Source organism: Bacteroides sp. AF39-16AC, assembly GCF_003602735.1.
Taxonomy (GTDB): domain Bacteria; phylum Bacteroidota; class Bacteroidia; order Bacteroidales; family Bacteroidaceae; genus Bacteroides; species Bacteroides uniformis.
Genome location: NZ_QTLN01000016.1, coordinates 1 through 57,671, shown reverse-complemented (window position 1 = coordinate 57,671; position 57,671 = coordinate 1). Strand labels below are relative to the sequence as shown.

Genomic DNA, 57,671 nt, shown 5'->3' with positions numbered 1-57,671 from the left:
CAGCAACGGTGACTTTTCTACATCAGCCACTTTCTGGTAAGTGCCTTCAAAGTACTTATAAGATGTACCATTCTGAGTAGGATTTACAGAAAGAGCAGCCTTCAATTCAGCTTTCGTTGCCGATATGGATAATGTTCTGCTTGAGCGGAGACCTTCCTTGAATCCTTTGGCTTTTATTAAAGTGGTCTTGTCCAGTTCAAAAGGCTGCTCGTACAATACCGATTGCTCTGTGGGCTCGCTGCCATCCAATGTATATCTGATTTCGGCATCCTTGGTTGTTGTGGCCAATGCAACCGTTACCTTATCCATAAACAAGTTCAAATCCTTATCCACATAGGGAATGGAAACGACTTCATCTTTAGTATAGGAATAAGGGGATGCTTCAGAGGAAACACCTCTCTCCATATTCGGCTTGTCGGACAAAGTAAAACGAAGTTCTCCACCTTCCATCAACTGTGCATAAGTAATAAAATTTACATCTATCGGTTGTCCGTTCAATTCTACTTTTGTGATATAGACATTCTTCTTCGGATTGTTGGCAAGGATGGTCAAAGTCTTTCTATTTGCCAGGTTGACAACCGCTTTCTCAAATAGAGGAGTAGTCAGTGCAAATTCATTGCTTCCCGGACAAACTGAATAAATACCCAAGCAGGATAATATATACCAACCGGACATCTGTCCACAATCTTCATTACCAATGATTCCTTCAGGCGTAGGAGCGTACATTTCATGGAGCAGACGGCGTGTCATTTCCTGCGTCTTCCAAGGCTGTCCGACGTAATCGTACAGATAGGCGATATGATGGCTCGGCTCATTGCCATGAACATATTGACCTATCAGTCCGGTAATATCCACTAAATCGCCATGTACACCCGACTCTACTGTAAAGATAGAATCGAGTGCGGTAATAAACTCTTTCTTACCACCAAACAGTTGTGCCATACCGCTTACATCGTGAGGTACAAAGAAGCGATACTGCCAGGCTGTGGCTTCCGTATAGGCACGACCTACCTCAATAGGATTGAAGGGAGTTTCCCAGTTCCCATCCATCCGCTTGGGGCGGAAGAATTTTGTATTACCATCAAAAACATTGATATAGTTCTGGGAACGTTGAATATACTTTTGATAAATATCATCCTTACTCATTTCCTGAGCCATACGTGCAATACACCAGTCATCATAGGCAAACTCCAGCAAACAAGAGATGGACTCTTTCTTTATATTAGAAGGAATAAAGCCATTCTGAATATAGTAATCAGCTCCCTTTTTGTTCTTTTCAGAAGAAACTACCATAGCTTCCAACGCCTTTTCCGCGTCAAATCCTCTAATACCCTTCATATAAGCATCTGCTATAACGGACACTGCATGATAACCAATCATAGTTCCCGTCTCTCCGGCAGAAAGCGGCCAGATAGGAAGTTCACCCGAAGATTCGTAAATGTCCAGAAAGGAATTTATCATATTATTGACCAAAGTTGTATCAATCAAAGTCATCAACGGATTCCATGCACGGAAAGTATCCCAAAGCGAAAATGTAGAATATTGCACTTTGCCTTTTGGCAATTGCCCAATTTCCATATTATGACGGCGGTACTCACCATTGATATCACTCACGACATTGGGTACAACCATAGAATGATACATGGCTGTATAGAAATTCTTCAAGTCGTCCGTATTGCCGCCTTTTACCGTAATAGCAGAGAGAGCTTGTTCCCAAGCGGAACGGGCAGCACTACGCACGGCATCAAAATCGAAACCTATCACCTCGGTTTCCAAATTCTCACGTGCATTCTTTTCACTGACAATGGATAATCCAACTTTGGCTATAACCGGCTCTCCATTACTATTATCGAAGGACAAGCAAGCCTGCAAATCGGTACCGTTCAACTTAACTCCTGCAGAAACCATCTTTTTATTCTGTATAAAGTCTATGGCCTGAAAAGGTTTCGAGAACTGGGCTACAAAATAAACGTACTGATTGTCCGTCCATCCCCTGGTTCTGCGCATACCTGTTATTTCGTTGGCGGCAGTCTGTTCAAGTTCAGCCTCATAAATATATTCGTTATCAAGCAAATGAGTCAAATCTATAATAATAGATGCTTCTTTGCCGGAAGGAAACGTATAGCGGTGCATACCGGCGTGTGCCGTTACCGTCAATTCAGCTTTTATTCCTTCTTCTTTCAGAACAACCGAATAATATCCGGCAGAAGCATCTTCGTCTTTATGGGAAAAAGCCGCTGGCTGGTAAATGCTTTCCGTAGTCAAATCCGGTTTCAGCGTAGTAGGACGAAACAGTATATCCCCAAGATCAATGCATCCGGTCCCACTTAAATGTGTGTGTGAAAAACCTTTTAGAGTCGTATCATTATAATGATACCCCGAACAAGCATCCCAGTTTCCGGCACGCGTGTCAGGACTTAACTGTACCGCCCCGAACGGAACGGTTGCCCCCGGATAAGTATGCCCATGAAAGCCGGTACCTATAAAAGGGTCTACATAGTCTACGGGAGATAGTTCACCGGATGTACAAGAGCAGCAAGCCCAAAAGGCAGTAGTTGCACATATAAGAGTTTTTAATTTCATCAGACTGTATATTTGAAGAGCGCTGCAGACTGTCGGGAATGCCGTCTCTCCGTATATTAAAATGATTTTATGAATAGCCTTTGCAAATGAAAGAAAAAGAAGAAATATCTGCAAGGATCAATACCCGAAAATACCAACCCCTGCAGATTAGACCAATGGCAATGAGGTCTTTTTTTATATTTTATCTCTTTCAGAGAAAATATCAATCATAATGAGGATTCTGTTTTAACTTACCATCAGATTTGGTAATCTGAACCGAAGGATAAGGGAATACGATCATGTAATCCTGATAAGCAATCTTATCCGTATAATCCTCATACTCACCTACAACGAATGTGGAAGCAGGGTCCTGGCGGTTGGCATAATGACGTACGCGCGGACGGGCATTCAATTCGGCAGCAGCCAAAGCCTTTATTTCAGTATTGCCTGAGCGATACCAGCGTTTCAAATCATATAAATGGTCTGTAAACTCAAATGCCAATTCACAACGGCGTTCATGATATAGGTCAGCCATAGTAGCAGTGCCCGTCAATAATGCAACATTGGCACGTTTACGAATGCGATTCAAATCAGCCGTAGCCAAGTCCGCTTTATTAGTCATCAAATAAGCTTCCGCACGGAAAAGTAACATTTCTGCAAAACGGATAACCGGGAAATTAATACGTACCGTCGGCCAGTCTCCGTTTGTATTGATATACCCCTTATTGGCTGCATCTTCATACTTAAAGGGATCCATGTATTTATTAATCATAAAACCGGATTCAATATCCGAGCTTGAATAAAAAGCACGGGATTCACCCAAGAATTGAAATTCCTGACCATACTCTAAAACCGTACGAACCAAACGGTCATTACCAGCTCCGTCTTTCAACATCTCTTCGTAAATATCATAAGACGGCTTGTTCTGTCCCCAGCCATTATATTGTCCCCAGCCTTTGTTCTCAAGGACAACTCCCGGAAACTCCGAACCGCCACCTTGAGAGCCACCATTTCCAGGAATAGTCCAAATATACTCTTTATTCCACCATTTAGAGAAATCAGAAGAGAACAACTCTTCATAAGTACCGGCTAAATCACGTCCGTAAGCAGTTTCCAGTTCATTGACCATACTGATTACATTTCCCCATTGTGTAGCATCCCAAGTTGCCCAATAAGCATAAACTTTAGCTTTAAAAGCTACTGCAGCCGCATCGTGCGCGCGTCCTCTATCATTATCTCCATACTCTTCAAAACGGGGCAAATACTCTATTGCCTTGTCCATATCCGAGATAATCAATTTATAATTATCGATGACCGAAGCTTGCTGAGGAGGAATAGAATTGTCATAGCCACCTTCAAAATCTTCATAACGGACAAAAGGTACCCCTTGTGTATCAAGACCGTAACGATAAGCGATCAAGAAATGAGCCCATCCACGAGTGAAGTAAGCTTCACCGAGACTTCTCTTTTCAATATCACTCAAAGTGGTGCTTTTCCCTTTCTTAAGCAACTCTTGTATTACCCAGTTGGAACGTGCCATCACTTTGTACATAGTATCAAAAATAGTACGCAAAGGGGATTCGTCTCCTGTATATTTCAATGTAGCAAGTGTTGGAAAATCACGGGTCTTTCCCCACACAACGTCGCACGCGGCACCTTGTTCCCAAAACAGTTCGCGTCCATATACAGCTTCCTGATGAAATCTTTCATACAATGCATCTACAGCATCAATAGCCTGCAGGTCATTGGTAAAATAAGTCGTTGTAGTAGCATCTCCCTCTGGTTGCACATCAAGGAAGTCACTGCAAGAACTCATAAGCAATGTGGCAGACATCGCAAAAAATAATATATTTTTTTTCATAATCATTCTTCTCTATTAATTATTAGTAAGTCAATTTTACACCAACAGATAATACGCGAGATACCGGATATTTCAAAGCATCCCAGCCACCACATTCAGGATCCATACCAGAATATCCAGTGATAGTAGCAAGATTTTCACCACTGAAGTACACAGACAAACGGCTGTTACGGTCATTCAAATGAGACCACTTGCGGAATACATCGCTTAAATCATAAGAAAGGGTTACATTCTTCAAACGCAGATAAGAAGCATTCTCCAAATACCAATCAGATGCAGTCGTAAAGTTTCCATTCGGGTCATTCTTTGACAAACGAGGAATATCAGAACCGGTATTTGTAGGACTCCAAGCATTCAATATCTCGCTGGAACGGTTAAAGTTTCCTTCTACATCACTCAACAACATGTACTTTCCTACATATAAAGCTTTTGCTCCACCTACTCCCTGGAACATGGCACTGAAAGAAAGTTTTTTCCACGTCATTCCCAATGTAAAGGCAAAAGTCGTCTTCGGAGTCGCACTACCCATATACTGACGGTCTGCATCCGTAATTTTACCATCGCCATTATGATCCACAAACTTCAAGTCACCAGCCTTGGCATTCGGCTGAATACCTACCCACTCTTTTTCACCATTATCATTGGTCACATATGTTCCATGTTTAGCATTCCACTCGGCAACTTCTGCATCACTTTGGAACAAACCATCTGTCTTAATCAAGTAGAAGGAATTCAGAGGTTCCCCTTCCGTACTCTGCATCATATAAGGGATGCTACGGAACCTTTTATCATTAGGCCACAAACCCGGATTGCCATCCGCATCCTTCACACCTATATCTGATACCCAGTTCTTTAAATACGAGAAGTTACCCGATACGAAATAAGAAAGGTTTTTGTTAATCTTATCGCTCCAATTAGCTTGAATCTCAAAGCCACGGTTACGCACTTCACCTTGATTGATTAACATGGCATCGAGTCCCATAGTAGAAGGCCACCCCATTGATTGTGTCTGAATCAAATTGAAAGTACGTTTATCAAAATAGTCTAATGATACCGACAAACGGTTTTTAAACATCTCAACATCCAAGCCCAAGTCAGTCTGTTCTGAAGTTTCCCAGGTCAAATCAGGATTTAACGCAGAGCCGTTGTAAATCAAAGTATTCCAGATATTATTTGCCTCAGGACCATATTGTGCTTGTTCTGTCCACGAGCTTTTCTTCAACAAAGCAGACTTATAATTAAGCCCTATAGAGCTCAAATTACCTACACGCCCCCAAGAAGCACGCAATTTCAGCAAACTGATAAAATCACTCTTCTTAAAGAATTTTTCATTAGATATTTTCCATCCAAGGGTCACTGCAGGGAAATCACCATAGTTATTTTCCTTAGGCAAACGTCCAGCATAATCACGACGCCAAGATGCAGTAGCAAAATAACGGTCATTATAAGAATAAGCCAAACGGGCAATCAACGACACATTGGCATCAGGTCCAGTCAAATAGTCAGATGCTGTCACTGATCCTGCATACGCCATGTATTGTAAAAATTCCGATTCATCCGCAAAATCCTTACCCGTCACTTCCAGTCCACGCGTTTCAGAATGATCTGCCGTATTCGAGAACAAGGCACCAACCGTATGTTCACCGAATGTCTTATCATAAGTCAGGGTATTTTCCGTCTTCCAAGCATCTCTACGGTAAGTAGTTTCTTGAAGATTATTCGACAAAGCCGGTTTACCTACTTCATCACGAATAGGATTGAACTTCTTGTAATGATTAGTCTTCATATTATAAGTAAAACGACTCGTAAACTTCAATCCAGGAAGTACATTAGCTATCTCCAAGCTGGTAGTGCTCCATATGTCACTTATCTTGTCATACAAATTCTCTGCTTCCAATAGACGTACCGGATTTACAGCATCCCCGTGGATATCAGAGAAATTCGAACCATATTTTTCAATATAGGCAGGATCTTCCGTAGTCACACCACCATAACTTCCGTCCAACGGATTATAGACAGTGGCACTTGCCGGCATGTAGATAGCCGAAAGGATAGGTCCTGTATAAGCATCGTTATCCGTAGCTTTGGAACGTTGGGTAGTGTTCTGCCATACAAAATCCTCACTGACGCTCACCCACTTGTTCAGCTGCATTTTACCATTATAACGTAATGTAAGATTCTTCTTGAAAGTATTAATCAAAACACCTTCATCATTATCGTAAGCAAAAGATATACGATTTGAAAAATTATCAGAACCTACATTCAACGCTACGTTATGACGTTGGTAGAAGGCAGTGCGGAAAATCTCATCCATCCAATCAGTACGAGTCGTACCTATCCATGGATTTTTGGTAACATCCCAACCGACTGGAAGCGAAAGTCCTGCATTTTGATGAGATATCTTACGCATCTCAATCTGCTGCTCCGCATTCAGTGGTTCTATCAAATTGGTAGCCTGACGAATACCAAAAGTGCCGTCATAAGTCAACGAAGGAGCACCTTGTTTCGCTTTTTTGGTAGTTACCAACACAACACCACCTGCACCAGACTGTGCGCCATAGATAGCAGCAGAAGCAGCATCCTTCAAAACAACGATACTTTCAATATCATTCATGGATGAGATAGGTGCACCGGGAACACCGTCCACAACCCAAAGTACATTGTCTCCATCTTGTGAGCCTTGACCACGAATCACAATGTTAGGAGAAGAAGTTGGGTCGCCACCATCGGCCGTAATGGTAACACCTGCCAGCTGTCCCTGCAGCATGCCTTCGGTAGAAGTTACCGGGCGAGCAGCCAATTCTTCAGTATTACTTACTACACCCACTGAAGCAGACAAGTCCTGCTTACGTGTATTCGCACCATACCCTAATACAACAACCTCATCCAGAAGTTCTGTATCCTCTTTAAGCACAATTACCATTTGTTTTTCTGCCACTGGTACTTCCTGAGTCACATAGCCGACAAAACTGATTACCAATACGCCGTTTTTATCGGCCGAAACATTAAAGTTTCCGTCAACGTCCGTAATCACTCCATTAGTCGTCCCCTTTACTAACACATTGGCACCAATCACAGGTTCGCCAGTCTGATCCTTTACTGTTCCTTTCACAGAAATCTGCTGTGCATAAGCACCTGCCGACAAGAACAGTCCCAACAATAGGGTCAGAATCGTTCGATAGATTCTAAGATTTACTTGTTTCATGCATTCAAAATTTAAAGTTTATAATATAGAAAATTATAATTCCGCCACAAAGGTCAGAAAGCAGAATTACATAGTTATTACAAAAGGAACAATTCCCTAACAGTCCTTATTTATGCGTAAAATAATATAACTGCAAAATATTTATTATTTTCAATCAAACCGTATAGGGATTATTACTCAAGAAGAGCGGCAGCACCCAATAAACTGGAATCCTTTTGATGCGAAGCCACCACACTCACATTATCCGATATAATCTTGTAGGGAAAACTTTGCATTGTTTGTTCCATAGCATTTTTAAAGAAAGGAAAAGCCGATACAATACCGCCTCCTAAAACAATAGCCTGGGGAGCATAGGCAAAAAGAATTGCCTTTATAAGATTACCCAAATGCCTCCCAAACTCTTTCCAAATCTCCAATGCAGCTTGTTCTCCTTGCTGGGCTTTTTCAGCTACTACCGCACCGGTAGTGCCATAACGTTTAAACAAGAAACTACTGCAATAGTGTTCAAAATCAGAGTCCAAATAAGGAAATGAGCCTATCTCACCGGCTCCCATATATTGCCCACCATACAAACGACGGCCAATGACAACGCCAGCTCCAATTCCGGTCCCGATAGTAACGCCTACCATGTTGGTATAAGATTTTCCTTCGCCGTATAGGCTCTCCCCCAAAGTGAAACAGTTGGAATCATTATTAATGGCAACTGCCACCTTGAATTCGTTCTCCAAAATCTCCTTCAAGTGTATTTCTTTCCAAGAAGATATATTTGCTACATTATATACAATTCCTTTCTCCGGATCAACAATTGAAGGGACACCGATACCGATACCATCTACCTGCTCATTCATCATATTCCGAATAAGCTGGGAAAGCTGGTTTAGCACAGTAGAAGCATCTTGCTGAGCTAAACATGGAACCGACACTTTATTCAAGCAGTTCCCTTTTTCCACTTGGGCTATTCGAATATTGGTTCCTCCTAAATCTATTGACAGTTTCATAGTATATAACATTAAGGTGTTCAACATGTGCAAAATTAAGAAAATGCTTTTTTTTCAGTATTCCCAATTGCGCATATAAATCTTCATTTTGCGCAAACATTACTGCCAATCAAATATTCCACCAAATCTTTTCCTCCAGGTTCACTGACAAAATCGATAAAAACAATACCGCAATTCCGGCTATTCTTTTGTTTTAAATAGTCAGCAATAGGCTTGTTTACCTTATCAGCAAAGACTTTAGGGGTTCCCAAGGGCAGCCCCGTCGCACTTACAAAAGTAATTCCCCACCGACGTGAGGAAACCGGCTCAGCAGACATCCCTTCAATATTACGGACACAAACCCCTACCTTCTTCCCGGCCTCCTCACCCGATTCATATTGATATTCATCTTCGAGCAAAGCCACTCCTTCCTTACCATCTTTATTGCGAAGAGTGAGCAGGCAAGTACTGTCATCCTCCCAACCTACACATGCTGCTCCAGGATAATTATCCATAGCATGATCCCTATGCAGGAAAAGAATCTTTCCACGGCAATCTTTCAGCGTCAATTCAGGGCGAAAGTCCATCACGAAATAACTTTGATACTCAGGGCTGCTTAAAGAAACGGACAGCAGAGAAGCATAATCCCGCAATTCTCCCCCTTCCTTTTTCAAGGAAACAATCAAAGTCTCAGAAGGATATGTTTGCAGAAAGTGTATAAAAGCAGGTAAAACATCATCTTCCCAATATATATCCTGAAAGGCATGACTGTGAAACACCCCCAGTTTATTACCTTTCTTTTCCAAACGGATATCGAAAGCACGGATGCCTTGCCGTAATTGAGCAGGAATATCTGTTGCTTGTGTTTTCAACATATGCCCTCCTTTGATACTACCGCTATCGTGTGAACCAGGAATAGAAATCTTACATATAGGAAGCGTATCATGGAGAATCCTCATCCACTCAGGCCGCAGTGCAACCTCATCCCGCGCCTCCGCACAAGTATCCTGCAATCTGGAAGCTGTAGCACAAACCGGAGCATTCAATAGAAATATGGTCAAAGCTAATACAACAACTGTTCTTAATCCGTTTCTCTTCATAGTATATTGCTTTTAAGTTTACTGCATGCAAATGTAGAGGGTTCATTCTTTTCCCTCATCCTAAATTGCGTATTTAGTTCTTCATTTTGCGCAAACATCGAAAGCAACATATAGTAACATCTGAGCCAAACGTAATGTACCTTTTCATTACATAAATGTACCTAACGAAAAATGCCATACATTCTCCGTACTGCGTATCTCATCCCAGACGAAGCCCTCCCAAGAAAAGGATTTCAACTCCTCAGGACACTCCAGACGGTTCTTGACAATAAAACGCGTCATCTCTCCGCGACACATCTTGGCATAGATAACGACAGTCTTCGGCTGTCCGGCCTTCCAAACTTGAAACTCGGGCGTAATAACACGCACCTCTTGCTCCACCCGCTTCCAGTCGAACAAATCTTTCATTTCAGCACTTGCCAAATTAATGAGAACACCGCCACAGTTTTTAATTTCCTCTATGAAGTAATCCGTCAACAAAGGCTTCCAATAATCAAACATGGATATTCCACCTTTTTCGGGCAAACGGACATCTCCTTCCAAACGATAGGGTTTGATACCGTCCAGCGGGCGAAGCAACCCATAAAGAAAAGAAGTGATACGCAGATGTTCTTGCGCATAACGAAAATCCTCCGCTGAAAAATCTTTCGGAAGAATGCGTTTAAAAACAGCTCCCGTGTAGGCGCAAACGGCTGGCATCGAACGATTCTCCTCCGAACAGAAATCATGAAAACGCAAACGGTTCTCGGCAGCAATTTTGGTATTCACCCGAAGAAGCCTTTCCAATTCGGATACTGAATACTGCGACATTTCCAACGCATTCCGCACAGCCTCCGTTTCGAATTTCGGGACTGTGACTTCGGGCACGACAACAGAGCAGCGCGCTGCCATGGTCTTTGCACAAGAGATAAAAACAAGCATAGCGATATTTTTTAATGGATACAAAAATAAAGTTTTTTAGTGGAGAATACATATACTTATAAAGTTTTTCCGCAGAATTCACCTCCGTTTCAAGAGTTTTTCATACCTTTACACCTTGTTGGAGAAAAGTGCACGTATTGAACCCCTCTACTCCCCCAACATCTTGAGATAGAAAAAGAAAAAATAATATATAAAATGACTCACAAATGGAATTATCAACCCATTACACCCGAACAGGCAGAAGCAAGCCAACAACTGGCCCAAGAATTGGGAATTAGCCCAATATTGGGAAAATTGCTGGTGGAACGGGGAATAACAACGGCAGCGGATGCCCGGAAGTTTTTCCGCCCCCAACTACCGGACTTATACGACCCATTCCTGATGAAGGATATGGATATAGCCGTAGAGCGCCTGAACAAGGCAATGGGAAAGAAAGAGCGCATTCTTGTTTATGGAGATTATGACGTAGACGGTACCACGGCTGTGGCATTGGTCTACAAGTTTATTCAACAGTTCTATTCGAACATCGACTACTATATCCCCGACCGTTACAATGAGGGGTATGGAGTTTCAATCCAAGGAGTAGACTATGCCGCAGAGAGTGGTGTAGGTTTGATTATTGTATTGGACTGCGGTATCAAAGCCGTCGAAGAAATCACATACGCCAAGGAGAAAGGCATTGATTTCATCATCTGCGACCATCATGTCCCCGATGATGTACTGCCCCCTGCTGTAGCCATTCTGAATGCCAAACGGGAAGACAACACCTATCCTTATGAACATCTGTCCGGATGCGGTGTAGGCTTTAAATTCATGCAGGCATTTGCCATCAACAACGGTATCGAGTTCCATCACCTTATCCCTTTACTGGACCTCTGCGCCGTCAGTATCGCATCGGATATTGTCCCCATTATGGGTGAAAACCGCATTCTCGCCTACCACGGTTTGAAGCAGTTGAACAGTAATCCCAGCGTAGGCCTGAAAGCAATCATTGATGTCTGCGGACTGACGGACAAGGACATCACCGTCAGTGACATTGTATTCAAAATAGGTCCCCGCATCAACGCCTCCGGACGTATCCAGAACGGGAAAGAAGCTGTTGACTTGCTTACTGAAAAAGATTTCTCTCTTGCCCTGGAGAAAGCCGGACAAATCAACCAATACAACGAGACACGCAAGGACTTGGACAAGACCATGACCGAGGAGGCCAACAAGATTGTAGCTGACCTGGACGGACTTGCCGACCGACGTTCCATCGTATTGTACAATGAAGACTGGCATAAAGGCGTCATCGGCATCGTAGCCTCCCGGCTGACGGAAATCTATTACCGGCCGGCAGTAGTACTGACACGTACGGATGACATGGCAACCGGATCTGCCCGTTCCGTCTCCGGATTCGATGTCTACAAAGCCATTGAATACTGCCGCGACCTTCTGGAAAACTTCGGAGGTCATACCTACGCCGCCGGTCTTTCCATGAAGGTGGAAAATGTACCGGCCTTTATCGAACGCTTCGAAGAGTTCGTATCACAAAATATCCTGCCGGAACAGACATGCGCCGTCATCGACATCAATGCCGAGATTGATTTCAGAGACATCACTCCGAAATTCTTCAGCGACTTGAAGAAATTCAATCCATTCGGACCGGACAATGCCAAACCCATTTTCTGTACGCACAATGTCTATGATTATGGTACCAGCAAAGTCGTAGGCCGCGACCAGGAACATATCAAGCTAGAACTGGTGGATAATAAATCGAACAATGTAATGAACGGCATCGCTTTCGGGCAAAGTTCCCACGTACGCTTCATCAAGACCAAACGTTCCTTCGACATCTGCTATTCCATTGAAGAGAATACCCATAAGAGGGGTGAAGTGCAGTTGCAGATTGAAGACATAAAGCCGAACTGAAAGCCTCTCCCCTAACCCCTCCCCCACAGGGAGGGGAATAAGAATAGTCTCCTTATATTAAGGAAATGATGAAAATTGGTTGATGCTATAAGATAAGTAATCACTACTATTAGCATAGAGAAGGAAAGAATATCAATTCAACGATAAGAAGTAGCAAGAAAGTTCAATAAGACCATGAGCAGCAGTAGTAACTTCAAAACTCCCCTCCCTATGGGGGAGGGATTGGGGGTGAGGCTTCTGAAGCAATACTGGGGATACGATACCTTCCGGGGAATCCAGGAAGATATCATCAACAGCATTACCGAGGGACGGGACACTTTGGGACTAATGCCCACGGGAGGAGGAAAATCCATCACTTTCCAAGTTCCGGCACTTGCTAAAGAAGGACTTTGCCTGGTCATCACTCCGTTAATTGCCCTCATGAAAGACCAGGTACAAAACCTGAAAAAGCGAGGAATCAAGGCGCTTGCCATCTACTCAGGCATGAGCAGGCAGGAAATCATCGTCACACTGGAGAACTGTATATTCGGCAATTTCAAGTTCCTCTATATCTCCCCCGAAAGGCTCGATACTGAAATCTTCCGCACCAAACTGCAGAAGATGAAAATCAGTATGATTACGGTAGACGAAAGCCACTGCATATCGCAATGGGGCTACGATTTCCGTCCCGCCTATCTGAAGATAGCCGAAATACGCGAACTTCTGCCCGGCGTACCCATCCTGGCATTGACAGCCACCGCCACTCCGGAAGTAGTGAAAGATATCCAGGCCCGTCTGCATTTCCGTGAGGAAAATGTGTTCCGCATGAGTTTCGAACGCAAAAATCTCGCCTATATCGTCCGTAAAACGGAAAACAAGACGGGAGAGCTGTTGCACATCCTGCGCCGTATGCCCGGAAGCGCCATCATCTATGTGCGCAACCGCCGCCGCACCAAGGAAATTACCGAACTGCTGCACAACGAAGACATCACCGCCGATTTCTACCATGCCGGACTGGACGATGCCACCAAAGACATCCGCCAACAACGCTGGCAGACGGGAGAAAGCCGCGTCATGGTCGCCACCAATGCATTCGGTATGGGTATCGACAAACCGGATGTACGGATTGTCATCCACATGGACCTGCCCGATTCCATAGAAGCCTACTTCCAGGAAGCAGGACGTGCCGGAAGGGACGGACAAAAAGCCTACGCGGTCATCCTTTACGCCAAGTCGGATAAGGCAACACTGCACAAACGCATTCCCGACACCTTTCCTGAAAAAGAGTATATAAAGGAAGTATATGAGCATCTTCAATACTATTACCAGATGGCAATGGGAGACGGACAAGGCTGTGTACGCGAGTTCAATATAGAAGACTTTTGCCGAAAGTTCAAGTACTTCCCCGTTCCCGTGGACAGTGCCTTGAAGATTCTGACACAAGCGGGATACCTGGAATATACAGACGAACAAGACAATGCATCCCGGCTACTGTTCACTATCCGTCGAGACGAACTTTATAAACTGAGAGAGCTCGGCGAAGATATGGACAAACTCATCCAAACCATTCTCCGCTCCTATACCGGGGTCTTCACAGACCATGCTTTCATCAATGAAGATTCACTGGCCATACGCACTGGACTCACACGCCGGCAAGTGTATGAACAGCTCATCCACCTAGCCAAGCTACGTATCGTCAGTTACATCCCCCGCAAAAAGACACCATATATAATATACACGCGAGAGAGGGTTGAAATGCGCCACCTGCAAATCTCTCCCGCCGTGTACGAGGAACGCAAAGAGCGGTATGAGAAACGCATAAGTGCCATGCTGGATTACGTGAGCAGCGATACCGTGTGCCGTAGTCGAATGCTGCTACACTACTTCGGAGAGAAGAACGAGCATAACTGCGGGCAGTGCGACACTTGCATCAATTTGAAGAACAAGAAACCTTCCGGCCACCTTTCGGAAAAGGAACTTTCTGAAAAGATTCTTCAAGCCCTATCTGATAAACCACAAACTCCAGCCACTTTGGCAGAACAGATACCGGACGATAAAAACATGCTCATCGATGTGTTACATGAATTGTTGGACGAAGGTAAGGTAATTGCTGTCAACGGAATGCTTCAAATCAAAAAATAATTCATTACTTTTGCCGTTGGAAAAGAATGTCCTGCCGCTGAGAGGAACATCTCTTATCAGCCATGCCCCTCCTTTTCCTTTTTAATTTTTAATTCTTTAATTTTTAATCACCTATGGGATTCTTTAAATCTTTTTTCTCCGGCAAGTCAGACAGTCCGGCAAATGAGAAACAAAAAAACGAGCAGAAGAATTTTGAGATATTCAAGTATGACGGTATGCGTGCACAACGCATGGGCCGTACAGACTACGCCATCAAATGCTTCACTGAAGCCCTTGCCATTCAGGAAGACTTTGAGACCATGGGCTACCTTGCCCAAGTCTACACCCAGACCAACGAACTGGACGAGGCACACAAACTGCTGGAACGTATGACCGAAATAGAGCCGGAACATACCTCCACCTACCTCAGTCTAGCCAACGTATGCTACATGCAGGAAGACTATCCCGCCATGGCAGGAGCGGCAAAGAAAGCTATCGAAATAGAAGAAGGCAACGCCATGGCACACTACCTGCTAGGCAAAGCAGACAATGGGCAAGGGGACGGCATCATGTGCATCGCTCATCTTACGAAAGCCATCGTACTGAAAGATGATTTCATCGAAGCACGTCTGCTCCGTGCCGAAGCACTGGTCCAAATGCAGCAATACAAGGAAGCGATGGAAGACATAGACACCATTCTGGCACAAGACCCGGAAGACGAAAGTGCCATCTTGCTCTGCGGAAAGATAGAAGAAGCTACGGGAAACAAAGAAAAAGCAGAAAGCAGCTATCAGAAAGTGACGGAGTTGAATCCCTTCAACGAACAAGCCTTCCTCTACTTAGGACAGCTTTACATCACCCAAAACAAGCTGGCAGAAGCCATCGAGCTCTTTACGGAAGCCACAGAACTGAACCCTAATTTCGCAGAGGCCTATCATGAGCGCGGACGTGCCAAGTTGCTGAACGGCGACAAGGAAGGTTCTGCAGAAGACATGAAGAAAGGACTGGAACTCAATCCTAAAGAGATACAGAACTTTAACGGACAATATGGTAACCAACCGGGGGGAAGTACCGGTAATATCCTGGGATTATAACAAATTCAATTATTGCCGCCAATGAAACGAAATTTATTTCTATCAGTACTTTTTGTACTGATGTTCGCACCTGCCCATGCACAGCAAGTGAACATATTGTCCTATAACGTACATAATTGCATCGGTATGGACAAGGAGTACAATTACCGACGCATTGCCAATGTTATCAGTCAAACTTCTCCGGACATAGTCGCCCTGCAGGAACTTGACAGTGTAACGGTGCGCAACAAAGGAATCCATGCTCTCGGAGAACTAGAAAAACTGACCGGAATGCACGGGACTTATGCAGCAGCCATTCCTTTTCAAGGTGGAAGCTACGGCATCGGAATCCTCTCCAGAGAGATACCCATAAAATACAAAATCATTCCAATGCCCGGACGGGAAGAAAAACGTACCCTCATTATTGCAGAATTTAAAGATTATGTATTTTGTGCCACACACCAGTCCCTCACTCCAGAAGACCAGCTCCTTGCCGTACCATTGATAGAAAAAGCCTTGCAAAACGTCGATAAGCCCATCTTTATGGCAGGCGACATGAACTCTGCACCAGCAAGCGCTCCCCAGCTGGAATTGGCAAAACATTTTGCCACCCTCAATGACACAACCTCTTATACTTTCCCGGCAGACCGTCCCAACCGATGTATAGACTACATCTACGGCTATTCCAAGAATGGGTATCGGTTTGACGTACAATACCGGAAAGTCATAGAAGACACCATTTCATCCGACCATCGTCCGGTTCAAGTCATTGTACAAGTTAAAGGGAAATAAGTTAAATTGCTACTATCCCTAAAAAAAACATTGTTTTTTGTTTGTATATAAAAGAAAAGCATTACTTTTGTCACGTAATTCAAAAACAGAGAATACAAGTATGAAGTCATTTACTTATGCATATTACTTCTTTTTTTACTTTTACTTTAGCCAGAAAGTAGAGCGGGAGTTTGTATGTATCAAGTGACAGTGATGCTTAAGGACTGAATAGAGAAACAAGTAAATATACAGAATCCCGCTCCATCGTATGGAAGCGGGATTTTTTTTATAGCATAACCAAGAAAATAAAAATAATGAAAAAGGTAGCCATTCAAGGAACATTAGGCTCGTATCACGACATCGCCGCACACAAGTACTTCGAAGGAGAAGAAATAGAGTTAATCTGTTGCGCCAACTTTGAAGACGTGTTCGGTGCCATCAAAAAAGACAGTCAGACCATAGGAATGCTGGCGATAGAAAACACCATTGCAGGTAGTTTGCTGCATAACAATGAGCTATTACGCCAAAGTGGCGCACAGATTGTCGGCGAGTACAAGCTGCGTATTTCCCATAGTTTTGTCTGCCTGCCCGATGAAGACTGGGATGATATTACCGAAGTCAACTCCCACCCTATCGCCCTGATGCAATGCCGTGAATTCCTGGGACAACACCCCGGAATCAAAGTGGTGGAAGGCGAAGATACCGCCCGCAGTGCCGAAATCATCCAACAGGAACATCTGAAAGGCCATGCAGCTATCTGCTCCAAAGCTGCTGCAGAGCGTTATGGCATGAAGGTCCTGCAGGAAGGTATCGAAACCAACAAACATAACTTCACCCGTTTCCTGGTCGTAGCCGACCCTTGGCAAGTAGATGAACTGAACCGGCATCGCAGCAAGGACGTCAACAAGGCAAGCATGGTATTCACACTTCCCCATACTGAAGGAAGCCTTTCCCAAGTATTGTCTATTTTGTCTTTCTACCGCATCAACCTGACCAAGATACAATCACTGCCCATCATCGGGCGTGAATGGGAATACCAGTTTTACGTAGATGTCGTCTTCGACAATGTACTGAGATATAAACAATCCATTGCGGCCATCACACCGCTGACCAAAGAACTGAAAATATTAGGAGAATATGAAGATGGAAAATCAAACGTGTAGAATAAAGCCTGCCGACCGCCTGGCAAGCGTAAGCGAATACTACTTCTCGAAGAAGCTGAAAGAAGTGGCACAAATGAATGCCGAAGGAATGGATGTCATCAGCCTGGGAATCGGAAGCCCCGACATGCCGCCTTCCGAAAAGACAATCCGAACACTTTGCGAAGCTGCCTGCAATCCGGACGGACATGGTTACATGCCCTACGTAGGTATCCCCGAACTGCGCCGCGGTTTTGCGGACTGGTACAAAAAATGGTACGGTGTAGCATTGAATCCCAACACAGAGATACAACCGCTCATCGGCTCCAAAGAAGGCATCCTGCACGTGACGCTGGCCTTTGTCAACCCCGGTGAACAAGTATTGGTTCCCAATCCCGGCTATCCCACCTATACTTCATTAAGCAAGATTCTGGGTGCCGAGGTCGTGAACTATAACTTGAAAGAAGAAAACGGCTGGATGCCCGACTTCGACGAGCTGGAACGGATGGACATGAGCCGTGTAAAACTGATGTGGACCAACTATCCCAATATGCCCACCGGGGCGAACGCAACACCGGAACTGTACCGGAAACTGGTGGACTTCGCACGCCGCAAGGACATCGTCATCGTAAACGACAACCCCTACAGTTTCATCCTGAACGAACATCCCATCAGCATCCTCAGCATTCCGGGTGCCAAAGAGTGCTGCATAGAATTCAATTCCATGAGCAAAAGCCACAACATGCCGGGATGGCGTATCGGCATGCTTGCCTCGAATGCCGACTTCGTGCAATGGATATTGAAAGTAAAAAGCAACATCGACAGCGGTATGTTCCGTGCCATGCAACTGGCAGCCGCCACTGCCCTGGAAGCAGAGCAAGACTGGTATGACGGCAACAACGCGAATTACCGCAACCGCCGTCAGTTGGCAGGAAAAATCATGCATACCCTGGGTTGCACCTACGACGAAAACCAGGTAGGCATGTTCCTCTGGGGCAAGATACCCGACAGCTGTACAGACGTGGAAGAACTGACTGAACACGTGCTGCATAAAGCCAGAGTGTTCATTACTCCCGGATTTATCTTCGGAAGTAACGGGAAACGGTATATCCGCATCTCCCTCTGCTGTAAGGACAATAAACTGGCAGAAGCATTGAAGCGTATCAAGGACATGAAATAAATGCTTACAAGTAAGAGATGAACACCCTAAAGCCGGAATCCCGTTTACTAAAACTCCACCGGAGATTCACTAAAACGGGAGGAACGATTTAGTAAATCTTCTCCGACGTTTTACTAAATCTCCGGGACCTTGCTCAGAAGGTCTTCTGAAAAGGAGGAAACGTCACAAGGAAGAAAAAGCATAATTAAAGAATATTATTAAACAAATAAAGAATATGGAACTCGAATTAGAACCTATCACATTACCTGGTGTTGAAGACAAACGCCCTATGGTAATAGCCGGCCCCTGCAGTGCCGAAACCGAAGAACAAGTAATGAGCACCGCCAAACAATTGGCAGACAAAGGCCTCAAGCTATTCCGTGCCGGCATCTGGAAACCGCGCACCAAACCGGGCGGCTTCGAAGGAGTAGGCGTAGACGGCCTTGCATGGCTGAAGGAGGTAAAGAAAGAAACCGGCATGTACGTTTCAACAGAAGTTGCTACCGCCAAACATGTATACGAATGCCTGAAGGCTGGAATTGACCTTCTTTGGGTAGGTGCACGTACCACCGCCAATCCTTTCGCCGTACAGGAAATTGCCGATGCACTGAAAGGCGTAGATATCCCGGTACTGGTGAAGAATCCGGTAAATCCTGACCTGGAGCTGTGGATTGGAGCTTTGGAACGTATCAACAATGCAGGCTTGAAACGCCTGGGTGCCATCCACCGCGGATTTAGCAGCTATGACAAAAAGCTCTACCGTAACTTGCCCCAATGGCATATCCCCATTGAGCTGCGCCGCCGAATTCCCAACCTTCCTATTATCTGTGACCCCAGCCACATAGGTGGAAAGCGCGAACTGGTTGCTCCACTCTGCCAGCAAGCTATGGATTTGGGTTTCAACGGACTGATTATCGAGAGCCACTGCAACCCGGACTGTGCCTGGAGCGATGCAGCCCAGCAAGTCACCCCGGATGTGCTGGATTACATCCTCAACCTGCTGGTCATCCGCAAGGAAACACAAAGCACCGAGAACCTCAGCGAATTGCGCAAGCAGATAGACGAATGCGACAACAATCTTATTCAGGAGCTGGCCAAACGGATGCGTGTGGCACGTGAAATCGGTACATACAAAAAAGAGCATGACATGACCATCCTGCAAACCGGACGCTACAACGAAATCCTCGAGAAACGCGGCTCGCAAGGCGCATTGTGTGGCATGGATGCTGAATTCATCAAAAAGGTATTTGAGGCGATACACGAAGAGAGTGTGAGGCAACAAATGGAAATTATAAATAAGTAATTATTTAATATGCTAATGTGCCAATGTGCTAATTGGCTGCGCAGTGATGCCGCATGGCAATTAGCACATTGGCACATTGGCACATTAGCACATTAAACATCATGAGAATACTAATACTTGGAGCCGGAAAAATGGGCTCTTTCTTTACAGATATATTGAGTTTCCAGCATGAGACGGCTGTGTTCGACGTCAATCCGCACCAACTGCGTTTTGTCTACAACACCTACCGCTTCACCACACTGGAAGAAATCAAGGACTTCGAGCCGGAGCTGGTCATCAATGCCGTTACGGTGAAATACACGCTGGACGCTTTCCGCCAAGTGCTGCCGGTACTGCCCAAAGACTGCATCATCAGCGACATCGCTTCGGTAAAGACCGGACTGAAAAAGTTCTACGATGAAAGCGGCTTCCGCTACGTGTCGACGCATCCTATGTTCGGTCCCACTTTTGCCAGCCTCAACAATCTGAATACAGAGAATGCCATCATCATCAGCGAAGGCGACCACTTGGGGAAAATCTTCTTCAAGGACCTCTACCAGACCATGAAGCTGAACATCTTTGAATATACATTCGACGAGCACGATGAGACTGTGGCATACTCCTTATCCATTCCGTTTGTATCCACTTTCGTGTTTGCAGCGGTAATGAAACACCAGGAAGCTCCGGGCACTACCTTCAAAAAGCACATGGCCATTGCCAAAGGCCTGCTGAGTGAAGACGACTACCTGCTCCAGGAAATTCTCTTCAATCCACGCACCCCCTCACAAGTGGAGAACATCCGTCTGGAACTGAAGAACCTGCTGGAAATCATCAGCAATAAGGATGCGGAAGGCATGAAGAAGTATCTGACTAAAATCAGGGAAAAGATTAGATAAACAATCAACAAGTGTGTGCCCCGATGCCAGAGCACACTCTTGTATCCCAACTAAAAGCTACATCTTTGCCTCCCGAAAGCTGTATCAGAACAACAGCACAATTTTATTCACTTTAATTTTTTTATTCATGGCATCTATCAAGAACAGACCAAAGCTTGCCGCCACGCAAAGCAAGCAGGCAAAGAACAGCACTTCGCCCAAAGCAACCCTACAACCGTTCATGCAAGAAAACATCGACCGTATGCACCGGCTGGGCAAGGTGCGCACCGGCGAGACCTACACTTGTACGCTCAACAGCTTCATGCGTTTCCGCCAGGGAAAGGATGTATTTTGGGAAGACTTCGATGCAGACCTGATGGCTTCCTATGAGGCTTACCTCAAATCGACCGGGGTGGGCATGAACACCATTTCCTTCTACAACCGGATTCTGAGGGCTGTGTACAACCGGGCGGTAGAAAAAGGCTTTACGAAACAAGTGTTCCCCTTCAAGCATGTCTATACGGGCGTAGAGAAAACCATCAAGCGAGGACTACCCATAAACACCATCCGTAACATCCGAAACATGGACTTGTCGCACTGCCGGACATTGGATTATGCACGCGACATGTTTTTGTTCAGCTTCTACACCCGGGGCATGTCATTTGTCGATATGGCTTATCTGAAAAAGAACGACCTGAAAAACGGAGTCCTCATCTATCGACGTAAGAAAACCGGACAACAACTTTGCATACGATGGGAACGGCACATGCAAGATATACTTGAAAAATATCCCATGTCCCAAGAATCGCCCTATCTGCTCCCTATTATTCTAAAAGCAGGAGAAGAAGAAAGGAAACAGTACAATAATGCGCTGCATCTTGTCAACAAAAAGTTAAAATTTATCAGCAACTCATTGCAACTTACCATACCGCTCACCATGTACGTCGCCCGCCATTCTTGGGCCACTGTGGCCAAAAGCAGAAACATTCCGCTTTCTGTCATCAGCGAAGGAATGGGACACGACTCCGAAAATACAACGCTGATTTATTTGGCCTCACTCAATACGGAAATCATAGACAAAGCCAACAAGCTCATTTTAAACCTACTTTAAACTTACAGAGGCAAGTACATCTCTTCCCAAGAGATGGATTTGGGCTGCAAAAGTATGATAAGCAGTGGTAAATTCCAAACATTTTCCAAGTTTTTTATTTGAAATCCATGAAATTGTGGAATTGTATATTGAAATGTATATCGGAATGTGGCTTTGTATTTGTGCCATCGCTACATGTTATCATCAATTATCACACTATCCATCTCTTGGGAAGAGATGAATCCTGAAACTACAGTCTGACAGCGCAGACTGTAAATAATATAGAAACTTGAAATACTATTACGCATTGTAATTATACAACAAAAAAACAGTGAATAGTAATTCCGGCAGTATCTATATTTTTGCTGAATACTCTTCATTGTAACTACCAGCGGTATATAGGCTGGGCATACGGAATTTTGTTTGATTCCTTTTAGGAATTTATTGGTAATTTGATAAATCTTTCTCTACAAATAGAGAATAAAATATTAATGACACTAACAAATCTTAAATAATGGGAAAAATGACTTTAAAACTTTATGCGGTTTTGTTTTTAGGTCTTTTCAGCATGGGAGCCAAATGTCAGGAAGTGGCTCTGAAAAGTAATTTGCTATACGACGCCTTTGCTACACTGAACGCAGGCGTGGAAACCGGGTTGGCAGACAGATGGACGCTCGACGTATCCGTCAACTACAACGGATGGACACTCTCGCACGACCGGAAGTGGAAGCATTGGCTTCTGCAACCCGAAGCTCGCTATTGGTTTTGCGACCGATGGGCAGGACACTTCGTGGGAGCACACCTGCTCGGAGGCCAATACAACGTCGGCGGGCTGAAAAACGACTTCTCTTTTCTGGGAAGCGACTTCTCCAAACTCTCCGACCGGCGTTACCAAGGATGGTTCCTGGGCGTGGGCGCGGTATACGGGTATTCCTGGATTCTGGACAAGCATTGGAACCTGGAAGCCGAAATAGGCTTCGGATATGTCTACACGCGATTCGACGCCTACCCTTGCGCCAACTGCGGAACAAAACTCGAGAAAGACAAACCGCACCACTATGTCGGTCCTACCAAGGCCGCGGTAAACCTTGTATACACATTCTAAATTCATCCGGTGGTTATGGACACTATGAACAAATTAGCTAAGAAAATGATTTCTGGCTTGTTATGCCTATGTTACGCACTGGGAGCTGACGGCCAGACACTGACGGACGGACAGATAGCGGTACAAAACCTGGCCGTCTCAAAGCAAGAAGACAAACTATTCGTGGCGATGGACCTCGACATCTCCGCACTCAAGCAAGGAAGCAACCGTGAAGTACTGTTCACCCCTTCGCTCACCCTTGAAGACGACAGCCTCAGCCTGCCCGCCGTACGCATCGCGGGGCGCAACCGTTATTACCACCACCTGCGAAACGCCTCCGACACCGAACGGCTCTATCGCAACGGCGAACGCGATTTGATAGAATACCGCGTGACGGTGCCCTACGAAAAGTGGATGGGAAGAGCCCGGCTCAGCGCCACAGAAACCACTTGCGGATGTTGCGACGCCCCCTTGACCAGCACCGCTACGCCCCTGAGCAAGCTACGGCTGGAAAAGCGCGTGCCGACACCTTTCGTACCCGCGTACGCCTACATACGCCCCAAGGCCGAGCAGAAAATCAACCGGATTGAAGGCTCAGCCTACATCGACTTCCCCGTGAACCGTACCGAGATACATCCCGACTACCGACGCAACCCGGAGGAGCTGAAGAAGATTCTCTCTACCATCGACGCCGTGAAGAATGATGCGGACAGCAAGATCATCAGCATCAGCATCAAGGGGTACGCCTCGCCCGAAGGGTCGTACAGCAACAACATACGCCTGGCCAAGGGACGTACCGAAACCCTGAAAGAATATGTACGCAAGCAGTACGCCTTCCCCCAATCACTCTTCACCACCAGCTTCGAGCCCGAAGACTGGGAAGGACTGGAGCGCTTCGTGACCTCCTCGCAGCTGAAGAACAGAGAAGGCATTCTGGCACTGATACGCGGCGACCTGGACCCTGACGCGAAGGACCGGAAAATCAAGGCGGCCTATCCCGCCGACTATGCTTACCTGCTGAGCGAAGTCTATCCCGGACTGCGTCATTCCGACTATGCCGTACAGTACGAGGTACGTGCCTATACAGACCTTGCAGAAATCAGGCACCTGCTCAAGAACCAGCCCCAGAAGCTGAGCCTGAACGAAATGTACCTCGTTGCGCAGGAGATGGAACCGGGCAGCGACGAGTATAACGCCACCTTCGCAACCGCCGTGCGCATGTTCCCCGACGACCCCGTGGCAAACCTCAACGCCGCCAACACCGCCCTGCGCCTCGGCGACCTGAAAGGAGCCGAGACTTATCTGGGCAAGGCGGGCGATGCTCCCGAAGCCGTCTACGCACGCGGCATACACGCCGCCTTGCTGAAGGACTATGACGCAGCCCAACCGTTGCTGAAGCAAGCGCTACAGCAGGGAGTGGCACAAGCGGAAGACGCGTTGCAACAGATAGACCGCATAAGACAAGAACTGGCGGAAGACGCGGAATAAAGGAAAGAAAGCAACAAAAACATAACACCCGAATATAAATAAACTCTTAATAAATTATACGCTATGAAAAGAAAGAACTGGAGTATTTTTTTCATTGGTATGCTGGCAATGTGCACCATTGCAGGATGCAGCGGCAACGAACTGAACGGCAGCAATGAACCGGAAGTATACCCGGGACATCCCGAAGATGCCGTATACATGAATGTGAACATACAACTGCCCGTGGGAGGGAAAAATACAAGAAGCTCGACCGACTCCGATTCCGACGACGATTATGGAACCAGTACAGACGGCACGGAAGTAGGAAAGGATTATGAGAACAAGGTGAATGGTGTCCTGATTGTATTGGCGGATGCAAGCAACAACTTCATCGCCGCCGGTGAACACAACTCATTGCCGGTAGTGCGTGAAGGAATCGTCAACACCACCCAGAAAATCAATAAATCCGCATTGGCCGCTTACTATGGCAACGGGACACTTGGGACCGGAAAAGACCAAGTCAATCTTTATGTATTCTGTAATCCGACAATGGAGTTGAAAACAATCTTCGAAAAGTCCGGTGCCGACAGCGAATGGATTGACGAGATTGCCACTCTTGAAGAAGAGCCTGACGGATCTGTCAAAGGAGCAGCTGTTTGGGGAGGAAACGACCACAAGGCAGGCTTCCTGATGGCCACGGCAAGCAGCAAAGACATAAAAAAGTATATTCCGAAGAATTTTACCGATTGGGACAACTTTACGAATGAAAAGAACGCCTTCGATTTCTCGGGCAAAAACACCTTGAGCAACGGCACCGAAATCGGAAACATCGGAAATATCCATGTGGAACGTGTCGTGGCACGCTTCGACTTCAAAGACGGCAGTCCCAGCAAGGACCAAACATACGTCATAGCAGAAAAAGACAACAAGCCTACGCTAAAAGTCAAACTGAACAAGATGGCGTTGATTAACATGAGCAAGCATTTCTACTACCTGCGCCGTGTATCCGATAACGGTCTGGCCGACAACGTGGAAATCTGCGGAACCGAATACGACAGCGGACAAAACTGGAACTTCGTAGTAGATACCGATGCCGAACAAAAGAACGGAGCCATCGACGCAAGCTATCCTTTTGCCGACTACTTCAATTTCTGCCTCGGACACCAGGAAAACAACACTTGGAGTATTGACGAGACAGCCCGCGACCAGTGGTACACCAGTCTGATCAAAGACGTTATCGACAACCAAAATGAAGAAGATAACGATGACGAATGGAACAGCGACCACACGCGAAACGGTTACCGCATCTGGCGTTACGTCACCGAAAACACCATCCCCGGCATAAACAACCAGGAGAACGGCATCAGTACCGGCATCGTGTTTAAAGGGAAAATCCAGGCGACAACAGATGCTCCCCAATCATTGCAAGACGCTATCAACGGAGCAACTGGCGATTCTGACGCCGATGCCATCCTTTACGCTTATTCCAACCAACTTTATGTAAGTTGGAAAGAAGTACGCAAAGCCGCACTTGACGCAACGGCAAACGAGGAATTCAAGAAAGCGGTATTCGGAACACCGAAAAACACTCCGTCAGAAACCGTCTATAGCGATGATGCCGGCAGCCCCGACTACATGTGGAATATATGGTATAATGAAAAGGGCCACAAAGATGCAGCCGCCTTGTCGGCTTTCAAGGAAGTAGCCACCAACAATGAACATCAGTTCACCCTCTACCAGTCGAGCATGGACGAGAATGACGGTGCAGGCTACTACTGCTACTACTTCTACTGGAACCGTCACAACGACAACGGCAACAACGGCGTAATGGGCCCGATGGAGTTTGCCGTGGTGCGCAACAACGTGTATAAACTGTCTGTGGTCGACATCAACCGCCTTGGCCATCCGCGCCTTAGCGAAAACGACCCCGACCCCGTCGACCCCGGAACTCCGGACGAAAAGGGCGACATCTACCTGAAGCTCTCTGTCGAGGTGCTTCCCTGGGTGGTTCGCATAAACGACATTGAATTCTAAAAACACAACAAGTATGCAAAGCAATAAGCGAAATAGATTTTCAAGGTTCGCAGGCAGGGTGCTCGTCGCCCTGCTGGCAGCCGTTGCCTTATCCTCGTGCGAGCGCATCTTTGAAGACCTCGACCCGTGTCTGCACGGCGTATCGCTGCGCTTCGTCTACGACTACAACATGGAGTACGCCAACGCGTTCCCCAACCAAGTGGACTGCCTCACCCTCTATATCTACGATGAGAATGACGACTACGTGGATACCAAGATTGTGACCGGAACAGAGCTGCAAGACGAGAACTACCGGATGAAGCTTGACCTGCCTGACGGCAAATACCATTTTGTGGCATACGGAGGAATCGCATGCGAAAAGAGTTCTTTCACCGTAAACACAAGTACCAAACGCACCGAGCTCAAGACCCGGCTGAACGCCGACTGCCTCAGCCTGCCCGAACGGAAATTGCTGCACGATATGTTTTGGGGAGAACTCACCATGGAAACGGCCGAGTCTTACAACGAAGGCACGGTAAAGATGATGAAGAACACCAACGGCATACGCATCGTGCTGCAGCAAGTGGCGGGAGGCATTGTCAATGCCGAGGATTTCGACTTCGAGATTACGGACGACAACACCCTCTTCGACTACGACAACGACCTGCTGCCGGTGACCGACGTCACCTACACCCCGTGGGTGAAAGGACAGGCACGGACAGGAGCATCCGTCATAGTACCCGGCGTAGCACCCGAACCCATCGAAGTGGCATACGCCGAACTGAGCGTGCCGCGCCTGATGGCCAGGAATTCTCCCAGGCTGGTGGTGAAACGGCATGCCGACAAAGCGACCGTGATAGACATCCCCCTCAACAAATACCTGCTGCTGATGCAGAGCGACCGTTACGACATGGGCGACCAAGAGTATCTGGACCGCGAAAGCCGCTGGACCCTCTTCTTCTTCCTAAAGAACAACGACGGCAACGACAGCTGGTTGAATACATGTATTGTGGTAAACGATTGGGTGGTACGCATCAATGACGTGGAACTGTAACAACTACGGCATGCGTGGCACATAAAAACCGGACTACCCGGCAAACGACTTTCAACAAACCAAGAACAGCTTTTCAAATGGAATTGAAGCATCGACATATCATCGGAATCTGCCTCCTCTGCGGCTTACTGGGAGCTACTTCGTGCAACGATGAATCCATCGTTCAGCAGCCACCCGCCGAGGAGGACAACACCGTGTATCTGGCCTTCCACACAGCCGTAGTGGGAGCCTCTACACGTACCGACGGCACCCCCGATGACAAAAACATCAACCAATTGCGAATCGTCATCGCTTCGAAGGCGAGCGACGATACAGCCGGCGCAAGTGCATGGGAAGTGGAAGAAAACCGACTCATCACCGAGACAAACATACAACTATCGGACGAGTACACTTTCCGGGTGAAAGCCGACTGTCAGAAACGTATCTACCTGCTGGCCAACTGCAACGGACTGGAAGACACGAACGGCAATTTGCTAAACTTCACAAGCACCGGTGCATTCTTGCCCGACGCAAATGGGAAAGCCCCCGTAGACAGCTATGTCTTCGGACTGGGAGACACGGACGGCGGCTACCGATATGCCGCAGCCCTCGAAGCGGGAAACGGCATACCGATGACGTCGGTCTACGAGATAACGATTCCCCCCAAGGACGAGGCGCACGAAGAAGACTTCTCAAACGGCTTTTACCAAGGCATGCCCGAAGTGTTGTACGTGGTACGCGCCGCCACCAAGTTCTCCTTCGCATTCGGCAAAACCGCGAAACGGGCCATCAACGTGACCGGATTCAGCCTGAAGAAAGCCGTCAAAGACCGGATGTATCTGATGCCGCACGCCAACAAAGACACGAACGGAAAATACTGGGTGGCAGATACCGGAGACAAGGATAATCCTTCCAAAGCGACATTGCCCGGAGAAGGTACCGCCCAAGACTGGATAACATGGATGGTGGCGGAATCGGAAAAGGCGGAAAGCGAAGCGACCCAATATCAATGGCTGACCGACTACGAAGTGCCGCAGCACGAAGAAGGAGAAGAGGACGGAGATTTCGCCTATTCATTCAGCAAGGCCATAGAGGTATCTTCCCTCAAAGCAGGAGAAGAAGCAAAATTCACCACCCCCGTCTACCTGCCCGAAAGCGACGGCACATTGGCACAAGGCAAGGACGCAAACCTGAAATTGCAGGAGTACGAAGTGACCATCCACACGGAAGAGGGCTTTGATGAAGAGACGACTGCTCCGGACAGCCCTAAAGTGGCAAGAAGCTACACCGCCACATTGCCGAATCTGGCCTCGCTCTTCCGCAACACGCATGTCAAGGTAAAGGTGAATTTCAAGAACCTTTCCGAGGCGGAACTGGAGTTGGAAGTGGACGTGGAACCTTATTGGGAAGTAGTACTCGACCCCGTATTCGGGCTGGACGAGAAAGGCGACCCGAAGAAACGCTAAACACCGAAGGAGCCTCCCTCGCCTGAAAAAACACCGGAAGGCTTCATTCTTAAAACATACATACAAAAAAACAGCAACGGATATGAAACGCAACTTTTTGACCTACATACTTTTGTGCATATTGCTCCTCGGCAGTGCCGCCTGCCAGGACGACCCGCTCTACAACGGCGGCGAGACAGGCGAAGGCGAAAGCCTCGTCAGCGCAACCGTGAAGTTCAAGCCCCTTACTCCTGCATTGAATGGAAATACGCGTACGGCAGGAAATGTGATAAAGAATATCGAGGACTTGTGCGTGTTGCTGTATAATGAAAAAGGAGAGTTGCTGAAGACATATCCCCTTACCAAAGGAACAGGCGAAGGGCAATATCAATTGTCGGAAGACAAAGACAGACCGGATAACAATCCCGACTCGAATCTTCCTCCCGCCGAAGCACAGACGCCCCATGCCGACTTCAAACTGAAAATCCCCTACGGACGCTATCGGATTTATGCGGTGGCCAATATGGAAGACTTGCTTACGAATGATGACTATTCCGAAGCCATAAAAACCGCAGACGGCCTGAAAAGCATTTCCCTCCAATGGGATAAGGATGAAGTAGCCAACAACAACCAGATGTTCGGCTATTTCACCGTTACCGGAAGCGTGCAGAACGATGAAGTGGCAGTCATAAACCGGGCATCCGTCAAATTGCACGCCTGGATACGCCGTGCCGCTTCCAAAGTGACTATTGCATACGACGGTTCCGACCTTCACGAGAATGTGTTTATATACCTCAAGTCGGTTACCATCAAGGACATACCTACGGAATGCTATCTGGGCAAGAAAAGCACCATCAACACGAATCCTAATGATGACATTGAAGATTATGGAGGCCTTATGGCAGATGGCGAAAGCATTACGTATGCCGAAGGAACAAACTACGATGAACATTGGCCGGCACGTATCACGAAAGGCCAATCGTATTATTACTACATCGACAATGCCCAAAAAGGAGTCTCTGTAGCGAAAGCGGAATATGACAGCAAGAAAGCGGAGTATGCCAAACTGGCCCATGGAGAAACCAACGAGGCACTCTTCTTCTATGAAAACATGCAGGGAGAAGGAAAAGACAAACGACAGGACGCAAATGATGATAAAGAACTGGATGCACCGGGACTGAACAACAAGCCCGGAGATAAATACTATAAAGACCAAAAGCCCTATGGCACATACATCGAAGTAAAAGCCTACTATGTTTCCAATGTTGACGGCCGAGTGGGCAATGGTGATATCATTTACCGCTTCATGCTGGGCAAGGACGTCTATAAAGACTACAACGCCGAGCGTAACCACCACTACAAACTGACACTGAAATTCAACAAATACGCCAACGACGTGGACTGGCACATCGAATACGAAGAACCTGAGCCCGGTATCGAAGTGCCCAACCCCTATTATATATCCTATTTGTATAATCACTCAATGATGCTCCCACTTAAAATCAGAACGGGGGGACAAAAAATAAAACAGATAGAAGCACGAATCTTAGATAACAGATGGGGTCCAAATGAACCTGCATCGGACTTTGTCTATTGGAAGAAAATGGATTTAGCATACCAAAATCAGTGGAATGGTTTTTTATCCCTTCAACAAACAAAAGATTTGAATGTAACAACAAGTTCTAACGAGACCTATTATAAAGAAAACAAAAGAGGAGAGCGTGAGTACATACCTAATGGCGAGACGTTGCCTATACCAGGTGAGAGCAAAGAGTATGAGACATTTGACAATCAAGGCAATAGTGATGGGAAATGTATTGTAAGGAATGAGGGCGACAGTGTGTTTCATGTCCAATTACCCATATACACCCGTGCCAAACAATTAATTAAAACAACCGGTTATACCGGAAATAATCCATACGTGGCCTATCAACGCAGATCAGAGGTAAAAATAGTGGTAACATTTACGAATGGTAGCAAAATATCAACGGATGGTACGGATTTCAGTGGGAATCCGCTATTAAATGAAGACAATAAGAATAATCAAAATCCTATCATTTATCAAGTGCGGCGTATAGTCAATCCTAAGGGAGTTTGGCGTAGCCATGACAACGACAAAGACTTTCACGTACAGCTGAAACGTCTTCCTAAAGAAAATGCAGAGAGATTTGAGACATTTACTTCAGAAGGTCCTTGGAAAGCGTATGTATATTGTGGAACAGACAATTTTATCAAATTAAGTGACGAAACAAGAGCTTCCACCGATACCATCGGAGGAGAGACTGGTTCTACGATAGATTTTCGTATCAAATTTAATGGAACCTGCAGCCCGCAGGAAAACCGTTATGCCATTATCCGGGTAGAATATCACAATTATACTTGTTATCATCTGATTTTCGTCAGACAAGGAGATGCTCCGGATGACTTATTCGATGGAACAGGAACCAAGTGGCATGCCCATAATCTACGGACAAGTTCGAAGGAAACAGATTCTCCTTTGGAAGAAGGCTCGTTGTTCAAATTCCTGAACTTAGACCAACCGATTGATGCAATGTGCAATAAAAATTCAGAAACTCCTTGGATCGAGATAACACCGGATAAATTTAAGAATAATGCAGATAAGTTACTGATTGCCACCGATAACACGGAAAATAAACAGGAAATCACATGGAGCGCTATAACACCTCCTGACTTTAATCCTTGGGGAGATACTCCACCAGAACCCGCGTTTGACAATCTGGAAATTCACAATGCCCGCATAGCTTCTTTTGAAGATTTTTTAAATCTATACCAAGGAGAAGATATAGCGGAAGGATATGGAGTGCTATATGGGGATGAATCTCAAGAAACTTTGAATCATATAACAGAGGTCTATGGGTACGATTATGAAAATACCCGGCGTGGAATGCGGGGGTGCTTTGTCTACAATAAAAAAAATGGAAAGAACCTGTTTTTCCCCATTGGAGCTTCCGGATATGGTCATAGAAAACAAGATGACACGAAGGGGGGGAATAGCAACTCTAAAGGACCTGGAATACTAAGATATGCTAGTTATCAAAATGCATTCTTACCGGATGCTACCGCAAATAACACGCCTCTCTTTTATGATATATATATGAGGCCGGGAGCAGTTTATTGGCTTAACAAATATTCGAGAAATAAAGGTCATAGTATGGGACTCGATTTTGAATATGTAATAGGGTGGGATTTCAACTACTTTACCTTTGACTTTTTCCCGTATGGGGTGAGTGCTGCAAACACTGGTAAGGATGCTTGCTTCATCCGCTGTGTAGAAAAATAATCAGCGGACATTCAAGGGCTTGTTTAAATTTTGCTTAAAGAAGTTTTCACTCAGTTTCTTTTGAGAATGCCGGACAAAATTTAAACAGGCTCTTAAACTAACAGAGAGAGAAATGAATGACAGACTTTCAATTTTTCTGATATGCCTCATGCTTACCGCCATCAGTGGCAGCATGAACGCACAACAAAATCAGACACAAGACCTGCCCCTGCCTGCCATCCCCGCAACCCTGCGCACTCCCCACGAACGCGCCTCCTACCTCTTGGCACACTTCTGGGACAGCATGTCCTTCTCCGACACCCTGCGCAGCCGCAATCCCGGCTTCATGGAGCAAAACCTCGTCAACTACCTCTCCCTCTTCCCCCATGCACCTGCCGAAGCCCGCACCGAAGCCGTGCACCTGCTAATGCAGCGCGCCGAAGCCGACAAACCCGCCTACCTGCTACTGGCCGAACTGGCCGAGAAGTACCTCTATACCATCGGTTCGCCCATGCAGAGCGAGGAGCACTTCATCCCCTTTCTGGAAGCCATCGCCCACACCCCCCTGCTGAATGATACCGAAAAGTCCCGCCCCCGCTTCCTCCTCTCTGCCGCCCTGAAGAACCGCCCCGGCACCATAGCCACCGACTTCGCCTACTTCGCCCCGGAAGGAGACCACCGGACGCTGCACACCACCCCCTCTGCCCACTGCCTGCTCCTGATGTTCTACAACCCCGATTGCACCCACTGCCGCCAGACCATCGCCCTGCTGCACGACGACCGTCTCTTCAAGCAGATGCTGCACGACGGACTGCTCACCGTGCTAGCCATCAACACCGAAAACACCCCCGAAACAGCCCCGCGTCCCGAAGCCGCCCCCCGTGCCGGAAACAGACTGCCCACAGACTGGATGGCCGGAACCGCCTCTCACACCCTCACCGACAACGAACTGTACATACTCCCCTCCATGCCCACCCTCTACCTGCTGGACAAAGAAAAACACGTCCTCCTAAAAGAAGCACTGCCGGAGCAGGTCCTCTCACACCTTGCGAAAGAAAGCCGAAATCAGTCCCTACACGGAGAATGATTTCAAACCCTCACAGCCTTCACCTTATCACACTTCCGCCCTATCTATCGGCTTTTCCGGTGAAACTTCTTTTCTTCTATGATAAAGAGAAACGGCATCAGCAACCGACAAACCGTCGACACGTGATTCTGAAACACCCTTCTTCGCATCGGACAAGTTGCCGCCTTCAGCACATCGGAGCGCTTTTATCCAAGTGAACGACCAGGGTAGTTCAGGCAGCCGACCCCAGTTATTCGATTGAACGACACCGGTAGTTCACTCGAACGACCAGGGTAGTTCACTTACAAACAGTCGACAGTTCCGAAGAATGCAGGGAAATGTACGCCACCATCTGCCGCCCTACTTCAGAATAGCATAACGATGAACTCTACTCGAAATCACCCCCAAAAAGGCAATAAACTGGAAGGGCTGATGGAAGGAAGAGAAGAAGGGAGAGAAGAAGGTATACGAGCCAGTCGTTTCGAGATAGCCCGCAATCTCAAAACAATGGGAGTAGCTACGGAAATGATTATCCAAGCAACCAAACTGACAACAGAAGAATTTGAACATTTATAGAGAAAAGTCAGAAAAAAATAGTTAAAAATTGGAATCCATTGTCGTTTGTCTTATTTTTGTATGCCGAAATTCTTAATAAATTTACGCTATGAAAAAGAGATACTGGAACATGTTTTTTATCAGCATATTGGCGATATGTACCATTACAAGTTGCGGCAACCCTACTAACCCAAAAGCAGGCGTAAAACAGATGCAATGCCGGACAAACCGGAAGATGCAGTGTACGTGAACGTACAAGTGCAACTGTCCACAACTGATAAAAACACAACAAATGAAAACAATAAAACCGACAACAACAGCACCGGCAATGCCATAACGGGAGAAGAGCACGAAAATCGGGTGAACAACATCCTGCTTGTACTGGCAGATAAAGACAACAAATTCATTGCCTGCGGCGAACAAGTATCACTGACAAACCTCAACAAAGCAAAAGGCACCGTCAGTACCGTCCAGAAAATCGACAAAGCCGCATTGGCTGCCTACTACAAGGCCGACGGGATACTCGATGAAGGAAAAGACAGAATCCACCTCTACGTCTTCTGCAACCCTACAAACGAACTGCAAAACCTCTTTAAAGAGCACTTCATGCTGAAAGAATGGATACACAAAACCGAGAATATAACTGAAGATGCCAACGGCTATGTAATAAGAGGAGAAAGCGTATGGGGAGGAAAAGACCATCAGCATGGATTCCTTATGTCCACCGCAACCCGAACGTGCATTGAAAAGAGAATTCCTAAAAACATAGAATCCTGGAAAAGCCATTTCCAAGAGAGCACACCCTTCCACTTCTCCGGAACAAACCATAAAGGCACCGGAAAAAAAGAGGTGAACAATGAAGGCACCATCCTGGTGGAACGTGCCGTGGCGCGCTTCGACTCCAAGGATGGAAGTAAAAACAAAGACCAAACCTACGTAGTGGGGAATGACGAAGGAAACGCCACCCTAAAAGTGAAACTGACCAAAATGGCTTTGGTAAACATGAGCCGCGACTTCTACTACTTGCGACGCGTGTCGGACAACGGTGCCAATGCCAACGCACAGATATGCGGAGCAGAACATAGCCACGGCCCGAAAACCAACTATGTGGTAAATACGGATGCCGCAATAAAAAGCGGAACCGCCAAAAACATCGATAAAAGTTATCCCTTCAAGGATTTCTTCAACTTCTGCCTCGGCAACTATGAAGGGGGAAACTGGGACATTGACGCCACCGCACGCAGCCAATGGTACACCTCGCAAATTTCAAAGGTTGTCAAGAATAAAGGGAAAGGGTACCACACATGGCGGTATGTAACCGAAAACACCATTCCCGGCATAGAACTGCAACAGAACGGAATCAGCACCGGCATCGTATTCAAGGGGCAAATCATGGCGACCGACAAGGCATCCCGGAAACTGAAAGATGCCATTGCAAATGCCAAGGGAAATCCGGCTAAAGACCCCATCCTTTATTCCTATGCCAATACACTCTACGTGACATGGGAGGAAGTGCGCGAAAAAGCTTTCTTGACAGAGGAGAACAGCAGGTTCTATAAAGCCGTATTCGGAAATGAGAAGAAGAAGAATATCACCATAAAAAGCAATGGGCAAACAGCCGTCTATAGCACAGACAAAACAAGCCCGGACTATCTGTGGCAAAAGTGGCATGAACAGAACATTGGCAACGAGGCATTCCAGGCCAATTTCAGGAAAGCCGCCAAAAAGGCACAGTTCACCCTTTACCAATCGAACACGGACGACTACGACGCAGCAGGCTATTACTGCTACTACTTCTGCTGGAACCGGCACAATGACAACAACGACGACACCGTGACGGGACCTATGGAGTTTGCCATCGTGCGCAACAACATTTACAAGCTTTCCGTAACGGGGATCAACCGTCTGGGACATCCGCGCATTTCGGAAAACGACCCCGCTCCCATAACTCCGGACACCCCGGATGAAAAAGACAGTCACTACCTCACACTATCTGTCGAAGTAACCCCTTGGAGAGGTGCATTAATCACCGAAAATCCTAACAGTTGACACCAAAAGAGAAAAAACGCGGCACCGAACACATGGTTCGATGCCGCGTTTTTTTGTCACGTTACATTGGTAAACCTCCTACCACCTCTTTTGAACATACCGGCAATTTGCCATCTTGCCCCATGCCCACAAAAACTGTAGCGCAAAGTACTGTCCACTGGTCACCGTATGTCATCGTACTGCTATGATTGTAGCCCAAACAATGCCCATACTCGTGAAACATGGCCTGACGGGCATAATTATGCGGATTGGCTCCCGGCGCCGTGGCATCAAAGTAAACACCTTTATAACAATAATCGGCCAGACCATAAGTGTTGCCTCCACCCAAACCACCTACTCCGACCACACGGCCCAACACAAGACCGCCGTGGTTGCGGATTCTTTGCCGCAAAGCATCCAGGTCTATCGGATTTCCTCCATTGTCCTTCAGCTTGCCCTCGTAGGCATTCATTTCCACATTGAACTCTTCGGAAGCGAACATGAAAGCCATGTTGAGCACCAACGCCACTCCGTGACGACAAAGCAAGGGATCCATATGCCGCCAATAAGCATGCCCGTTATCGGCCGAATAAGCGGAAAAGCGGATAAACCACCGGCTGTCTATCTGCTCTATCTTTTTCATGAAGGGGTCTTCCGTACGGACAAGCAACGTCACATCGTCATTGGAGAGTTCCGGCTGTGCCGGAACTGTTATCCGGCGACCGTTCTCCGCTACAAACGTACGTTCCGAACTGACCACCGGCAAGGGGAACGATGCCTCCATAAACGGATAAATGCGGTCGAAACGAGCCAGTTCGAAGAATTCCGTGCTCACCTTGTTGAAACGGCACAGTATCTTGACGCCACTGATGCCAATCGGCGAGAAGAACTTTACAAGCAGCTGATGATCATCGGACACCGACACCTGCAACGGGGCATTCACCCGAAAGGAACGGCGATTGCTATCGTAGAACACCTCGCGCGGTTCGTCGGCCAGAAACATGGTATCCGTCCGGAATCGGGAGAAATCCTCCTCGCGTACATAGAGCAAGCCTTCGCTACTTTCGGGATGGCGGTAATTGATGCGGATATGCGACACGCGTCCGGCTTCTATCTTGCAACCACTGAAGCGATAGACCTGCATAAAGGAAGTTCCGTCGCTACGCTCCGACTCAATCGTCACCCGTCCGGAAAGTGCCTCCCGTCCGGGCAACGAGTAGAATGAACGGCGCTGCGTGATGTTGTAAGCGTCCACTCCTCCGGCACCTGCGTACTCGCCACCGGCCTGAATACCGGCATACACCCCTTGGGCATCATCGAAAGAGACCTCTATGTTGCGGATAAACCGCCACATATAGTCGGACGACACATCCAAATCGACATCTACCCTGCCCACACAAGGTTCCAGGCAGACGGTCTGCATCACCGGAGCCTGCTCCCGGCCGATGTGCAACGCTATCTTCTTATAGAACCAGGCCTCATCAAGCGGTGCCTTTTCCACGTGATTCACCAGCCAGGCATCCGACAGCAGGGCCGGCTCGTCAACCGTAATATCCGATTCCGGATGGGTGGTAGCAAGAAACACCACGGTATAGTCGCCATACCCCAATCCTTCGATGGTCAGTTTGGAGAAATCGGCTTCCAGTTTCTGATACAACGGCTTGATTACTTCGCCCCGTTCGTCGGCTATGGCATACCACATACGGGCTATCGGTTCCGGCTGTTCGCTGCGGGTGCGCACCCCGGCAGTGACATCTGCCTGCAAGCCGAACCGGAAGGTCACCTGCCCTGCGCCGGCCTGTTCAGCGCTGTCGAAGCCAAGCCCGTCCGAAGAGCAGCTGGCCAGCAACGGCAGCAATCCCAAAAGCATTATAATTCTTATAATCTTCATGTCCTGCCCTCCTCTATTTCTTTACACAACGCAAGGACGCGAACGCCTCCATCTGCAATCGCTGTTCGGCAATGACGGTCGAATCTTTTCCTTCGAACTGCATCCAATAGGCCCAGGCATATCCTCCGGGACAACCGTCGCGCTGGCTAGTCCACAACACGGCACGTTTTCCAAAAGAGGGATTGTTGGAGGTCGATTTGTCACCCTTTCCTCCTGCCAAAGGTATGATGAGGTAACGGCCGGTATCTTCCGAAGTAAACTTCACGTAATGTTGTGTTCCGGTGACACCGGTAGGGGTCACCAACGTACCTTCTCCTACATGGAGCGTGGCGGTAATCCGTTCTCCGTTTCCCGCCGTATAAGTACCGGGAATCTCCTGGCCTTTCGGAAGCAAGGAGTTCAGTTCGTCGCGGGTAGGCACTCTATATCCTTCAGGGCAAGGCATGTGCGAATCATTCTGCCAAGGCATGTCGGCAGTCTGGTTGCCCAGGTTGTTGGAAGGGTTATATCCCTGCCAAGGCACATACATATACTTGCGGCCGCACTGGAACAGACCACCGACCGTATTAATCCAGCTGGTGCGGTACATGTCTTCCACCGTAGCACCGTCCAACGGATAAATCTGGTCTTCGAGGTCGCTGCTGCGTGCATTAAAAGCCATCCACACGCTTCCTGCCATCTCCACCGTTTCAATCTGCTTGTCGCTGGGAGCCACGCGCACTTCCACGTAGTCATAAGAACCGGCCATAAGCGCATTCTTCAGGTGTACCATGAACGAATAGCCCAACCGTCCGCTGCCTTGCGCCGGAACAGATACGCTGAAGGAAGAGACAATCCCTTCAGCCTCTTCGGTCACCGCCATGTCGGTCAGCATCACGCCATCCACAACTCCTTCGGCAGATGCAATATCTATCCGGGTGTCGGCAAGAAACGCCAGTTGCATGCCATCTACTCCCGTCATAGGCACTTCTACAATGTTGTTCTCATAATCTACCGATACTCCCTCGGGGATGACAGACCGGGAAGCATCCAACAGAATACGATGGTCCGCGTCGGGCTTGCCAGTCACCGTTTCGCCCTCTTCCCACGGCTTGATTTCGAAAACGCCTTCTACCGTAGCCCCTACGTTAAGTACCGACAATTCATACACCTTGTTGCGTTCTATACGCGGCAACTCCATTTTCAGCCTGATGGGAATCCCATCATACGTACCACGCAAAACGACATGGACCGGACACATGCTTTCAAAAATACGGAATACGCTCGGCTGTTCTCCTCCGAATGCCGGTTCAAACGTCTTCACATATTTCACCGTCTTGTCTGACACGGCAACGCCTTCCTGAAACGGAAAAGTTTCGGCCGGGGCATCTTCCACTATAATCTCCTCAATCCGCGTCTTATCGTCGGCCGTAGTGTTCAGGTCGATACGGGCCACCCCACGTTTCATGCCCACACTGACCTCCGGATTATTGCGCGTCTCGACATCATCTTCCAATTGAACCACCGCCGACATGAAATCCGGAGCGGAATTATCATGAAGCCCTTCGCCAATGGCCATATTACACAATTCCTCTTCGGTCAGTTTCTCTTCCTGAACGGGCAGCTTCACTTCTGAAAGAAAATATAACCGCGAGCCGCTGAGTGCAGAGATGCTGGATGTACCATCTTGTTTCGGATTCAGCAATTGCGTCCTATATAAGCTGCCGCCACTGAACTGAAAAACCGATACCTCACGCAGTTCCCCGAAGGAATCCTCTCCCGAAGCAGTGACACTTTTCACCACCAATGAATAAGTTTGCTGCCCGCTATCTTCTCCGGACGGTGCATCATCTGAGCAAGCGCCCCAAAATAATATTCCGCACAAAAGGGGAACAAAGATTTTCTTACAAAAAATGTTCATAATACCAATTGAATTTATATAAAAACAAAAATGTCTCCGATACCATTTTCAAAAGCGGGTGCAAAAATATAACTTTTTTCAAGATGAAAATATCCTTTTCATCTTTTTATTACAATCTGTCAACTCCCTTTTCTATCTGCTCTCACCCTTGTACACACTTGCCAGATAATACAAGACAGATATATGAAATAATAATTACATTAAACTTCCAGTGCATAAAACAAAAAGACGCCGTTAATTATTTTTAATTTTAGCGACTATATTTTATGATTAAAATACATTTGTATTATTTTTGTATAAATAATACGTAGCAATTAAATTGCCATTAGACAATGTGTTGCTTGAAAAATCAGGTCATGAAAGTATTTTTATCTAAAAGATGCATAATTAGCTTATGTTTCATTTTTCTATATTTAAGTTCGGCGTTTGCCACAGCAACCATAGTCGGCAAACACCACAGATTACTTATTATAAACTCGTACAATGAAAGCGCCCCCTGGAGCCAAGAACTTATAACTCCCATCCTGCTGCAAACATCTCCTATAGAGGACATCACAGCCGATGTAGTACACATGAACGGGACGTTCATTCGTAATGACTCATTGTATATCCGGATGGAGAATGGCATTTTCGAACGTTTCCAGGATAAGAAACCCGATTATCTTGTACTTCTCGGCAACATGGCTTTTACTTTAAGGGAACGTATTTTGAGTGAGTGGGGAAATATTCCAATAGTATTGGTCGGCAACGAAGACACGTATGCTCCACGGGAATATTATTTCACCGGACGTCCTATACACATTTCCAATGCCATCACATCTCCTCTGGTTGACCTGCGGCCGCAATACAACTTTACTTTTATCGAAACGCCGTATATGTACAAAGAGACCATCGACATGATGGTACAGATGCTGCCAAAAATGAAAACGATTGTATTCGCAGCAGATGAACTCTATCATAACCAAGACTTGGACCGGCTTATTCATGCCTATATAACGTCAAAGTATCCAAACCTCCACTATGAACGCTTAATAGGTAATGAAAGAAACCAAAACGAATTACAGGCATATCTGCTAAATGATGAACCGGAGATGGGTATGCTATTTTCCACATGGTTTTACGAGCGTAAGAATCTACTCGGTTTTCCTACACTCATCAGTGGAGACTTTCAGTTAGTTGCATCATCGCCTCAACCCGTATTTGCATTAAGGAATGCCTATGTGGGTAAAGAGGGGTTTGCGGGAGGATATTTCTATGACCGCATGGAAGTGCAAAACGCGCTTTCTTCAGCCCTCAAACAGATATTTGCAGGAGAGGATGCACGGAATATCCCATTTACATATAGCAAGAAATCCTATCCCTTCATCAACTACCAGCAACTGCAGATGGACGGTCTGGACACCACACTCTGTCCTAAGGACTCGGTATTCATCAATAAACCGCTTACATTCTGGCAGAAGTATCAATGGTGGATTATTTGCGGAGTAGTGTTGATACTCTCACTACTTATCATAGCTTTAGTCATTTATCGGTTCCAGCAAAAGAAAATCACCTTGCTAAGTGCCCATGATACCCTTTTACGTAATATGCCGATATCTTATACTCAAATAGAGGTTTTCTTCGACAAAACGGGACAGATAGCAGATATGAGCTATCGATGCGGCAATATTATTTTCAACGACCAGTTTACGCCAACTACCGATGGTTCACAAAAAAATGCCTTCTCCCAAATAGAGCACCTGACACATTTCATGGAAATGGTATTCCAAGAAAAGCAAACGGTAACATTTACTCATTACTTCAAACAAACAAACAGCTTTTACGAATTCATTCTTTGCCCGGCATCCCAAAAACACACTTTGGATGTCTTTGCCGTAGATATTACAGCGCGCAAAGATGCCGAAAACACATTGCGAGAGATTAATAAAAAACTGGAAATGACATTGGGCATAGCACGCATCATACCATGGCGCTGGGATTTAAAGGAGGGTCTGATTTATTGCGAAGCACAAAAGATATTAGACCACATGAACTTTACAAAGGAGAAGAACTCTACAGTCCAAGTAGATATTATCAAGGCGTCAGAATATTTCCGAAAGATACACCCGGAAGACTTCGAACGTATGCACCATGTACATGAAAATCTCATTTCAGGCAAGTTGCAGCATATCAAAGAAGAATATCGTATCATCACCGAAGTAGAAGGGCGAAAAATAACAGATTGGATGGAAACCAACGCAGTAATTGACCAGCGCGACAAGAACGGCTATCCAATATCGCTTGTCGGCTCCCTTTTACTGATAACAGAACGCAAGAGGCAAGAAGAAGCGCTTATCCGAGCACGAGAAAAAGCCCAAGAATCCGACCGGCTGAAATCTGCATTTCTAGCCAATATGAGCCACGAGATACGTACCCCCTTGAATGCCATCGTAGGATTCTCCAGCCTGCTGACTGCAACCGAAAACGAAACCGAACGCAAAGAGTTCATCAGTATCATAGAAACCAACAACCAGTTGCTATTGCAACTGGTAAGTGACATCCTGGATCTTTCAAAAATAGAAGCAAATACACTGGAATTCAATTATCAGAATGTCGACTTAAATCAGTTGGCAAAAGATGTGGAAAACACTGTACGAGGCAGACTGCAAACAGGTGTTGCCCTACAATTCGTTCCTGAAGTACCAGTTTGTTATGTACAGACAGAACATAACCGTCTCTCTCAAGTCCTCATCAACCTGCTGGTCAACGCTGCAAAATTTACAGAGAAAGGTGAGATTATGTTTGGATACAAAATCCGTGGAGAAGAACTCTATTTCTACGTAAAAGATACGGGCATAGGCATCTCACTAGAGAATCAGAAGAAAATATTTGAACGGTTTACCAAAGTAAACACCTTTATACAAGGAACGGGATTAGGGCTCTCAATATGCAAAAACATTGTCACAAAAATGAAAGGACGCATCGGAGTAGAATCCGAAGGAGAAGGTAAAGGAAGTACTTTCTGGTTTACAATACCTTATAAACCGAAAGAGGCTCAAAAGGAAAATAATCTAACTTTAATGCCTCTTCTGAACGAGAGAAGCAAGGAAAAGCCTATAATCCTGATAGCAGAGGACAACGAAAGCAACTATATGCTGTTCAAGTCTATCCTACAGAAAGATTATGAGTTGGTTCATGCTTGGGATGGGGAGGAAGCCGTGGAACTCCATCAGAAGTTTCATCCGCATGTGGTCATCATGGACATCAATATGCCTAAAATGGATGGATATGAAGCTACTCGCGAAATACGTAAAGTATCCAAAACGGTACCTATCATTGCAGTAACGGCATACTCCTTTGCTTCGGACAAAGAAAAGATTATGCAGAATGGCTTTAACGGATATATGTCCAAGCCGGTTGACATACAAAGATTGAAAGAAAAACTCGACTATACAATCCACGGGAATTTTATGATGATGTAGGGTTCCGGTCTGCTCTTTCCTATATGATATTTTTTGATTATCCAAGAAATATCATGTACTTTTGCACAAGTTAGAAAAGAGACAATGATAGACCAACCCACCATAGACCGCATACTTGATGCCGCACAGATATACGATGTCGTATCAGACTTTGTCACCCTGCGCAAACGCGGTGTGAACTATGTAGGTCTGTGCCCTTTCCACGATGACAAAACCCCTTCCTTCTATGTATCCCCCGCCAAAGGGCTCTGCAAGTGTTTTGCCTGCGGAAAAGGAGGAAATGCAGTGCATTTCATCATGGAGCACGAACAGATGTCTTATCCTGAGGCGCTGAAATATCTCGCAAAAAAATACGGCATTGAAATCAAAGAACGCGAACTATCCAGCGAGGAGAAGATAGCACAGAGCGAACGGGAAAGCCTCTTCATTGTGAACAACTTTGCCCGTGACTACTTCCAGAATATCCTAAAGAACCACGTAGACGGACGGAGTATCGGCATGGCCTATTTCCGCAGCCGCGGCTTCCGGGATGACATCATCGAGAAGTTCCAGTTGGGCTATTGTACCGAGAGCCACGATGCCCTTGCCCAGGAAGCTTTGAAAAAAGGCTATAAAAAGGATTATCTTGTCAAGACCGGCCTCTGCTACGAGACGGACGACCACCGACTGCGCGACCGCTTCTGGGGGCGGGTCATCTTTCCGGTACACACTCTCTCCGGCAAGGTGGTGGCTTTCGGGGGACGTGTGCTTGCCGGCGCCACCAAAGGCGTCAAGGTGAAGTACGTCAACTCGCCTGAATCGGAAATTTATCATAAAAGCAATGAACTGTATGGCATATATTTTGCCAAACAAGCCATTGTGAAACAAGACCGTTGCTTTCTGGTCGAAGGTTATACGGATGTCATTTCCATGCACCAATCGGGCATAGAGAATGTGGTTGCCTCTTCGGGCACAGCATTGACATCCGGACAAATCCGGATGATTCATCGTTTCACCAACAATATGACAGTGCTCTACGACGGTGACGCTGCCGGTATAAAGGCCTCTATCCGAGGTATTGATATGTTGCTGGAAGAAGGCATGAACGTCAAAGTCTGCCTCCTGCCCGATGGTGACGACCCGGACTCCTTTGCACGCAAACACAATGCGACGGAGTTCCAGGCCTTCATACAAGAGAATGAAACGGACTTTATCCGCTTCAAAACCAATCTGTTGCTGGAAGATGCTGGAAAAGACCCCATCAAGCGTGCCGAGCTTATCGGAAACCTTGTGCAGAGCATTTCCATCATTCCCGAAGCCATTGTGCGTGATGTCTATATCAAGGAGTGCGCCCAATTATTGCACGTAGAAGATAAACTGCTGGTTTCTGAGGTTGCCAAGCGTCGCGAAAAGCAAGCCGAGCAACAAGCTGAGCGAGCAGAACGTGAGCGTCGGTCGGCCAATGCCGCAAGAGCCAATGCAGAAACGGGGGTCAATGGCAGTCATACTGCAGCTACCAACCCCGACGCACAACAAGCTGGCTATCCGTCCCAATCACTGCCTGCCGGTCTCCCTTCCGAAACACCTCCACCTTTTCCACCCGAGGAAGAATATGTATCCTTCATCCCGCAGGAGGGCAAGGAGGGCCAGGAGTTCTATAAATACGAACGACTTATTCTGAAGATGGTAGTGCTCTATGGTGAGCGGGTGATGTGCAATGTCACCAATGAAGAGGGGCAGGAAACCCCTATCACTGTAACTGAATATATAGTCAATGATTTAAAAGAAGACGAACTTGCCTTCCACAATCCGCTTCACCGGCAAATCCTGACAGAGGCTGCCGAACGTATCCACAATGAGGGTTTTACCGCCGAACGGTATTTTGTGGCGCATCCCGACCCCGTCATCAGCAAGCTGAGTGTGGAGCTTATCAGCAACCGCTATCAGTTAAGGAAATCACAGATAGAACAAATGGTAACGGACGAAGAACGCCTCTATGAGCTAATTCCACGGTTAATGATAAACTTCAAATATGCCATCGTCTGCGAAGAATTGAAGCATACCCTATTTGCGTTACAGAACCCTGCCATAGCCAATGATGAAACCCAGTGTAACAGCATCATGGAGCGCTACAACGAATTGAACAAAGTAAAAAGCATCATGGCAAAGCGGCTGGGAGACAGAGTCATCCTGAATTTTTAAATTCAATTCGGGGAGTTCTCCGTCAAGAATTATGCCTGATTAAATTCATAAATTCCTCGCGAGTCTTCGCTTGGTTGAATGCTCCGGTAAAATCGGATGTAGTGGTAATGGAGTTCTGTTTCTCTACTCCGCGCATCTGCATGCACATGTGTTTGGCTTCCACAACAACCATAACCCCCAGCGGATTCAGCGTCTCCTGAATACACTCTTTTATTTGGAGAGTCATACGTTCCTGCACTTGCAGGCGGTGAGAGAAAATATCCACTACGCGGGCTATCTTGCTCAGTCCGGTAATGTAGCCGTTAGGAATATATGCCACATGTGCCTTTCCGTAGAAGGGAAGCATGTGATGTTCGCAAAGCGAGAAGAAGTCAATGTCTTTCACAATCACCATCTGACTGTATTCCTCTTGAAATTTGGCCGAACGGAGTACCTCGTGCGGGTCCATATGATACCCTTTCGTCAACGACAACATGGCCTTCGCCACCCGTTCAGGTGTCTTCTGCAAACCTTCACGTCCGGCATCTTCACCCAACAGAGTAAGGATGCGGTGATAATGTTCCTTCAATTCATCTAATGAAGGAGATACAATTTCTTCTTTTCCTAACATGATAATTCTTTATAAGGGGATGTTTATCTGCTCTTTCACGATAGAAACTTCCTTGAATACACCAGTAGCCCGCAACTGACGCATCATGGCATCCGCTTCTTCGATACTGCGGAAATCTCCTGCACGGCACAGCCAACGAGGGGGATTGAAAGAGGTATAAACTGTAAGTTCGGGAAAATGTTCCTTGATGCGGGTAGCTACCGCATAAGCTTCGTTCTTGGCCTGACGGGTATTATTCCCTGCATAAACTTGTATGCGGTAACCCGAACTTTTAATCACTTTCTGCTCATCCGAACCGGCAGGAACATACTCCGAACCTATCAATGCCGCAATGCGTGCATCTTGATGGATAGTCACCTTGCCTTGTCCCGGCACATTACGTTCCAGGCTTTTCACAATATTATTCTGCGCTACAGAAATCGTTGCAAAAGCGAAACATGCAACTAAAAGTAAACCAAGCTTTTTCATGAGTCAATATCTTTATATAACGGAAAATGGAAAGCTGAAAATGGAAAACAGTTATGCAGATACGACATGCAATCCATTTTCAACTTTCAGCTTTCAACTATTTAATTAAAGGCATCGATGATACCCTTGAAGTCAGAAACCTTCAAAGCAGCACCACCAATCAGACCGCCGTCAACATCCGGGTTGGCAAACAGTTCCTTTGCATTAGAAGGCTTACAGCTGCCACCATAAAGGATAGAGCAGTTGTCAGCAATTTCCTTACCATACTTTTCAGCAATCAAGGAACGGATGAAAGCGTGGATTTCCTGTGCTTGTTCTGCAGTAGCAGTCTTACCGGTACCGATAGCCCAAACCGGCTCGTAAGCCAAAATAATCTTAGAGAAATCTTCGGCAGACAAAGAGAATACAGAAGCCAGCTGAGCGGCTACCACTTCATTCTGCTTGTTTGCTTCGCGTTCTTCCAGTACCTCACCGATACAGAAAATCGGAGTCAGACCGTTAGCCAAAGCCAATTTTACTTTTTCTTCCAGAATAGCAACTGTTTCACCATAGTAAGCACGACGTTCAGAGTGGCCCAGAATGACATATTTTGCACCAGTAGAAGCAACCATAGCAGCTGATACTTCGCCGGTATATGCGCCTGACTCCTTGTCTGCACAGTTTTCTGCACCTACACCAATCTTGGCAGCATCTACCAAAGGAGTAACAGATGCCAGGTGGATAAACGGAGTACAGATGATTACATCACAGTTAGGCTTTTCGTTAGCCAATGTTTCATTCAGTTCTTTTGCAAGAGCAATACCCTCTTGGAGGGTTTTGTTCATTTTCCAGTTTCCTGCAACAATGTTTTTTCTCATTTTGTTTTATTATTAAAAGGGTTAATGTATTTACTATTTACTATTTGATACTATTGTTGTCTGAGGCGTTGTTTCTCCCGGCGCCTTACGACTAAAATATCGACACAAAGCACCATCATCAGAGGAAGGATGAACCACAGCAACACATAGCCTATTGTTTGTAAGTCACTTTCCTGCTTCTGCTTGCCCAATTCCAACTTGTCCAGGCTATCGGTCAGCACATATTCATCAGGCAGCCGGTTGTCACTCCATTTGTTCAAAATCGTTCCGTCCTTTATCAACAACAAACCGGGATTTGAACGGATAATGGTCTTCAGCGTAATATCATCTGTCTGGCAGAAAGGATATTCCGCTCCGGTCTTGTCACGCCACAACTCTATCTCGTCTTCCGGAGATGAAGTCAAGGCATAAAAGCCATAACCATGCTCCACACTGTAATCGTATATTTCATTGATAAGGTCGATGTTACTGTCGTCCGCTCCTTCTATCCGATGGGCAACCAGCAGAAACGTATATCCTTTATCCGACAGTACGCTGTCCGTTATATCTTCCCATGTATCCAGGCTCATCATGGAAAAATCGTGAATGGGAGGTTCATAACCTTTTTCCTTCAGTATCGTACGCGATTCTACAAACGTCCATGTACTGTCCGGATAGTTGTCCAATGTAAATTCCTGACGCTTTCCTCCTTTTTCCAAAATGAACCGGCTTTCAAACACGCTTGGTTTAGCACCTTCCGGAATTTCCATGCCCGCCTTGATATTCGCTCCAATTCTGTAAGGTCGGAAATCAAGTATCGGCAAATTCTCCAGGCAATAGAAGGACAACGCAAACACAAATAGAAACGTATACATGGAAATCATCCACTCCATCTTCGGAGTAATGAAACGCACCAGTAAATCCTGCCACTTGAATACAGATACTGCCGCCACCAACAACACTACATTCTTGCCGAAAGTCTGCCAATTGGTCAATATCCACGCATCACCGAAGCATCCGCAGTCGGATACCGGATTCGCCAAAGCCAGATAAAGTGTTAGCGGAGTCATTACAACCATCAGCAACAACGCCAATGCAGATGCCACCTTCCGGCGTATACCCAAAAACAAGAAAACACCTACACTGAACTCTATGGCAGACAACGCTATCCCTACCAGCAAGGGCGCATAAGAAGGAAACCAGGAAATCATGTCGAAAGCCGTCAGGTAATCTTGAATTTTATAGAAGAAACCCAACGGATCAACAGCTTTCACAAATCCGGAAAATATGAACAAAGCCCCCAGCAGAAAACGGCAGAGGTTCACCCAAACTTTCCCGACAATATGTTTCTTGTCAATCTCCAAATTCAATCTTAATTAAGCCGAATACAGAATAGTTAATCATATCCATATAGTTGGCATCAATACCTTCCGAAACCAAAGTCGCTCCGGACAAGCTTTCAATCTGCTTTGTCCGATAAATCTTCATCAATATCAAATCCGTATACGAACTGATACGCATACTACGCCAAGCCTCATCATAATCATGATTTTTGGCAAGCATCAACTCCAAAGAGGTTTTGGCATATTTATCATACAGCACCAACGCCTCTTCATTGGTCATATCGGCAGCTTCGGCATAACCAAGCTCCAACTGTATCAATCCTACAATTCCATAGTTGACAATAGCTATGAATTCAGAACGGATGCCTTCGTCTACCAAAGTCACCCCTTTCGTTTCAATACTTCTGATACGGTTGGCTTTGATGAATATCTGATCTGTTACGGAAGACGGACGAAGAATGCGCCACGCCGGACCGTAATCATGAAGTTTCTTAGAGAACAAGTCACGGCAAACCGCAATGACATGTTCAAATTGTTGCTTGGTATCTTTCATTTCCTTTTTTCACAGTGCGCTGCAAAGATAGGAATAATTAAAGAAAAAGAAAAAGAGGGCACTCTAAAATCTATTAAAGTACCCTCTTCTATAGAGATTGTTTACGTTTTTATGAGCAGCGCAATACTTGTCCCGGTCTCAGGATTGTTTTACGCGTAATTCTGTTCAGTTTGCAAAGCTTGTCGATGGAGGTTCCCTGACGTGCTGCAATCCGTCCCAATGTGTCTCCCTTCTTTACCTTATAGAACAGACCTTCACCCGATGCCATGCTACGCGCCGTACCGGAAGAGCCTTTTGTCTTATGGAAAGTATAGGAATCAGCTACGATATCCTGCTTTTCAAAATCAAACATAAGCGCAGGATTGATGGGAATACCCAAGAAACGGGTTTCAAAGTGAAGGTGTGAACCGGTAGAACGTCCGGTATTTCCTCCCAATGCAATTGGCTCGCCGGCTTTTACCAACTGGTTTGTATCAACCAATTGTTTAGACAAGTGTCCGTAAACGGTTTCCAAGCCATTGTCGTGACGAATAACGACGTATTTGCCGTATCCACGACGACCTTGATTCTTGACAACGCGCACTTTTCCATCAAAAGCCGCACGGATTGTATCGCCTACATACACCTTGATATCCAAACCATAATGAGCTCTTCTTCTCCGGGGACGGTAACCGAATACATCTGTGATACGGGTATTGGGAGTAGGCATACAGAAACCGGTCAAATCAAATGTATAGCTCTCAGGCACAATCGCATTGCCATAGGCTTGTACGAATTCGTTGTTCCAGTTGGGATACAAATCCAAACCCGGATACAATGATTGTTCCGCACGTATCTGTTTTTGCAAAGCCAGTGAATCAACACTCTTAAGTTTTCTGTCGATGGGGGCCTGGCGGGCAATCAGGTCTTGCGAGAAAGAATTCAAGCTAACCATTGCCGTCGCAGCCAATAAAGCAGTTTTTATCCAATTAAAATTCATCCGTTTCGTCATTCATTTTGATATCCGTTGCAAGCATCTCGGCAAATCAAACACCACTTGTTCTACGCGAATATCCAGATTGATTTTCAAAAATTCTCCCAAAGGTAACATTTCTCTCTGAAAAACGACATCAGTCATTAACTATTTTTTCGAAGAGGAGAAAACTGTAAAGCTCGCAAAGATGTCTTAATCCCCTATAGATAGGAGATTTACAAGCAAACATGTTTTACAACATAAAATGCAATAAAAGTGCATGTTTAACCGTTTTTTCAGCTAATGGCAGCCCAATTAACGTTCGTTTTTCTCAACGCTTTCAGTTGTCGCCACAAGACCTCGTTCTCAGGCAACATGCCATGTGGATCTGCATCCACCACCGTTTGCGCTACTTCACGGACATATTGCAGCAGTTGTCCGTCACGGGCTATATCGGCAATCTTCAGATCGAAAGCAATGCCGCTCTGCTGTGTCCCTTCCAAATCTCCAGGACCACGTAGTTTCAAGTCTGCTTCCGCTATTTCAAAGCCGTCATTAGTCCGCACCATTATCTCCAAACGCTTCCTTGTATCCTCCGCCAACTTGTAGCCGGTAACCAGAATACAATAGGACTGGTCAGCTCCACGTCCTACACGTCCCCGAAGCTGATGAAGCTGGGACAGCCCGAAACGCTCGGCGTTCTCAATCACCATCACCGAAGCATTGGGCACATTTACACCTACCTCAATCACGGTGGTAGCCACCATTATCTGTGCCTCGCCGGATACGAACAATTGCATCTGAGCATCCTTTTCAGCAGGTTTCATCTTTCCATGTACCTTGCAAACCCTACACTCGGGAAACTCTTCACAAACATGCAGATACCCTTCTTCAAGGTTCTTTAAGTCAATCTTTTCGCTTTCCTTAATCAGCGGGTAGACAATATAGACCTGCCGGCCTTCGGCAATCTGCTTGTGCATGGACTGATACAAGCTTATCCGACGGCTATCAAACTGATGAAGAGTGACAATCGGTTTACGTCCGGGAGGCAATTCATCGATGACAGACACATCCAAATCGCCATAAAGCGTCATTGCCAATGTACGGGGAATCGGGGTTGCCGTCATCACCAATACATGGGGAGGTTGTACATTCTTTGTCCACAACCGTGCCCGTTGGGCCACACCGAAACGATGCTGCTCGTCAATCACAACCAAACCGAGCGAAGCAAAATTCACCGTATCTTCAATGACGGCATGGGTACCTATCAGTATATGTATGTCTCCCGTCAACAAACCGGCAAGGATAGCTTCGCGCCGCTTGCCCTTAACAGAACCGGTCAACAGTTCCACACGTACCTCCATTCCATACAGCAGCTCACGGATGGTTTCATAGTGCTGGTTTGCCAAAATCTCGGTAGGTGCCATCATGCATGCCTGAAAACCATTATCGAGCGCCATCAACATACTCATCAGTGCGACAAGCGTCTTTCCACTTCCCACATCCCCTTGCAGCAAGCGGTTCATCTGCTTTCCTGAGCCTACATCCTTACGGATTTCCTTCAATACCCGCTTCTGTGCATTGGTCAGTTCAAAAGGAAGATTACGGGAGTAGAAAGTATTAAACACTTCGCCCACCCTTTCAAAAATATAACCGCGATATTTCCGCTGACGGTCTTTTGCATACCTCAGGATATTCAACTGTACGTAAAAGAGCTCCTCAAACTTCAGGCGATACTGTGCCTTACGCAATAAATCCGGATTAGCGGGAAAGTGTATATTGACCAAAGCTTCCGTCAACGGCATCAGATGATGCTCGGCAAGTATAGCGGGAGAAAGGGTCTCGGGCAACGGCTCACGCAACTGCTGCACCACCGTATTCATCATCTTCTCGATGGCATGCGAATTGAGAGAACTCCGTTTCATCTTTTCAGTCGTATTATAATAAGGTTGTAACCCCATGGACGACAATTTCAAATCCGAAGCAGAGTCTATATCCGGATGAGCCATATTTATTCTACCATTGAAGAAGGTCGGTTTTCCGAACACAATATATTCCTGATGCACTTTATACTTCCCTACCAAATATTTGATGCCCTGGAACCAAACCAGGTCCACCACCCCCGTACCGTCCGAGAAATGAGCAATCAACCTGCGCTGGCGCCCTTCTCCAGCCGTCTCAAAACTTAGTATTTCACCTTTCAGCTGAATATAGGGCATCGTCCCATCGATCTCCTGAATATAATAAATCCGACTGCGGTCTACATATTTATATGGAAAGTAATATAGCAAATCGTGCAAGGAGTAAATGCCCAATTCCTTATTGAGCACCGAAGCACGCTGCTGCCCGACGCCCGACAAATATTTTATGTCACGCGTGGCTAAATCGAACATGAACCTATCAGAGCTGTGGCTATTTTTAAATCAAAAGGAGTGGTTATTTTAATGTTTTCCCGGTTTCCCGGCGTCAAAAAGACAGATACACCCAATGCCTCCACCACAGAAGCATCATCGGTAAAATGGGGTGTATAGGGCTGCTCGTATGCCGCTTTCAGCAGTTCCGCATCAAAAACCTGGGGAGTCTGCACCAATCTATAATCATCCCTGCCGACAGTCACACTGCTTTCCCCTTCCATACGGCGAACGGTCTCCACCACACCGATTACCGGAATTACGGCCTTTTTCTCGGCCGCCAAGTCATAACAGCGTGCAATCACTTCCCGGGCCACGAACGGACGCACCCCATCGTGCACACCGACCAAAGCAGGTGTCTTGACCAAAGCCAAACCGTTCTTTACGGAGTGGAACCGCGTCTCCCCTCCATCTGCAATGGCATGCGGCAATGAAAAACGGTACTCCCTGCACAGCTGCCTCCAGTAATCCTGCTGGCTGTGGGGAAGCACCAATATTATCCGTATCTCAGCATTGTAGTCATAAAACGCCTCCAGAGTGCGCATCAAAACAGGTTTCCCCCCTATCGGGAGAAACTGTTTGGGGAGTTCGGTCCCCATGCGCAAGCCCTTGCCACCGGCAACAATCAGAGCATACTGAACCATTTATGATTTATGATTTATGATTTATGATTTATGATTTTAAATCATAAATCCGTTACGCACATAGCTTCTTTCAGTTCCTGCACCTTCTCTTTGCCTTGCAACAGCTCCACTACGGCCAATGCAAACTCCATGGCAGCGCCCGGTCCTTTACCAGTGATGATATTGCCGTCTCTTTCTACCGGAGCACCCGTACATTCGGCACCTTCCAAATACTGTTCAAAGCCGGGATAGCAAGTAGCCTTCTTGCCTTTCAGCAATCCCAGCTTACCCAATACCATAGGAGCCGCACAAATAGCAGCAATCGGTTTCTGCTCTTGGGCAAAACGCAGTACCAGATTACGCAGTTCTCCACACTTCTCCAAAGTGGACGCACCCGGCATACCGCCAGGCAATAATACAAGCTCTGCATCAAAGAAGTCGCAGTTCACTACATTCTTATCGCACAAGACCGGAACATCGTGTGCTCCCGTCACTATTTCATCAGGGGTTACCGTCACCATTTCTACGTTCAGTCCGGCGCGTCTCATCACATCCACAGAAGTAAAAGCTTCTATTTCTTCAAATCCGTCGGCAAAAAAAACATAAACTGTACCCATAATTGTTCCTCCTCTTATTTTAGATTAAAATAATACGTTATTGTTCCCGTCTGATTGTTCAAGCCGCTTACCGCATTGAAACGGGCTTTCTTGGCAGCATCCTCTGCCGCTTTCCGCAATGCGGGATTGACGGTATTGGTCTGGCGGTTGATGCTGGTTGCTATCACATGTCCGGCAGGGTTCACTGTGATGGTCACCACAACCCTACCTTCATCCTGCACATTATATACCGGCCGCGGCAATCCGCCCTCACCAAGAGAACGTCCGCCCAAATTAAACGAGCCGTAGCCTCCCGTACCCGAAGTGGCTCCGGACGGAGCATTTCCCGTAGGACTTCCTTGAATACCTTCGCCTTCCGTATCGCCTTTACTACCCATTTGGGCACCTTTGCCAAAAGCGCCAGCTACCCGTTTACGGGCAGCTTCCTCGGCTTCCTTACGTTCCCGTTCGGCTTTTGCCGCTGCCAGTTTGCGGGCCTCTTCCGCTTTTTCGGCTTCCGTCTTTTCCGGTTTCTTCACCTCCTCCTTTTTCTTGGGTTCGGCTTTGGGCTTTATGGCAACGGTTTCTTCAGTTTCCTGCGTAATGATGTCCTGCTCCACCGTTTCCTGCACCTGAGGAGCGGTTTCCTCCGGCATGACATCCACCTTTACTAAAGAAGGGTCGGCAGCGCCCAGTGCATCGGGCACCTCTCCCAGCATAACGGGTACACCGCCTTCTTCCGAGGGTTCCGGCGGTGTGAATCCTACCAGTATCAGAAGGGCAATAATGGCAACATGCACCACAAGTGCACCTGCCATACCTATATATTTTCCTTTCTTCTTCCGATTCACCATTGCATTTACAATTTAGCCATGTACAATGTACGATTTAGTTTTCCGGTGGTCGTGTAGCCAGCACCATCTTGAATTTATTCTCGTTTGCAATGTTCAGCACCTTCACGATTTCCCGGTAAGGCACTGTTTCGTCAGCATACAAAGCTATATACATTTCAGGCTCCCTCTCCGCACACGATTGTAGGAAAGGAGTCAATTCTTCAAGCGTCAGAGACAGTTCCTTGTCATTGCCAAAAGCAGCATAATAATTCAGATTCTTATCTATGATGACTCTTGTCAAAGGCTTTGCAGAAGTCTGTTGCTTTCCCTGCGGCAGCAGTACCTTGATAGCATTGGGCGATACCATGGTAGATGTTATCATAAAGAAAATCAGCAGCAGGAAAATCAGGTCCGTCATGGACGCCATACTGAAATTGGGTGATATTTTAGCTCTACGTTTTAACACGCCTTTAAGTTTTAATTCTTAATTCTTTAATTAATCATTTCGCCGGTTCGTTCAACAAATCCATGAATGCCATTGTCTTGGCTTCCATCTTGTTGACCACGCCATCTATCAATGTCACCAGGTAATTGTAGGCAAACATAGCTATGATACCGACTATCAAACCGCCCACCGTAGTAATCATCGCCTCATAAATACCACCGGAAAGCAACGTTATATCAATATTATTTCCGGCATTTGCCATTTGCCAAAATGCACGTACCATACCCGTCACCGTGCCAAGGAAGCCTAGCATAGGAGCGCCACCGGAAATCGTGGCCATAATCGTCATTCCCTTCTCCAGTTTGGCAACCTCAATATTACCCACATTCTCGATGGCAGCCTGCACATCGTTCACCGGGCGTCCCAAACGGCTGATACCCTTTTCAATCATACGGGCCGAGGGAGTATCCACACTGCGACAATAAGCAATGGCAGCTTTCAATTCCCCACCCAAAATATAATCCTTTATTTTATCCATGAACTGAGGGTCTTCTTTCCCCGCCTTCCGGATAACATAATTACGTTCAAACAAGATGTAGAAACAAAGTACGGACATCAAACCCAAGACAATCATAATCCAGCCACCTTTGATGGCCATGCTCCATAAATTCATTTCGTCGGAAGCGTTTACTTGTGTCAGTACCGGATTGGCACCTGCAATAGAGTCAGTCAGTGCCGGAGCCACTTGGGCCAATAACAACATTACATTCATCAGCGAAGACAGTTTTTATATTCCTTGACCGTACGCTCCAATCCCAGATACAACGCGTCACTAATCAGCGCATGCCCGATGGATACCTCGTCCAGCCACGGAATGTTTTGATAAAAATAATTCAGATTCACCAGACTCAGATCATGTCCGGCATTCAGCCCCAGACCTAAGCTGCGGGCCACCTTGGCAGCCTCGACAAAAGGAGCTACAGCCGCTTCCCGTCCTTTGGGATAAGCCGTAGCATAAGGTTCCGTATATAGCTCCACGCGGTCGGCACCGGCTTTGGCAGCATATTCTATCATTTCGGCATCGGTGGAAACAAATACGGAAGTACGGATACCAGCATTGTTGAACTCATCCAACACTTCGTTCAAGAAGTCAAAATGGGTCTTGGTATCCCAGCCTGCGTTTGAAGTCAGCTGTGTAGGGCTGTCGGGCACCAAAGTTACCTGATGCGGTTTCACCTTCAAGACCAAATCCATAAATTCGGGTGCAGGATAACCCTCGATATTGAACTCTGTCCGCAGCAACGGCCGCAAATCATATACATCCTTACGGCGGATATGCCTCTCGTCAGGACGGGGATGCACCGTAATGCCATCAGCACCAAAGTCTTCACAATCCAGCGCTACCTTCACAACATTCGGGACATCACCTCCACGGGCATTGCGCAGCGTTGCCACCTTATTTATATTAACGCTTAATCTAGTCATAATTCGGTTTATAGTTTGGGACAAAAGTACAAATAATAGTTATATATTGGCAGCATTCTGAGAAAAAAATAGCATCTTTGCACTTCAATCCAACAGAATTGATTATGAAATTTGCCATATTCGGAAATACCTACCAAGCAAAGAAATCCTCGCATGCAGAAAACCTCTTCCGGTTGCTCGGACAGCATAATGCACAGCTCTGCATCTGCCGGGAATTCCATCACTTCCTGACTACCGATTTACATTTAAACATACCTGACGCCGAATTGTTTGACGGAGATGATTTCTGTGCCGACATGGTTATCAGCATCGGTGGCGACGGCACTTTCCTGAAAGCAGCCAGCCGTGTAGGAAAGAAGAATATCCCCATATTGGGCATCAATACCGGCCGGCTGGGTTTCCTTGCCGACATCTCACCGGAAGAGATGGAAGAGACCTTCGATGAAATCTACAACAACCACTATAAGGTGGAAGAGCGTAGTGTACTGCAACTGAGGTGCGACGATGAACGCTTGATGCAATCCCCTTACGCCCTCAATGAGATAGCCGTATTGAAGCGGGACAGTTCGTCCATGATCAGTATCCACGCCGCCATCAATGGCGCTCCGTTGACCACTTATCAAGCTGACGGCCTAGTTATCTCCACACCTACCGGTTCCACCGCCTACTCACTCAGCGTCGGCGGTCCGGTCATTGTGCCCCACAGTAAAACCATTGCCATCACCCCGGTGGCTCCACACAGCCTCAACGTCCGTCCCATCGTCATTTGTGACGACTGGGAAATTACACTTGATGTGGAAAGCCGCAGCCACAACTTCTTGGTTGCCATCGACGGCCGTAGCGAGTCCTGCAAAGAAACGACCCAGTTGCACATCTCACGTGCCGACTATAGCATAAAGGTAGTGAAACGGTTCAACCATATTTTCTTTGATACCCTTCGCAATAAACTAATGTGGGGGGCGGACATCAGATAAGCCTATATCACTTCATTCACTCCAGCAGGATAACTTATTTACCTCAGTGGGGAACTCCATTTACTGTCTTATCCTGATATAGGTAGACACATTTACAAACTAATAAATGTGT

General features: G+C 46.5%; 42 protein-coding genes (1 of these 42 running past the window's edge). 21 read left to right on the top strand and 21 right to left on the bottom strand.

Annotation, left to right across the window (positions count from 1 at the left end; translation table 11 throughout):
• From DW039_RS13770 to yaaA, 6 genes are all read right to left on the bottom strand, one after another.
• On the bottom strand, positions 1-2,583 hold the 5' portion of the coding sequence (locus DW039_RS13770) for a GH92 family glycosyl hydrolase (RefSeq protein ID WP_098032158.1). Its footprint begins 348 nt before the window's first position; 2,583 of the gene's 2,931 nt are visible here — the first part of the coding sequence; its start codon is at positions 2,581-2,583; its stop codon lies off the left edge, out of view.
• 202 nt (positions 2,584-2,785) lie between these two features.
• The gene (locus tag DW039_RS13765) at positions 2,786-4,423 is read right to left on the bottom strand and encodes a RagB/SusD family nutrient uptake outer membrane protein (protein WP_005833325.1); all 1,638 of its coding nucleotides are present in this window, start codon (positions 4,421-4,423) and stop codon (positions 2,786-2,788) included.
• Between the two features lie 22 nt (positions 4,424-4,445).
• Positions 4,446-7,628, bottom strand: coding sequence for a TonB-dependent receptor (locus tag DW039_RS13760; RefSeq protein WP_120382035.1), 3,183 nt, complete (start codon positions 7,626-7,628; stop codon positions 4,446-4,448).
• 173 nt (positions 7,629-7,801) lie between these two features.
• A complete protein-coding gene (locus tag DW039_RS13755) occupies positions 7,802-8,626 on the bottom strand; it encodes an ROK family protein (RefSeq protein ID WP_005833328.1) in 825 nt (274 codons plus the stop codon).
• Between the two features lie 83 nt (positions 8,627-8,709).
• Positions 8,710-9,705, bottom strand: coding sequence for a phosphatidylinositol-specific phospholipase C (locus DW039_RS13750; RefSeq protein WP_044468795.1), 996 nt, complete (start codon positions 9,703-9,705; stop codon positions 8,710-8,712).
• A 147-nt stretch (positions 9,706-9,852) separates the two neighbouring features.
• Entirely contained in the window at positions 9,853-10,626 is a 774-nt protein-coding gene (gene yaaA / locus DW039_RS13745; protein ID WP_005830017.1) for a peroxide stress protein YaaA, read from the bottom strand.
• Positions 10,627-10,821: 195 nt separating this feature from the next.
• Between yaaA and recJ the strand changes: the two genes are divergently transcribed.
• The 18 genes from recJ (at position 10,822) to DW039_RS13655 (ending at position 36,018) form a co-directional block, all read left to right on the top strand.
• Positions 10,822-12,537 (top strand): single-stranded-DNA-specific exonuclease RecJ, encoded by a 1,716-nt coding sequence (gene recJ / locus DW039_RS13740; RefSeq protein WP_117703975.1) that lies wholly within the window; start codon positions 10,822-10,824, stop codon positions 12,535-12,537.
• A 210-nt stretch (positions 12,538-12,747) separates the two neighbouring features.
• Positions 12,748-14,658 (top strand): ATP-dependent DNA helicase RecQ, encoded by a 1,911-nt coding sequence (locus tag DW039_RS13735; protein WP_009037890.1) that lies wholly within the window; start codon positions 12,748-12,750, stop codon positions 14,656-14,658.
• Positions 14,659-14,771: 113 nt separating this feature from the next.
• Positions 14,772-15,731: a tetratricopeptide repeat protein gene (locus DW039_RS13730; RefSeq protein ID WP_044468905.1), complete on the top strand. Its 960-nt coding sequence runs from the start codon at positions 14,772-14,774 to the stop codon at positions 15,729-15,731.
• Between the two features lie 21 nt (positions 15,732-15,752).
• Positions 15,753-16,502 (top strand): endonuclease/exonuclease/phosphatase family protein, encoded by a 750-nt coding sequence (locus DW039_RS13725; RefSeq protein WP_044468906.1) that lies wholly within the window; start codon positions 15,753-15,755, stop codon positions 16,500-16,502.
• A 293-nt stretch (positions 16,503-16,795) separates the two neighbouring features.
• Positions 16,796-17,644 carry a prephenate dehydratase gene (locus tag DW039_RS13720; RefSeq protein WP_005830004.1) on the top strand — a complete coding sequence of 283 codons (849 nt, stop codon included), beginning with the start codon at positions 16,796-16,798 and terminating at the stop codon, positions 17,642-17,644.
• Complete coding sequence (locus DW039_RS13715) at positions 17,619-18,800, top strand: pyridoxal phosphate-dependent aminotransferase (protein WP_120382034.1); 1,182 nt, start codon at positions 17,619-17,621, stop codon at positions 18,798-18,800. Before DW039_RS13720 ends, DW039_RS13715 begins: the two co-directional genes overlap by 26 nt.
• A 214-nt stretch (positions 18,801-19,014) precedes the next feature.
• Complete coding sequence (locus DW039_RS13710; RefSeq protein WP_005829998.1) at positions 19,015-20,082, top strand: bifunctional 3-deoxy-7-phosphoheptulonate synthase/chorismate mutase type II; 1,068 nt, start codon at positions 19,015-19,017, stop codon at positions 20,080-20,082.
• Between the two features lie 101 nt (positions 20,083-20,183).
• Positions 20,184-20,957, top strand: a complete 774-nt coding sequence (locus DW039_RS13705; RefSeq protein ID WP_005829995.1) for a prephenate dehydrogenase/arogenate dehydrogenase family protein — start codon at positions 20,184-20,186, stop codon at positions 20,955-20,957.
• A gap of 127 nt (positions 20,958-21,084) precedes the next feature.
• Positions 21,085-22,047, top strand: coding sequence for a site-specific integrase (locus DW039_RS13700; RefSeq protein WP_034529494.1), 963 nt, complete (start codon positions 21,085-21,087; stop codon positions 22,045-22,047).
• A gap of 502 nt (positions 22,048-22,549) precedes the next feature.
• A complete protein-coding gene (locus DW039_RS13695; RefSeq protein WP_034529625.1) occupies positions 22,550-23,131 on the top strand; it encodes a DUF3575 domain-containing protein in 582 nt (193 codons plus the stop codon).
• Between the two features lie 15 nt (positions 23,132-23,146).
• Positions 23,147-24,598 (top strand): DUF3868 domain-containing protein, encoded by a 1,452-nt coding sequence (locus tag DW039_RS13690; protein ID WP_083790052.1) that lies wholly within the window; start codon positions 23,147-23,149, stop codon positions 24,596-24,598.
• Between the two features lie 63 nt (positions 24,599-24,661).
• A complete protein-coding gene (locus DW039_RS13685; RefSeq protein ID WP_165853114.1) occupies positions 24,662-26,611 on the top strand; it encodes an Mfa1 family fimbria major subunit in 1,950 nt (649 codons plus the stop codon).
• A gap of 13 nt (positions 26,612-26,624) precedes the next feature.
• Positions 26,625-27,644: a FimB/Mfa2 family fimbrial subunit gene (locus tag DW039_RS13680; protein ID WP_120130442.1), complete on the top strand. Its 1,020-nt coding sequence runs from the start codon at positions 26,625-26,627 to the stop codon at positions 27,642-27,644.
• A 77-nt stretch (positions 27,645-27,721) separates the two neighbouring features.
• Positions 27,722-29,089 carry a hypothetical protein gene (locus DW039_RS13675; RefSeq protein WP_120382033.1) on the top strand — a complete coding sequence of 456 codons (1,368 nt, stop codon included), beginning with the start codon at positions 27,722-27,724 and terminating at the stop codon, positions 29,087-29,089.
• An 82-nt stretch (positions 29,090-29,171) separates the two neighbouring features.
• Entirely contained in the window at positions 29,172-32,369 is a 3,198-nt protein-coding gene (locus DW039_RS13670; protein ID WP_120382032.1) for a fimbrial protein, read from the top strand.
• A gap of 112 nt (positions 32,370-32,481) precedes the next feature.
• Complete coding sequence (locus DW039_RS13665; protein WP_243635033.1) at positions 32,482-33,435, top strand: DUF5106 domain-containing protein; 954 nt, start codon at positions 32,482-32,484, stop codon at positions 33,433-33,435.
• A 360-nt stretch (positions 33,436-33,795) separates the two neighbouring features.
• Positions 33,796-33,990 carry a hypothetical protein gene (locus DW039_RS13660; protein ID WP_009037879.1) on the top strand — a complete coding sequence of 65 codons (195 nt, stop codon included), beginning with the start codon at positions 33,796-33,798 and terminating at the stop codon, positions 33,988-33,990.
• Between the two features lie 195 nt (positions 33,991-34,185).
• Positions 34,186-36,018, top strand: a complete 1,833-nt coding sequence (locus DW039_RS13655; RefSeq protein WP_120382030.1) for an Mfa1 family fimbria major subunit — start codon at positions 34,186-34,188, stop codon at positions 36,016-36,018.
• A 61-nt stretch (positions 36,019-36,079) separates the two neighbouring features.
• On the opposite strand, the gene DW039_RS13650 is transcribed toward DW039_RS13655, so the two are convergent.
• Both DW039_RS13650 and DW039_RS13645 read right to left on the bottom strand, forming a co-directional pair.
• Positions 36,080-37,888: a hypothetical protein gene (locus DW039_RS13650; protein WP_120382029.1), complete on the bottom strand. Its 1,809-nt coding sequence runs from the start codon at positions 37,886-37,888 to the stop codon at positions 36,080-36,082.
• Between the two features lie 13 nt (positions 37,889-37,901).
• Positions 37,902-39,788, bottom strand: a complete 1,887-nt coding sequence (locus DW039_RS13645) for an FISUMP domain-containing protein (protein WP_117749087.1) — start codon at positions 39,786-39,788, stop codon at positions 37,902-37,904.
• 356 nt (positions 39,789-40,144) lie between these two features.
• Between DW039_RS13645 and DW039_RS13635 the strand changes: the two genes are divergently transcribed.
• Together DW039_RS13635 and dnaG are read left to right on the top strand one after the other, a co-directional pair.
• Positions 40,145-43,249, top strand: a complete 3,105-nt coding sequence (locus tag DW039_RS13635; protein ID WP_120382028.1) for a response regulator — start codon at positions 40,145-40,147, stop codon at positions 43,247-43,249.
• Positions 43,250-43,333: 84 nt separating this feature from the next.
• Positions 43,334-45,430 (top strand): DNA primase, encoded by a 2,097-nt coding sequence (gene dnaG, locus DW039_RS13630; protein WP_118273890.1) that lies wholly within the window; start codon positions 43,334-43,336, stop codon positions 45,428-45,430.
• Between the two features lie 22 nt (positions 45,431-45,452).
• On the opposite strand, the gene folE is transcribed toward dnaG, so the two are convergent.
• The 13 genes from folE to DW039_RS13565 all read right to left on the bottom strand — a co-directional run bounded on the left by folE (position 45,453) and on the right by DW039_RS13565 (position 56,585).
• Complete coding sequence (gene folE / locus DW039_RS13625; protein WP_005829983.1) at positions 45,453-46,040, bottom strand: GTP cyclohydrolase I FolE; 588 nt, start codon at positions 46,038-46,040, stop codon at positions 45,453-45,455.
• Positions 46,041-46,049: 9 nt separating this feature from the next.
• The gene (locus tag DW039_RS13620) at positions 46,050-46,508 is read right to left on the bottom strand and encodes an SPOR domain-containing protein (RefSeq protein ID WP_005829980.1); all 459 of its coding nucleotides are present in this window, start codon (positions 46,506-46,508) and stop codon (positions 46,050-46,052) included.
• A 101-nt stretch (positions 46,509-46,609) separates the two neighbouring features.
• Positions 46,610-47,365: a triose-phosphate isomerase gene (gene tpiA / locus DW039_RS13615; RefSeq protein ID WP_005829974.1), complete on the bottom strand. Its 756-nt coding sequence runs from the start codon at positions 47,363-47,365 to the stop codon at positions 46,610-46,612.
• A 50-nt stretch (positions 47,366-47,415) separates the two neighbouring features.
• Positions 47,416-48,708, bottom strand: coding sequence for a BT_3928 family protein (locus DW039_RS13610; protein ID WP_057087144.1), 1,293 nt, complete (start codon positions 48,706-48,708; stop codon positions 47,416-47,418).
• The gene (locus tag DW039_RS13605) at positions 48,698-49,240 is read right to left on the bottom strand and encodes a DUF1599 domain-containing protein (RefSeq protein WP_005833349.1); all 543 of its coding nucleotides are present in this window, start codon (positions 49,238-49,240) and stop codon (positions 48,698-48,700) included. Before DW039_RS13605 ends, DW039_RS13610 begins: the two co-directional genes overlap by 11 nt.
• A 109-nt stretch (positions 49,241-49,349) precedes the next feature.
• Positions 49,350-50,219: a M23 family metallopeptidase gene (locus DW039_RS13600; RefSeq protein ID WP_005837478.1), complete on the bottom strand. Its 870-nt coding sequence runs from the start codon at positions 50,217-50,219 to the stop codon at positions 49,350-49,352.
• Between the two features lie 269 nt (positions 50,220-50,488).
• Complete coding sequence (gene recG, locus DW039_RS13595) at positions 50,489-52,585, bottom strand: ATP-dependent DNA helicase RecG (protein ID WP_120130450.1); 2,097 nt, start codon at positions 52,583-52,585, stop codon at positions 50,489-50,491.
• Complete coding sequence (locus tag DW039_RS13590) at positions 52,573-53,247, bottom strand: 2-C-methyl-D-erythritol 4-phosphate cytidylyltransferase (protein ID WP_005833354.1); 675 nt, start codon at positions 53,245-53,247, stop codon at positions 52,573-52,575. Before DW039_RS13590 ends, recG begins: the two co-directional genes overlap by 13 nt.
• A 41-nt stretch (positions 53,248-53,288) precedes the next feature.
• Positions 53,289-53,843, bottom strand: a complete 555-nt coding sequence (locus DW039_RS13585) for a DJ-1 family glyoxalase III (protein WP_005829959.1) — start codon at positions 53,841-53,843, stop codon at positions 53,289-53,291.
• Positions 53,844-53,857: 14 nt separating this feature from the next.
• On the bottom strand, positions 53,858-54,676 hold the full coding sequence (locus DW039_RS13580) for a TonB family protein (RefSeq protein WP_005829957.1): 819 nt from the start codon (positions 54,674-54,676) through the stop codon (positions 53,858-53,860).
• Between the two features lie 34 nt (positions 54,677-54,710).
• On the bottom strand, positions 54,711-55,121 hold the full coding sequence (locus DW039_RS13575; protein ID WP_005833355.1) for a biopolymer transporter ExbD: 411 nt from the start codon (positions 55,119-55,121) through the stop codon (positions 54,711-54,713).
• Between the two features lie 34 nt (positions 55,122-55,155).
• Entirely contained in the window at positions 55,156-55,872 is a 717-nt protein-coding gene (locus DW039_RS13570; protein ID WP_005833356.1) for a MotA/TolQ/ExbB proton channel family protein, read from the bottom strand.
• Positions 55,872-56,585, bottom strand: a complete 714-nt coding sequence (locus tag DW039_RS13565) for a pyridoxine 5'-phosphate synthase (RefSeq protein ID WP_005829949.1) — start codon at positions 56,583-56,585, stop codon at positions 55,872-55,874. Before DW039_RS13565 ends, DW039_RS13570 begins: the two co-directional genes overlap by 1 nt.
• 104 nt (positions 56,586-56,689) lie before the next feature.
• Here DW039_RS13565 and DW039_RS13560 point away from each other — a divergent pair, with 104 nt between their 5' ends.
• On the top strand, positions 56,690-57,559 hold the full coding sequence (locus DW039_RS13560; RefSeq protein WP_009037868.1) for an NAD kinase: 870 nt from the start codon (positions 56,690-56,692) through the stop codon (positions 57,557-57,559).
• Positions 57,560-57,671 lie beyond the last annotated feature (112 nt).

Coding starts and splice junctions, on each gene's coding strand:
- DW039_RS13765 (WP_005833325.1), bottom strand. CDS start 4,423: ATGAAAAAAAATATATTATTTTTTGCGATGTCTGCCACATTGCTTATG.
- DW039_RS13760 (WP_120382035.1), bottom strand. CDS start 7,628: ATGAAACAAGTAAATCTTAGAATCTATCGAACGATTCTGACCCTATTG.
- DW039_RS13755 (WP_005833328.1), bottom strand. CDS start 8,626: ATGAAACTGTCAATAGATTTAGGAGGAACCAATATTCGAATAGCCCAA.
- DW039_RS13750 (WP_044468795.1), bottom strand. CDS start 9,705: ATGAAGAGAAACGGATTAAGAACAGTTGTTGTATTAGCTTTGACCATA.
- yaaA (WP_005830017.1), bottom strand. CDS start 10,626: ATGCTTGTTTTTATCTCTTGTGCAAAGACCATGGCAGCGCGCTGCTCT.
- recJ (WP_117703975.1), top strand. CDS start 10,822: ATGACTCACAAATGGAATTATCAACCCATTACACCCGAACAGGCAGAA.
- DW039_RS13735 (WP_009037890.1), top strand. CDS start 12,748: ATGGGGGAGGGATTGGGGGTGAGGCTTCTGAAGCAATACTGGGGATAC.
- DW039_RS13730 (WP_044468905.1), top strand. CDS start 14,772: ATGGGATTCTTTAAATCTTTTTTCTCCGGCAAGTCAGACAGTCCGGCA.
- DW039_RS13725 (WP_044468906.1), top strand. CDS start 15,753: ATGAAACGAAATTTATTTCTATCAGTACTTTTTGTACTGATGTTCGCA.
- DW039_RS13720 (WP_005830004.1), top strand. CDS start 16,796: ATGAAAAAGGTAGCCATTCAAGGAACATTAGGCTCGTATCACGACATC.
- DW039_RS13715 (WP_120382034.1), top strand. CDS start 17,619: ATGAAGATGGAAAATCAAACGTGTAGAATAAAGCCTGCCGACCGCCTG.
- DW039_RS13710 (WP_005829998.1), top strand. CDS start 19,015: ATGGAACTCGAATTAGAACCTATCACATTACCTGGTGTTGAAGACAAA.
- DW039_RS13705 (WP_005829995.1), top strand. CDS start 20,184: ATGAGAATACTAATACTTGGAGCCGGAAAAATGGGCTCTTTCTTTACA.
- DW039_RS13700 (WP_034529494.1), top strand. CDS start 21,085: ATGGCATCTATCAAGAACAGACCAAAGCTTGCCGCCACGCAAAGCAAG.
- DW039_RS13695 (WP_034529625.1), top strand. CDS start 22,550: ATGACTTTAAAACTTTATGCGGTTTTGTTTTTAGGTCTTTTCAGCATG.
- DW039_RS13690 (WP_083790052.1), top strand. CDS start 23,147: ATGGACACTATGAACAAATTAGCTAAGAAAATGATTTCTGGCTTGTTA.
- DW039_RS13685 (WP_165853114.1), top strand. CDS start 24,662: ATGAAAAGAAAGAACTGGAGTATTTTTTTCATTGGTATGCTGGCAATG.
- DW039_RS13680 (WP_120130442.1), top strand. CDS start 26,625: ATGCAAAGCAATAAGCGAAATAGATTTTCAAGGTTCGCAGGCAGGGTG.
- DW039_RS13675 (WP_120382033.1), top strand. CDS start 27,722: ATGGAATTGAAGCATCGACATATCATCGGAATCTGCCTCCTCTGCGGC.
- DW039_RS13670 (WP_120382032.1), top strand. CDS start 29,172: ATGAAACGCAACTTTTTGACCTACATACTTTTGTGCATATTGCTCCTC.
- DW039_RS13665 (WP_243635033.1), top strand. CDS start 32,482: ATGAATGACAGACTTTCAATTTTTCTGATATGCCTCATGCTTACCGCC.
- DW039_RS13660 (WP_009037879.1), top strand. CDS start 33,796: ATGAACTCTACTCGAAATCACCCCCAAAAAGGCAATAAACTGGAAGGG.
- DW039_RS13655 (WP_120382030.1), top strand. CDS start 34,186: ATGCCGGACAAACCGGAAGATGCAGTGTACGTGAACGTACAAGTGCAA.
- DW039_RS13650 (WP_120382029.1), bottom strand. CDS start 37,888: ATGAAGATTATAAGAATTATAATGCTTTTGGGATTGCTGCCGTTGCTG.
- DW039_RS13645 (WP_117749087.1), bottom strand. CDS start 39,788: ATGAACATTTTTTGTAAGAAAATCTTTGTTCCCCTTTTGTGCGGAATA.
- DW039_RS13635 (WP_120382028.1), top strand. CDS start 40,145: ATGAAAGTATTTTTATCTAAAAGATGCATAATTAGCTTATGTTTCATT.
- dnaG (WP_118273890.1), top strand. CDS start 43,334: ATGATAGACCAACCCACCATAGACCGCATACTTGATGCCGCACAGATA.
- folE (WP_005829983.1), bottom strand. CDS start 46,040: ATGTTAGGAAAAGAAGAAATTGTATCTCCTTCATTAGATGAATTGAAG.
- DW039_RS13620 (WP_005829980.1), bottom strand. CDS start 46,508: ATGAAAAAGCTTGGTTTACTTTTAGTTGCATGTTTCGCTTTTGCAACG.
- tpiA (WP_005829974.1), bottom strand. CDS start 47,365: ATGAGAAAAAACATTGTTGCAGGAAACTGGAAAATGAACAAAACCCTC.
- DW039_RS13605 (WP_005833349.1), bottom strand. CDS start 49,240: ATGAAAGATACCAAGCAACAATTTGAACATGTCATTGCGGTTTGCCGT.
- DW039_RS13600 (WP_005837478.1), bottom strand. CDS start 50,219: ATGAATTTTAATTGGATAAAAACTGCTTTATTGGCTGCGACGGCAATG.
- recG (WP_120130450.1), bottom strand. CDS start 52,585: ATGTTCGATTTAGCCACGCGTGACATAAAATATTTGTCGGGCGTCGGG.
- DW039_RS13590 (WP_005833354.1), bottom strand. CDS start 53,247: ATGGTTCAGTATGCTCTGATTGTTGCCGGTGGCAAGGGCTTGCGCATG.
- DW039_RS13585 (WP_005829959.1), bottom strand. CDS start 53,843: ATGGGTACAGTTTATGTTTTTTTTGCCGACGGATTTGAAGAAATAGAA.
- DW039_RS13580 (WP_005829957.1), bottom strand. CDS start 54,676: ATGGTGAATCGGAAGAAGAAAGGAAAATATATAGGTATGGCAGGTGCA.
- DW039_RS13570 (WP_005833356.1), bottom strand. CDS start 55,872: ATGAATGTAATGTTGTTATTGGCCCAAGTGGCTCCGGCACTGACTGAC.
- DW039_RS13565 (WP_005829949.1), bottom strand. CDS start 56,585: ATGACTAGATTAAGCGTTAATATAAATAAGGTGGCAACGCTGCGCAAT.
- DW039_RS13560 (WP_009037868.1), top strand. CDS start 56,690: ATGAAATTTGCCATATTCGGAAATACCTACCAAGCAAAGAAATCCTCG.